Raw genomic sequence first — 54222 nt, 5'->3', positions numbered from 1 at the left:
AGATAGAGGGCGATTCCGCGCAGGGGGTAGGAATCGTCCGATTCATCGCGCACGGTCAGGTGAACCACGTCATCGGCAACGGCCTTGCCACCGAAGGTGGTCAGGCGCTTGCGCTCGCCTGGCAGCGCCAGGTCGCCACCGGCAGGGTCCGGCGTGAACGCACGATCGGTCACACCGATCTGGGTAACGGTGACGGCCTTGGTGCCGGTGTGCGCCGCGTTGACCAGGGCGGCGCGGCCACGGGTGGTGAACTTCAATCGCATGGGATCAATCCTCAGTGGTCATCTGCAGGCGTCGGTAGGCGGTGGCTCGAAGGGCCGCGACCAGCCCGAGCCTTCCTGCGAACTCGGTGCCTTGGGTAAAGGTGAAATGGGAGCGCACCGGCTTTGTCCGGGTGACCTCGGCGATTACGTCCTCGACGTACTTGGCCGATGGATCTGCGCCCGGACGGCCAGAGAGGGTCAGCACCAGCTCGAAGGTGTGAGGCACGCCACGTGGCTCCTGTTGCCACCACTCGCGGATGACAACGGAGCCCCCGAACGATTCGATCACCTCGCGCACGCTGCCGGCGGTGACCGACGCCGACCAGGGCGCCATCGCCGCGCCGCCGGTGAGTATCGAAGCCTTCACCTTTGGCGAGGCCAGCCCGGTGCTGGAATCGCGCGGTTTCCTCGACTACCTCGAATGCTGGCGCAATGGCCGCTACTTCGAGCCGCCGGTGGATCTGTATGGCCTGTCTCGCACGACGCGCTCCAACCCATACCTGCACAGCGGCCTGACGTTCAAGCGCAACATGCTGGTGCGCACGTTCCGACCGCACCGGCTGTTGAGCCGCGAGGCGTTCTCGCAGCTGGCGCTGGACTACACCACCTTCGGCATGGGCTACGTCGAACGCCGGCGTGCCATGTCCGGTACCGCACACAGCCTTGCCGTGCCGCTGGCGCAGTACATGCGCCGTGGCGTGCAGCCCGGTGAGTTCTTCCAGGTACGCACCGGTCGGGTAGAGCATGAGTTTCCAGCCGGTGAGGTGTTCCAGCTACGGGAGGCGGATGCCGACCAGGAGATTTACGGCCTGCCAGAGTGGATGCCAGCGGTGCAGGCTGCGCTGCTGAACGAATCGGCTACGCTGTTCCGACGCAAGTACTACAACAACGGCTCGCACGCGGGCTACATCCTGTACATGACCGACCCGCAGCCCGAGGGCATGGACGTGGATGCGCTGCGCGAGGCACTGCGTCAGTCGCGCGGGCCGGGCAATTTCAAGAACCTGTTCGTGCATTCTCCCAACGGGAAGAAAGACGGCCTGCAGGTGATCCCGGTCAGCGAGGTGGCGGCCAGGGATGAATTCACCGGCATCAAGAGCGTGACCCGCGATGACATGCTGGCTGCGCTGCGGGTTCCGCCGCAGCTGCTCGGTATCGTCCCGCAGAACAGCGGCGGCTTTGGCTCGATCCGGGATGCAGCGACAGTGTGGGCGGCGATGGAACTCGCCCCGCTGCAGACCCGTATGACCGCTATCAACGAGTGGTTGGGGCAGGAGGTGATCCGCTTCGACGCCTTCGAGCTGGGTGTGGCAGCGGCATGAATCAAGCACGACAGAACCTGCGCTGCGGCGCCTGTGCGCGCCTGTTGGCCAAAGCGACAGGTGCCTACGATCTACAAATGAAATGCCCCCGGTGTGGGGACATGAATCACATGAAGGCCCAGAGCCTCTCCACGGATCGCCGCGAGCGACACCACGAAGAAGGCTCTACCCATGAAGAACGAACTGATCCACGGCGATGCCCTGACCATCCTGCCGACCCTGCCGGCCAACAGCTTCGACGCCCTCATCACTGATCCACCGTATGCCAGCGGTGGCGTCCACGCCTCCGCTCGCCAGCGCAGCCCCAACGAGAAGTACATGCAGAGCAGCGGGCCATACCTGCACGCGGACTTCCCCAGCGACGAACGCGACCAGCGTTCGCACCTGGCGTGGATGCAGCTTTGGCTGGCGCAGTGCAACCGCGTCTTGCGCGATGGTGCGCCGGTGTTGCTGTTCACCGACTGGCGGCAGCTGCCGCTGACTACCGATGCGCTGCAGTGCGCCGGCTTCATCTGGCGCGGTGTGGCGGTGTGGGACAAGACTGGCGGCGTGCGGCCGCAGCGCGGCCGATTCTCCAACCAAGCCGAGTACGTCGTATGGGGCAGCAAGGGCGGGATGCCGCTAGGCCGGGCGGCGCCAACGCTGCCGGGTGTCTTCCGCGAGGCGGTGCGCAAGTCGGACAAGCACCACCTCACCGGCAAGCCGACCGACCTCATGCGCCAGCTGGTGCGGATCTGTGAGCAGGGCGGGCGCATCCTCGATCCGTTCGCCGGTTCCGGCACCACGTTGGTGGCTGCGGGTGCGGAGGGCTACGCGTGGACCGGCATAGAGATGACCCGGCACTACTACGACGTGGCCACCAGCAGATTGGGTAGTCACTAATCTCAGGCGCTTACGAAAGAAGGCCGCTTAACAGCGGCCTTCTCTGTTGGAGTGTGCGACTAATGGCGGGGCGGCTTCCATGTGTCGTCGCGGTCGTAATAGGGGCAGCGCTCCAGGCCGAAAGTCTGAAACAGCATGTCGGATAGCCGACGGCACCAGATATCTGGAGAAGAGGCCAGCTCGGACAAACTGCTCACTTCGAGCATTGGAGGTTCCATCTCGGATTCCCAAGGCTCTGGCGTCTGCTCGTCAAAGTCAGGGCCGCGGTAGTGAAGGCGGTGGCTTTCGATCAGCAAGCCCGACAGCGAAATGTATGCAGGCCCTGAGACGCCGAGCTCCACCAGAATACGCGCGCAGCGATGTACCAGATGGCGGATGGTCATGGCTGCTGTCAGCCCCCGAATGAGTAGCTTGCCATCGGACGGTCGCCGGTCTCCGAGCCAACCGAATTCAGTCAAGCCAGAGCGGAAGAACCTAGCGAACTCCTCCGGGCGCTCACCTGGCCGCGCATCTTGGTAGAGCAGGCCGTCGGCAGTGAATGTACGGAAGTCAGCATGCTCGTGGATCACACTTCGGTTGGACGTTGCTAGAGCGTTAAGGTCGATCAGGTTTCCGTCGAACAACGCACTGAAAGGCATGATGTGGACGAGGAGCCAAGCCCTATCCACCATTCGCTTCTTGCGGATCGCGTCATTGATGTGGTTCAGCCGGGAGCGTCGCCATGCTGATGCTTCCTGCAGTGCCCTACCGCGCATTTGGAATGCGGCGCGGAGTTGGTTGTAGTCCATATCGATGTTTATGGTTCCCTGACGGTAAGTGAATCGCCGTTGGTTGTTGAAGGAGGACTGAAAGGGCCCGCCGTACTGCGGTGGGACATCAATCACCAACACGTATCCGGAAGCGACAGCGAGTGCTGTGACCGTGCATCCCACAAGCCTTGGCTGGATGCCGTCCACGATGGACTGATCCAGGCGACGCTGCGCAGCGTCGCTTTCTTCACCAGTGATTGGCACGATGCGAGAGGCGCAGGCATCGTCGTCCTCCTCGACTCCGTACACAATTCGCCCGCCCTCAGTATTGGCTAGGGCGCAGACGTCTTTAAGAAGCTCCCTCCGGCCATCCTCCTTCTTGGAGGGCTGCTCGCGCTTGAAGTCAAGATGCACCGACTCCTGCGCGCGGTCTTGCACCAGCGCCTCCACCCACTCCCTGCTGACCGCTGCCATGCCATTGGTCTCCATTCGTCAGGCCGCATGAGACCGCGACGCCGGGTGCGGGTCAAGGCGTCTGACAGTCGGCGTGCGCACTCGTCTCCCCGCCACGCCCGCCGCAGGGGCACAAGACAGATTCAGATCGAGGCCTGGCGGGGCCGCCAGGCAGAGGGGCGCAAGACAGATTCAGCGCGGCCGAGGCCCGGCTGTGCCGCCAGGCGGAGGGGGCAAGACAGATTCAGCGCGGCTGAGGCCCGGCTGCGCCGCCAGGCAGAGGGGCGCAAGACAGATTCAGCGCGGCCGAGGCCCGGCTGGGCCGCCAGGCAGAGGGGGGCAAGACAGATTCAGCGCGACCGAAGCCCAGCGGGGCCGCAAGGCAGAGGGGTGCAAGACAGATTCAGCGCGGCTGAGGCAAGCGGTTGCTGGTGGCCAGCGGCTCAACTCCCAGCGCTTCCATGGTGGGCATGGGGACGCCGAGGGTCGTGTTGACCTGATACAGCTGCCAATAGGCTTGGCGGCGTTCGTCCTCGTTGGTAGCAGTGCTCAATGCACGGGAGGCCTTGTAGGCCTGCTCGTGGAGCATGAGCTTGTCTTTGACGCGCAGGCCCCGTGCGAACTCCAGATCCTCAGCCAAGGGGGCCACGTAGGGCTGCCGGAGTCTGGCTTCCATCGCGTTGAACGCCGATATGTAGGCCAGCTTGAATGCGAGAGCTTGCTTGCCCGTGAAGCCCATCGCCAACAGGGCGAACCCGTCACGGCTGAGGTTGTAGATCGGGTCGCGCCGGATCGCACCGTTTCCGAGCCTGACCTCCACCTCTGCGGCCTCGAACAGTTCTTCGGGGAACATCAGCCCAAAATTGGGCTGATGTTCCTGATCTTCCCATTGGTCACCCACGTCGGCCTTTTCCGGCCAATGAATGTGCTCTCTCAAGTCGCACAACAGCCCTTCTATGGCCCGCAGCACATGGCTGTGGCGCTTGTCGAAGAACGCGGCCACGTCCGTGCTGGTGGTGAAGGCACTGCCGGTGGGTGACACCCGGACAACCGGGATGGGTAGCTGATCGGTAGCGGTCATGCCCCATTTTGCCCTCTACCTCCAAGCGTGCGCACTCGTCTCCCCGCCACGCCTGCGCACTTCAGAGGGGGCTTTTTCTGCACTGCCTGCAGCAGGGCGAGTCCCGGCCCTGTATGGCGTTCTCCGGGGTTCTCTGACACCGGCTGGTCCTGCGGTTCCCTGCGCGAGAGGGGCGCCTGCGAGGCTGCCTGCGGGCGGTCACTAGCCATCCCTCGACAGTCCCGATTTTTCAGGTGACCACGGGAAGGAGGTAACCAGGTAACACACGGCCCATATCAGGGGCTAAGCCTTTGATTGCAAAAGAATAGAGGTGGTTACCTTTTGAGGTGATACGAGGTAATTTCCCGTTGATTACGAAGTAATGTGATTGATTCATAAGGAATTTTTACTCCGCCGATGTTACCTGCCTAATAGGTAATCGGGTTACTCCAAGGTTACCCTATTGTTACCTTCATGCAGGTCATATAAAGCATTGATTTTAGAGATAAATTTGCATACTTTGAAGGCTTGGTTACCTTTGTTACCTCTTTCCCGTGGTCACCTCAAAATTTGCACCTTATAGCGCGTAAGGGGCCATCAACATCCTCGCCGCCGCACTCGCTCACGCCTGCTGCTCCAGTCCTTGTCGCAGCCTTTGCGACGGCCAGCCGTAAGCTGCCGGCCATGCCGCTGCCCGCCGACTTCTACTGGACGACACGTTCGGCCAGCTTGCCCACCGATCCTTTGACCGTGATCGCCTGCGAGGGGGTGTGGGTCGTCGCGCTGACGCAGCGTGTGGACGACGATAGCTGGGTGGCCACGTTGGATCGGCACCGGGACGGACTTAGCGGGCCAGGCGGGTCATGCCGGCGCTGCAGTAGCTACGAGCAAGGCCGCGCCGGCGCTGAGCTATGGGAGGCCAGGCATGAGGCGCGTCTACGCGAGGAAGTGGCCAAGATCGCAGCGTACCGATCGGCGGTACGCGCGAACAGGTTGGCCAAGCTACACATCCTGCCGCCGTTCGGCTGGGAGTAGCGGGGATGACGGCGTCGGCCTAGGCGACTGGCTGCCGCAGCTGCTCGGTGTTGCTGCGTGGGCTGTTTACAGCCCGGCTCACACGGTATGCCTGCGGGATCTCGGCCAGCACTAGCGCGAGGTCGACCAGTTGAAGCTATGTGACTGGCGGCGTATCTCCCGCGTCCATGTCATGCTGGGTTGCACCGACGAGTGCGTCCAGCAGCGAAACCTTAGGGGTCTTAATTACTGGAAAGATGCCGGTGCCGAGGCGCTTGTCAGCCTCAAGCGCCGTGTTCAGTGTGAAGGCAAGCATCAGCCCCCAAGAGGCGACCACGACATTAAACTCTTCCTCCGTTACTAGAAGATCGTCGCCTGATTTCGGGTGCGTGAGTCGATTGCGGACTGCTACTGCCTGCTTAATGGTGGCCAGCATCTCTTGGCCGAACGTGAAGTCGGCATTCGACACTTGCTTGCGGGACATCAGGTCGGCAACCAATTTCATACTGTGGACCATCGGTATGAAGTTCGGCTTAGTCCTTACGGTGCCGTTCTCTGCAACTGCATAGGTTTCATCGTTGAGTGCGGCGATCTCCAATGCAGAGTAGGTCTCTGGCTGAATTTTTGCGGCTGCGCGCGCCATGCATTTTGCGTACCAGAGGATGCCCTCGGCCCCCGCAAAAATCTGTCGAACCGCCATTCGATAGCTGGCAGAGTCGGCTTTGGAGCGCGCCTCGGTCGCTGCTTTCAACGCGTCCATCGAGGTGATGCGGATCAGTGCCGAGAAATCCGTTTGGTCATTCATTGTGTCCACTCACGCGTCCTAAATCGGAACTCGGTGGAGGGATTCTGGTCGCAGTTGGGTATAGCGCTTCAGCTCATTCCATGATCGATGGAGCGTAACCGCCGCAACCTCAGGGATATCGTAGCCCTGCTCAAACAAGCGAGAGGTGGCTTCGTGCCGCAGATCATGGAAGCACAGATCCAAGATCCCGAGTTTGCTGCAAGCGCGAGTAAAAGCCGTGCCGACAGACTTCGAGTTGAAGGGGAAGATCCTGTCCTCCCCAGGGATCTGCGGTTGACGCTGCACCAGGTCCCAAGACTCGCCAAGTAGGGGGAATGTGCGGTGGTTACCGACCTTCGCGCGGGGGTGCTTCGCGTCCCTCAGCATCGCGGTGCGGTTTGCTGCGTCAAGGTCTGACCACTGCAGCCGCGTAATCTCGCTTTCACGCTTCGCCGTGAGGACGGCGAAAGTGACGATATCGCTCATGGGAATAGTGGCCCGCCATTCTGCAGCTGCGAAGTGGGCGTGCAGGCGCAGCAGCTCCTCGGCCGTCGGGCGGCGGTCACGCTGCTTGGACTTCCCGACCAGCTTCAACAGTCGCAGAACGGGGCGGGCTTCAGCCACCGGGTCGCTTGCCAGCTTCACGCCCTTCATTGGCCCGGCCAGCTTCAGCAGCTCGGACAGGAACCCCAGCTCGACGTTCATGGTTGCAGCCGAACAAGGGGGGATAATGTGCCCCTTGGCGTTCATGTGGTTGCCCTGAACGCGCCGGCGGGCGTGTTCGATCACATCGTTGGCCGTCAGGTGCCTGGCCACGATGGTGCCCAGCCCTTCACGGAGTCGGGTCAGGTTACCTGTCTGGGTCGCGCCTGCAGCTTTCACCGAGGCCAGATCCTCGATCCGCCAGCTGATCAGCTGCTCGATGGTCAGGTTCTCTCCGGGGGTGCCGCCTTTGGCCTCGTAGTCGGCGAGCTCGCGCTCGATGCGGTCGCCCCAGGTCTTCGCGGCAGTCTTGGTGGGGAAGGTCCTGCTCTGCGTCGGATGACCCTTTCGACGCACAATGGCGCGCCAGCGGCCGTTGCGCGGTTGTAGTGTTGCCATCGGTGTACCAGCTCCCGGTGTACCACGTTCCTGTTGGTACGCGGATGGTACAGATGAATGGGAATTGGCGGGAAAAACTAGGAAGAATCGGGTGCCTCTGTGTACCCATCTATGGCGGTAAGTGCATGAAAATATTGAAAACTGAAGAAATTCGCCTGTCCGTTGCCCCGATGATGGACTGGACGGACCGCCACTGCCGCGTGTTCCATCGCGTGCTGGCGCCGGGTGCGCGCCTGTACACGGAGATGGTGCACGCCAACGCGGTCATCCACGGCGACCGCGAGCGCCTGCTCGGCTTCGACCGCAGCGAGCAGCCGCTGGCGTTGCAGCTGGGTGGCAGTGATCCGGCCCTGCTGGCGCAGGCCGCACGCATCGCTGCCGAGTGGGGCTATGACGAGGTCAACCTCAACTGCGGCTGCCCGTCCGACCGCGTGCAGGCCGGGCGTTTTGGCGCCTGCCTGATGCGCGAGCCGGTGCTGGTGGCCGAGTGCGTGGCGGCCATGGTCGACGCGGTTGATATCCCGGTGACGGTGAAGTGCCGCCTGGGCGTGGACGAGGACAACGACTACGACGTGTTTGCCAGCTTCGTCGACCGCCAGGTTGCTGCCGGTGCGGCGATGGTGGTGGTGCATGCGCGCAACGCGTGGCTGAAGGGCCTGTCGCCGAAGGAGAACCGCGAGGTTCCGCCGCTGAAGTATGACTGGGCCTACCGCCTGAAGCAGGAGCGCCCGGCACTGCCGGTGGTGATCAACGGTGGACTGGCCAGCATCGAGGCGGTACAGGCGCAGGCCGCGCACGTCGATGGCGTGATGCTGGGCCGTGCGGCCTACCACGACCCCTACCTGCTGCATCAGCTGGAGGCGCTGCACACCGGCGCCCCGCTGCAGGCGCGTGGTGACCTGCTGCGCGCGATGCGCCCCTACATCGAGGCGCGACTGGGCGAAGGCCTGGCGCTGAAGCACATCACCCGCCACCTGCTCGGCCTGTTCCACGGCCAGCCCGGTGGTCGCGCATTCCGGCAGGTGCTGAGCGAGGGCGCGCACCGCCCGGGCGCCGGCTGGAGCCTGATCGAACAAGCCCTGGCGGTCACCGAACGCGAAGCTGATCGCGCCGTAGCGTGACCGTTGTCACATTCCTGACTTGACAAGGGGCGGCGATTCGTCCCGAATGTTCACTTAGCTGAACGACGCGGGCGCAGGGCCGGAAAAGTTCAGACCGGATTCACCGCTGTAAACCAAGAATTTGCAAAAGATTTGTAAAACGCTGGGTTTCGAACCCGGCGCCGGATTTACGACTTTTGAACGAATCGCCGTGCTCGGCTAGGATCGCATCGATGTCTTCCGCTCCCTTCCATCGCCGCATTGCCCTGGCCACCTGCGTGGTCCTGTCGGCTGTGCCGCTGTCTTCGGCGCTGGCGCAACAGCCGCCGCGTGGCGAGCAGGCGCGGGCGGAGATGATGGAGCGGGGCGAGCGCGGCAACCGTGGCGACGAGCGGTCGCTGTCCGATGCCGTGCGCCGCGTGCAGCGCACCACCGGCGGCCACATCCTCGGCGCCGAGCGCGTGCCGTTCGATGGTCGTGATATCAACCGGGTGAAGTACATGGACGATCGGGGCCGGGTCCGCTACATGGACGACCCTGCCCCGTCGCGTTCACAGCCGCGCACGCCGCGGTCGGATATGTCATCACTACGCGGCGATAACCCCTGAACAGGGATAGTTGTCGCTATCAACCCGTACCCCACAGGCCTCCGGGCCACACCCAGGACACTAGGGAGAGTTCATGCGTATCCTTCTGGTCGAAGACGAAGCCCCGCTGCGTGAGACCCTGGCAGCCCGGCTCAAGCGCGAAGGCTTTGCCGTCGATGCTGCGCAGGACGGCGAGGAAGGCCTCTACATGGGGCGCGAAGTTCCGTTCGATGTCGGCATCATCGACCTCGGCCTGCCCAAGATGTCGGGCATGGAGCTGATCAAGGCCCTGCGTGACGAAGGCAAGAAATTCCCGGTGCTGATCCTGACCGCGCGTTCGAGCTGGCAGGACAAGGTCGAAGGCCTGAAGCAGGGCGCCGACGACTACCTGGTCAAGCCGTTCCACGTCGAAGAGCTGCTGGCCCGCGTCAACGCGCTGCTGCGCCGCGCCGCTGGCTGGAGCAAGCCGACGCTGGAATGCGGTCCGGTTGCCCTGGACCTGGCTGCCCAGACCGTCAGCGTGGCCGGCAGCAATGTCGACCTGACCAGCTACGAGTACAAGGTGCTGGAGTACCTGATGATGCACGCCGGTGAACTGGTCTCCAAGGCCGACCTCACCGAGCACATCTACCAGCAGGACTTCGACCGCGACTCGAACGTGCTGGAGGTCTTCATCGGCCGCCTGCGCAAGAAGCTGGACCCGGATGGCGAACTGAAGCCGATCGAGACCGTGCGCGGCCGCGGCTACCGTTTCGCGATTCCGCGCAACGAGGGCTGAGCCGGCTCAGCCTGGCGATACCATGATGTCCGGCCGTCTGTGGTTCTTCCGACGCTGGCGGCCGCGCTCCCTGCAGGCGCGCCAGATGTTCGCCGCGTCCGTGGGTCTGGTCGCGTTCCTGGCCCTGGCCGGCTACGCGCTCGACGCCGCCTTCGCCGATACGGCGAAGGCCAACCTGCGCGAGCGCCTGAAGAACTACGCCACCGCCTATGCGGCCGGCATCGACTTCACCCGCGACCGCTCGCTGTACATCCGCGAGCAGCCGCCGGATTCGCGCTTCGACGTGCCGGGCAGCGGCCTGTACCTGCAGGTGGTGATGCCGCACGGCAAGGGCAATTCGATGTCCGCCGAAGGCCCGATGCTGCCCACCGTCGGCGGCGGCCTGCTGGCGCCGCGTCAGGAAGTGTTCGAAGGCCCGCTGCCGATGATCCAGATCGACGGCAGCCAGGGCTCGGTGTACCGCTATGGCCTGGGCCTGGTGTGGGATGCCGACGCTGATCCCGCCACCGAATTCCCGTACAGCATCTACGTGATGGAAGACTCGCGCGCGCTGGGTGCACAGCTGCGGGTGTTCCGCAGCCGGGTCTGGTTCTACCTGGGTGGCATCGGCCTGATCCTGCTGCTGCTGCAGACCGTCATCCTGCAATGGAGCCTGCGGCCCCTGCGTCGCGTGATCACCGAGTTGACCAAGGTGCAGCGCGGCGAGACCGCGCGCATGAGCGAGCGCCACCCGCGCGAGCTGGAACCGCTGACCGACAGCATCAACGCCTTCATTGAAAGCGAGCGCGAGAACCTCGAGCGTCAGCGCAATACCCTGGCCGACCTGGCACACAGCCTGAAGACGCCCATTGCGGTGCTGCGCACCCAGATGGACAGCGGCGCGGGCGATGGCGCGCTGCGCGAGGAGCTGGACGTGCAGTTGCAGCGCATGAACAACCTGGTCTCCTACCAGCTGGCACGTGCTGCGTCGTCGGGCCACAAGCTGTTCTCCGCGCCGCTGCCGATTGAATCCAACGCCGAGGAAATCGTGCGTGGCCTGGAAAAGGTCTACGCGTCCAAGGGCGTGCTGTGCGAGTTCGATATCGACCCGGCGGCGCGTTTCCATGGCGAACCGGGCGACCTGCAGGAACTGCTCGGCAACCTGCTGGAAAATGCCTTCAAGTGGGCCAACCGCCGCGTGCTGCTGACCGCGCAGCCGCTGCCGGCACCGAACGCGCGTCGCGCGGGCCTGCTGCTGGCGGTGGACGACGATGGCCCCGGCATCGCCCCGGACGACATCGGCAAGGTGCTGCAGCGTGGTGTGCGTGGCGACGAGCGCGTGCAGGGCCACGGTATCGGCCTGTCGATCGTGCAGGACCTTATCAAGGATTACCGCGGTGAACTGGCTGTGGGCCGCTCCGAGGAACTGGGCGGCGCCCGTTTCGAAGTGCGCCTGCCGCCGGGGCCGTAAGCCGCGCGTTCCCGTCCGCCGGCAAGGCGGAGTGTTGCGGTAGTGCCGGCCGCTGGCCGGCAACCTCATGATCTCCGGTGGCATTGCCAGGGTGCCGGCCAGCGGCCGGCACTACCGTGTTTCGATCGTCGGCGGCTCGCCATAGAACCGCCGCAGCTGCGCGGCCACCTCCGGCAATGCCTGCTGCAGCAGATCCGGGGCCGAGAAGTGATATTCGCTGGCTACCGCGAAGAACTCTTCCGGTGCCTCGGCCGCATACGGATCGATCAGCGTTTCCACACCGGCATCCACCTGCACGCAGAAGGCATCGTAAGCCTGCTGGAACGTGGCCGCCCACTCGCGCTGCCATTCGCGCGGCAGCGGCGGCGTGCCGTCCATCGCGCCATCCAGCGCATCCAGCTTGTGCACCATCTCGTGCACCGCCACGCAGTAGCCCTCGTGCGGCGCCGCCAGGTCGGCCTGCACATCGGCCCAGGACAGGATCAACGGACCGCTGTCCCACGATTCGCCAATCAGTTCGTCATCCCACTCATGCAGTACCCCGGCCGCATCCATATGGCTGCGGTGCACGCGGAACGCGTCGGGGTAGACGATCAGCTGCGACCAGCCTTCCAGTCCCACCTCGCCGAACTCCAGCAGCGGCAGGCAGCACAGCGCGGCCAGCAGCACGCCATCGCCGGCCTGCAGCTGCAGCTCGCCGATCGGGGTGATGGTCTTCTCATGCAGGAAGCGCGTGGCCAGCCGGCGCAGGCGCGCCCGACGCCCGTCATCCAGGCCGTGCAGCCACGCCGCGCGTTGGCAGGCGTCTTCCCAAAGTGCGTCGTCGATCGGCCGCGGCGCAGGCCGCAGCCACTGCAGCAACGACTTGATCAGCGGAACATTCCCGGCAGGTAGCTGTGCCACTTCGGCGCGCGGATGCGCGGCAGCATGTCGTCATCGCTGCCACCGCCGCCGGTGGTGGTGCTGGCCGCCGGGCGTACCGGTGCGGCCTTGGTGCTGGCAGCCGATGCGCTGGCGGTGGGTGCGCGCTGCGAGGCGGCATCGCCATTGGAGGACACGCATGCCCCACGGCTGTCGTCCAGCGCTGCCGTCGCAGACGCCGCGAAGGGCATCGTCAGCAGGATCAGGCAATGGGCATAACGGCGCATTGACGACATCCACGTTAAGGGAAGGTGAGTTCCCGATTCTAGCCCGAACCCGGCGCCCCGATGGAAGCCCCTGCGGCCCACCGGTGGCGGGCGTCGCTGGCGGCTTTCCCGCATAATTCCTTTCTGACTTCGTGGAAGCTGCCGTGGACGATCGCCAATTGCTGGCCAAACTCGCTGCCGGTCGCCTGTCCGGCGACGCCCTGGCCCGTGAGCTGGGTCAGACCCGGGCGGCCATTTGGAAGCGTATTCAAGGACTTAGGGCCGCCGGTGTGGACATCGAGGGCCGCGCTGGCGAGGGCTATGGCCTGGTTCGCCCGGTCGACCTGCTGGACCCGGCCGCGATCCGCGCCGGCCTGCCCGCCGACGTCCAGGCCCTGCTGCACGACCTGCAGGTGGCCTGGACAGTGGACTCGACCAACGCCGAATTGCTGCGTTGCAGCGCGCCCCAGCGCGGGGTGAGCGTCCTGCTGGCCGAACGCCAGACCGGCGGCCGTGGCCGTCGCGGCCGTGCCTGGGCCTCGCCGCTGGCCGCGCATATCTACCTGTCGGTGCTGCGCCTGTTCTCCGGTGGCCTCGGCCGACTGGCCGGGCTGAGCCTGGTGGCCGGCATCGCCGTGGCCGAAGCGCTGCACGACCTGGGCTACACCCAGGCGCAGCTGAAGTGGCCGAATGACCTGATTGTCGATGGCAAGCGCAAGCTGGTCGGCCTGCTCGCCGAGGGCGGTGGCGAATACGCCGGCCCGGCGCGCGCGGTGATTGGCATCGGCATCAACACGCACATGCCACCGTCGTTCGCCGAACAGATCACCCAGCCGTGGGTGGACCTGGACACGCTGGCCGGCAAGCCGGTGGACCGCAACGTGGTGGTTGCGGCCGTGCTGACGCGCCTGCTGCCGGCGCTGGAAGAGTTCGATCGCGAAGGCCTGGCGCCGTTCCTGCCGCGCTACGCCGCGTTCGACATGCTGGCCGGCCGCGAAGTACGCGTGGAACTGGAAGGGCAGTGGCAGCATGGCACCGCGCTCGGCCTGGCCGATGACGGCGCCTTGCGCGTGCGCATCGATGGCCGCGAGCGCCTGCTGCACGCCGGCGAAGTCAGCGTGAGGGCGGCATGAGCGACTGGTTGTTCGACCTCGGCAACTCGCGCTTCAAGTTCGCGCCGTTGCAGGGTGACCGTGCCGGTGACGTGCAGGCCTGGGCGCATGGCGCCGAAGGCATGGCCGGGCAGCCGCCACACAGCCTGCCCAGCGGCACCACCGCGTTCGTGGCCAGCGTGGCCGCACCATCGCTGACCAGCGCCATGCTGGACCAGTTGCAGCGTCGCTTCGAGCACGTGCACGTGGTGCGTACCAGCGCCGAATGCGCCGGTGTGCGCATTGCCTATGCCAAGCCGGAAAAGTTTGGCGTCGACCGCTTCCTGGCCCTGCTGGCAGCGGCCAAGGCGCAGCGCCCGGTGCTGGTGGTCGGCGTGGGCACCGCACTGACGATTGATCTGCTCGACGCCGACGGCCGGCACCACGGTGGCCGCATTTCCGCATCGCCCACCACCATGCGCGAAGCACTGCATGCCCGCGCGGTGCAGCTGCCGGCTACCGGCGGTGACTACAGCGAATTCGCCAACGACACCGCCGATGCACTGGCCTCCGGCTGCGATGGTGCGGCCGTGGCGCTGATCGAACGCAGCGCACAGCAGGCGCACACGCTGCTGGGCGTTGCGCCCTCGCTGCTGGTGCATGGTGGCGGCGCACCGGCGCTGATGCCGTTGCTGCCCGGCGCCGATTACCACCCATCGCTGGTGCTGGATGGCCTCGCCCGCTGGGCGGTGCACCAGCCCGCAGGCTAGTATCCGCGCATGCTGACCCGTGCCCTGATCGTCGTACTGGCCATCCTCAATCTTGGCGTCGCCTGCTGGTGGCTGCTGCGCGATGCACCGCAGAAGCCTGCGCCGCCGCCGCAACCGGCCGGCGTGGCCGAGCTGCGCTGGGTGCCCGGTGGCGTGGATGCCAATGCCGCAGCCGAGGCCACCGCCGCCGCCCCGACCGCACCGCTGATGGAGCGCGAGTCGGTGGAGAAGACGGCTGTGGCTGCGACGCCGGCGCCCGCCGCCCCGGCCCAGCCGGAGATTGCCAAGCCACAGGCGGCTGAGGCTACGCCGGTTGCTACCGCTGCCAAGCCGGTAACACCGCCTGCACCAGCCCCGGCGCCGGAAAAACCCGCAACCCCGCCCGTGGCTGCCGAGCCGCCGCGCTGTGTCGCGCTGGGTCCGTTCGCCGACCGCGCGGCCGCGACCGGCGCGCAGGGCAAGGCAGGTGCTGTGCTCAGCCAGGTGCGCCTGCGCGAACAGCCCGCCGCCAGCGGCAGCACCCGTTTCCGGGTGATGCTGCCGGCCGCCGCGAACCGCGACGAGGCTCAGGCCACAGTGAAGCGCATCGTCGCCGCCGGTCTGAGCGACTACTACATCATCAGCCAGGGCGAGGACATCAACGCCGTGGCACTGGGCCAGTACCGCAACCGCGAAGGCGCCGAGCGGCGCATGGCGGCGGTGCAGGCCGCCGGCTTCCAGCCGCGCCTGGTCGCCAGCGGCGACGCCGGCCAGTGGTGGCTGGAAGGCCAGCTGGCGGCGGGCACGCAGCCGGCCCAGGCCCAGCAGCGCAGCGGGGCGGCACAGAGCCGGTCGCTGGAATGCACGCGGTTGCGCTAGAATCCTCGGACCGCGGCGCTGCCGCCGGTGCACCACCCATGCCGCTTTAGCTCAGTTGGTAGAGCAACTGTCTTGTAAACAGTAGGTCATCCGTTCGATTCGGATAAGCGGCACCATCCCCATGATTCAGCGCCTCTTTGCGCTGCTCCAGGTACCTGCCCGGTGGTTCGAAGGGCGGCAGAGCTGTTTTCTCGACAGCCTTACCTTGAGAACGATGGCCCGTCCTGCGCATGAACCTGCTGCGCCGGCTGCTGTTCAAGATTTGCGGCCAACGCTTCAGCGCGAAGAAGGGACTCTGCTTCAGGCGCGCGAAGCGCGTCCATCGTATTCATGGTTCCACGGCGTTGGGCAGGATCATCCATCGCTCCCTCGACGATGAATACCTTCTCGCCACGTGCAAGGGACTCTGTCGGGTTGTTCAATACAACGTGGTCAACTCTTGAAAGCCCTTGCTCCTTCGCGAGCACCAACAAACTCGCGGACATGCGCTGGCTCGACTCATCCCACTGCTTCCCGCTCTCGGCGTCCAGGCGTTCCACACCCGCTCTTATCTGCCTATAGAGAGAACGGTCAGCATCGCCGAGTTCAGCTACTGAGAAAGTAGCTCGTTGCAGCGAGAGTGAGTCGTCGGTGGCCGAGCTGACGCTGGCCGCAAGCGCCGTGCGCTCGGTGTCAAATTCTGGATCTGGCCTACGCCGCCGTTGCGTGGGTGCTATTTCCCGGTCGTAGAAGTCGCCATAGTAAAGCTCGTATGTCGCATGAGGACCAACGGACGGAGCCTCCGTCTTAAACACCTCAGCGATCTGACCCAGTGCTTGGCTACGGTTGATTCGTCCTGCCTGGAGTTCTGCCGCAATGGTTCCATATTGTTGTGGCCGGCTACCCGTGCCGGAAACGCCAATATCTGGGCCGCCACCCGCAACGATCTCACGCTGGACCTGGACATTGCTGAGAGTTGCGGCGGCTTCTCCTCGCAACTCGCTGTCCACATAGGCTTGTTTAGAAGCCCGGTTTGAGGGTTCGGTGAAGAGATGGTGCCCAACTTCGTGAGAAAGAGAACGTGCGATTCTGGTGCCTTGCCCGATTGCATTCTCGTCTATGACGATCTTCACGCCGGGAACAAGGTAGGTGCCTTCACCGGCTGTGCCCCATTGAACAACGATACCTTCGCGTCTCGCCTGGGCGAGGCCCGCCTGAAGTGTTGGGGATTTTGCCAGAAGCGGGGCCAAGGAAGGATCATCCAACGGCGATGCAGGACGCCGTGCGGCTCCTGGGCGGCCTCCCTCCTGCGGCTGTGGCAGTCCAGCGTCTTCAGTACGCTCCATGCGGCGGCTCCTTCGCAATTACAGGGATCAGCGCTGACGGATCGATATGTAGGTCAGCGTCACGCTATCGGCGGCGAGCCCGAGCACGACCTGTGCATCGTTCACCTGCGCGGTCCAGTAAGGGCGGGAGCCCGGCGCATCGGGTCGAGGTGGATGTTTGGTGGAGTTCTCCCAGATCATTTCCTCGAGCGCAATGCTCGGTGGCGCGATATCAAAAATCAGGTTCGCGAGGGCGGGGTTGTCAACGGCACTTCTCAGCCTGATGTTCCGCACCTCAAGGTCGCCCAGCATTCCGCGTTCTGCGATCCGCTCGTCCATGAGGTCCTGACGCGCCGGTTCTCCCAGGCGGGTGTGGAGAAGTTCACTCAATGCATCGACATCATCAAAGCGCACACTAGACAATCGCTCGATGTCGTTCTTGAATCGCTCCATACCAATTTCACTCCCTGATCTGATGGCCTGTCTTTGATTCAGATGATCTGATGGGTGTGGCGGCACGGCGGTTGAACATGCTGCCAGCACAAGTGCCGGAATAGCGATCGCGAGGCGACGACGCGCTGTGATCCAGAGGCGGCGCTGAAGTCCGCGTTTTGATGAAGAAGCGCATTTTTCGACCCATGCATTCATGAAAGCATCTCGCGCGCCAATGTCACACTCTTGAATCTAGCACAGCATTTTGTGAGTGCGGATCGGGTCCGCGTGAACAATGAGCTACTGAAAACGCACCCGATTCCACCTTCCAATTTGAGAAGAGGGGGCGTCGGCTGCGAGGGAAGGAGCACCAGACGGAAGGCCGAGCACAGCTCCATGCGTGCATTCCCGATAGTTGAAAGACTGTAGCCAGTAGGCTACAGTTCTCCATGAAGATCCAGCGTACCCGTCAGTTCGCGACATGGATTGACGCTCTCAAGGACGTAACCGCACGCGCTCGCATCCTGGCCCGTATCGGTCGGCTCGCTGAAGGCCATCCCGGTGATCACCGCTATCTGGCGGATGGCGTTTCTGAATTGCGTATCGATGCAGGACCGGGTTACCGCGTGTACTACACCCAGCGCGGCAGGCAGTTGGTGATTCTCCTGGTTGGGGGCGACAAGGGTTCACAGCAGCGCGATATCGAGAAGGCCAGGGAGATTGCGCGTGCCCTGTGAGCATCGAACTGGCTGCAGGCGAAACGACTCAATACCGAAGTACCGGAGCTGCCCATCATGGCCATCAAGAGAAAAGTCGAACTCAAATCATTTGATGTGGCCGAGCATCTTCGGACGCCGGAGGAGATGGCGGCTTATCTCGACGCCTGCATCGAAGAAAGCGACGGTGATTCTGCATTTATCGCCAAGGCGCTCGGCGATATCGCTCGCGCTCAGGGCATGAGCAAGGTTGCGCGTGCGGCGGGCTTGTCGCGCGAGAGTCTGTATCGCGCACTGTCGGGCGAGCGCAGCCCGGATTTCGCGACCATCCTGAAGGTGACCCGGGCCCTGGGTGTGCGATTGCACGCCAGCGCTGTGTAAAGCATCAGGGCATTTCGCTCAAGCTCGGCGATCTCGGAAAGTCTGGCGCGGACAGGTTCAATCAAACCGGATGATGCGGATCAACCCTCTTGTCGACGACCCGTCTCCGAAGGCGGCCAATGTGCCACAGGGGAACGCATCCTTCGCACCGTCGTAGTTGATGAATGAGATCGTGCAGTTTGTCCGCGTGCCGGGATGGATTCGGGCGATGGCTCTGTCATTCAAGACGAAGCTGTACCACATGAGTTCAGGACTCATGGAACGCGCCATGGGGCGTGCGGTGGACGCGATCATCTCGGCAACAACGCCTGCACGCGAATCCACTTCGTCCAGCCGCAGCTCAACGAGGGCAGGTTTCAGGTTTGGGTAGGGTGTGCTCATTCCAGCAGCGGGTCTGCCTGAATCGTTAGCTGGGGTTGCGGCGTGTTGAACCTGTGCGTCGGGGATCTCAACTTTCCGCATTATTGAGTCCCACCCATCTGCAACGCCACATACTCCGCCAAACCACGGCAGGCCAGCATCAGCCCTTCGCGCGTGCCATCGCCGATATCGTCTTTCTCTTCCCCGTCCACGCGCACGCGCTCTGCGGCGTGATACAGCTCCAGCAGCGACACCAGGCCCACTGCGGCGCGGTCCCTGCGTGCAGCAGCCACGGCGTCGCCAGGTGTGCCTGCCGGTCCCGGCCACGGCTGTCCATCGGCGGCGTCACCGGCCTGGATGCGCTGCAGGCATCCGGGCAGGTTGATCGGCGCGGGCGCCTCGTTCGCGGCAGCGAAAGCAGCTTCCAACGGCTGCGCCAGTTCGGGCGGCAGGCGCAGGGCAGCCTCGCCCAGGGTGGCGGTCAGGTACGGGTGATGGGCCTTGGGCATTCGGGCATCCTCGTCGGGAACAGAGGTGCCACCCGAAGAGGGTGGCGGGCGATGCGTGGCTTCCAAGACCGGAAATCGATGAGCCGGTGGGCACGGGGCCCCCACGCACCGCCCGCCGTCGATCGGCGAACGGATTGCCAGCCGGCGCCGCTCTGGGAAGACGGCGCCGGCTGGCAAGCGTATACAGCTTCGATTAAACGGGCTTGGAAGTCCCGGCCACCCTTGCAGGTGGCGATTCATCATGCGCACGTGAAATCACCGCCTGCCAGTCGTTTGTTTCGATGGCATCGGGTGATCTGAAAGGAAAAATGAATTATCGCGTTTGGCCCGTTTCGAGCATCGCAATGCCAGAAGCGACATTTCGCGCGGGGCTGCAACCAACGATGAATCCTGGTGCGTCATCGCTGTCGCACGGCCTTTCATGGCCCAGGAAGTAAAGCTGGCTTAACTTCCCCGGCAGGGCTTCCAGAACACCCTACCAGACATGAATCCCCACGCGCGCTACCCGGAAATTGATATTCCTCACGGACAGCCCGCAGCGCTGCACCGCATACTGCCGCCACACGCCCATCCTGGGCCCCTTCGGGATCCGCACATGCGTCGCCATGCCCTGTCGCTCACCGTCGCACTGTTGTCCACCGCCTTCGTTATCCCGGCCATGGCCGCCGTGCCGTTCTTCAACGCCAGCTGCCCGGGCGGCATCGATGTGCACGCCGACGAAGGCGGGCCGGTCTACGTGCAGGGCCGCGAGGCCACGCTGAAGCGCTTCAACGACCGCTACTTCGAAGCACGCGATGCCAACAGTGGCATCGCGCTGTCGATCAGCAGCAACGAGGACGGCACGCCGCAGATCAGCTACACCGGCCGAGGCGGCGCCAATGGCATCTGCCAGGTCAGTGTCAGCGGAACGCCCGCACCGTCTGAGCATCGCGACCACCGTCGCCACGATGACGACAACAACACGGCACTACCGCGCGAAGTCACCTGCGAGTCCACCGGCCAGCAGCAGGTGTCGTGCGACATGGATACCCGTGGCAACGTGGAAATCGTGCGCCAGCTCAGCCACACCCGCTGCGAACAAGGCCAGAACTGGGGCCTGTCGCGGCATTCGGTGTGGGTGAACGGCGGCTGCCGTGCGGTGTTCCGCAATGTGTCCAAGGCAGCCAACAGCGCGCCGGCGGGCGATACCGCGCTGGGTTCCTGCAACATGCGCAAGGGTGCGCAGGGCACGCTGGTGACCCAGATGCCGGTGGGCAGCGATTACCAGGAACTCATCATCGATTATCCCGATGGCCGCTTCCTGTGCATGATGCGCAACAACGGCCAGGTGCAGAGCGTGACGCCGGTTCGCCGCCGCGGCGGTTGAGTTCGTCGCAGGCAGGGACCTCCGTCAGCCGCCTGATGTTCGCAGCAACACCCACGCCAGCATCAGGGCGAACATGCCAATGACGGTCAGGCCGAACCACAGCGCGGTCACCTTCACGTTGCCGATCAACGCCGTCAGCATCCGCTGCGGCTCGCTCTTCAGGATCGGATATTCAGCATGTGCCTTGCGCAGACGCTGCCAACCCAACCCGAGGAATACCAGGGTCGAGAACGGCACCAGCAGCAGCGTCGCCTGCATCAGCCAGCCATTCGGCGACGCATCGATCGAGTTGCTCAAAAAAACCGCAAAAACGGCGATCGGCAGCGCCACGGTGAAAAAGCGTGGCCACGCGGTATTGATGAAGGGCGACATCGCAATCTTCCATGAAGGACGGTCGGGTCCGCGCGGCATCATGCCATCCCAATGTCCTGCTGCACCGCCGCGAGTGGTGTCACACAGCTCTGGCTAGACTGTGCTTCTTTTTCCACGCAGGAGGCACCCATGGCCCATCCCATCTCCGTATCCCTGATTGGCGTTCCCACCGATGTGGGTGCGGGCCATCGCGGTGCCCGGCTGGGGCCGGAAGCGCTGCGCGTGGCCGGCCTGCCGGAGGCGCTGGAGGCGCGCGGTGTGGACGTGCGCGACCTGGGCAACCTGGATGGCCCGCGCAACCCATGGACCGCGCCGGTGGAAGGCTACCGCCACCTGGATGAAGTGGTGGCGTGGAACCACGCGCTGATGGAAGCCAGCTACGCCGAACTGCAGGCCGGCCGCATGCCGATCATGCTCGGTGGCGACCACTGCCTGGGCATCGGTTCAATCACTGCGGTGGCGCGCTGGTGCCGCGAGCAGGGCAAGACCCTGCGCGTGCTGTGGCTGGATGCGCACTCGGACTTCAACACCAGCGATGTCACCCCGTCGGGCAACATCCACGGCATGCCGGTGGCCTGCCTGTGCGGCCTCGGCCCGGATGCATTGACCCGCCTCGGTGGCACCGTGCCGGCGATCACCCCGGCGCAGATGCACCAGATCGGCATCCGCTCGGTGGACCCGGAAGAAAAGCGCCTGATCAAGACCCACAAGGTGGATGTCTATGACATGCGCTACATCGACGAGAACGGCATGAAGCGCACGGTGGAGGCGGCGCTGGCCGGCATCGACGAGAACACCCATCTGCATGTCAGCTTCGATGTCGACTTCCTCGACCCCAGCATCGCACCGGGCGTGGGCACCACCGTGCCGGGCGGGGTGAACTACCGTGAGGCGCAGCTGGTGATGGAAATGATCGCCGACACCGGGCGCATGGGGTCGCTGGACATCGTTGAGCTCAACCCCTTGCTGGACAAGCAGAATGCTACCGCCGAACTGGCCGTGGACCTGGTCGAAAGCCTGTTCGGCAAGTCCACCCTGATGCGTGACTGACGGCTCCGCCTGAACGGATCTGTGATCCGTTCACACCCGCTCCACGCGTCTGCCGCCAGATTGCACTTCACGCGGCGGCGGTGGGCATTGGCCTTCTCCCGCCGAGCGAAACAATCCCATCCGCGAATGAAGCGGTGTAGCGGTGAACCCAAGGAGAAGCCCATGAAGCGCGTAGTTGCCCTGATGCTGTTGTCGATGTTCTCGGTGGCCCTGCTGGCCGGTTGCAACACCATTGCCGGTGCCGGCAAGGACGTGCAGAAGGCGGGCGAGAAGGTCGAGGACACCGCGAAGGGCCGTTGAGCCCTGCACGGAACGGAAAGAGAAAACGGAAAGAGAAAAAGGCCGGGGATTTCCCCGGCCTTTTTTTGTGCGCGCGTTCTGCTGCAGGGCTGTGCAAGCGGAGTGAACCATTCAAGCAGGTGAGCATCTATTTCATTGCCGGTTGACCGGTATTCAACGGCCGCTGCGCGAAGCTGGAGCCACGGTAAGAACGCCGTTGCAACCAAGGACTCCCAGCAATGAACAAAGATATCATTTCCGGCAAGTGGTCGCAGCTGAAGGGCAAGGCCCAGGCCAAGTGGGGCGATCTGACCAACGACGACTTCGATGTGGCCGAAGGCAATGCCGAGTATCTGGCCGGTCGCCTGCAGGAACGTTATGGCTGGGCCAAGGACCGCGCCGAGAAGGAAGTCCGTGAGTTCCAGGACAGCGTGAGCAAGGACTACCCGGACTACAAGTAAGCGCTACGGTTTCCCCCACAACACGACGCCCGCACCGAGAGGTAGCGGGCGTTGTGCTGTCTGGACGGGCGATCAGCGCGCCGGCGGGTCCGGCACGTAGCGGTTGGGGAACGCCTGCGGTTCGCGCGGCAGGCGCGACGGCGAATCCACCAGGATGCCGCGTGCGCGCAGGTTGCGGGCGCTGTCGTAGCGCAGCTGCAGAACCTGCGCCGGGCTGCGGCTGGCGCGTTCGAAGTCGGTATCGCGCACCGAGGACTGCTCGCGTGCGCCGTGGCCGGTACCCAGCGCCGGCGCCTGCGACTTGCTGGCGTAACCCTCGATGCGGCTGGCACTGGCGTTGGCACTGGCATCGGCCGCTGCTTCGGCCGCCGGGGCGGGTGCTGGCAGGCCACGGCGCAGGATCGGCTGCGGGTACCAGCGGCGCGCCTCCTCGAACACCGCCACGCCCACCACGCCGATGTTGTCCGGTCGACCGGTGCGGCTGGCATAGCTGCCGCTGGGGCTGCTGAACACGAACTGCGCCACTTCGTCCTGGTTCTTGCGCCAGCCGGTGATGTCAGCGCGCTGGCCGGGGTTGAGCACGTAGCCGGTCTGCGAGGGATCGGCATCCTCGCCGGAGATGGCGTTGACGCCGTCCACCGACAGCACCACCAGCACCCGGCGCGGGCTGTCGTTGTACAGGCGTACGGCGTAGCGGTGGCCGCGCTCACCGGCCACCCAGCGCTGGCCCTCGGCGGGGTAGCTGCGCAGTTCGGTGCCGCGGTCGCGGTCGACCAGGGCCATGCGCACGGGGCCGCCCTCGTACACCGGCGGTGGCATCGGGGCCGGGCGGAAGCCGGCCAGGGGCAGGATCAGCAGCAGGGGCAGCAAGCGTTTCATCGGGCGTCTCCAGCGGGGTTGCGTGAATGAACGCGCCGCGGGCCCTGACGGGGTTGGTGGCGTGCAAGGTAAACTGGCCCCGTTCATCGAAGGTTACCCCACGCAGTCATGACGACCCGAGTCCTTACCGGCATCACCCCCTCCGGCACGCCCCACCTGGGCAACTACGTTGGCGCCATCCGTCCGGCCATCGCGGCCAGCCGCGCGCCGGGGATCGAGAGCTTCTTCTTCCTGGCCGACCTGCACAGCCTGATCAAATCGCAGGACCCGCAGCGCACCCAGCGCGCGACCCTGGAGATCGCGGCCAGCTGGCTGGCCTGCGGCCTGGACCCGGAACACGTGTGGTTCTACCGCCAGAGCGACATCCGCGAGACCACCGAGCTGATGTGGTTCCTGACCGCCATCGCCAGCAAGGGCATCCTCAACCGCGCGCACGCCTACAAGGCGGCGGTGGACAAGAACCGCGAGGAAGGCGTGGACGAGGACGCAGGCGTCAGCGCCGGCCTGTTCATGTACCCGGTGCTGATGGCCGCCGATATCCTCATCTTCAAGGCCAACCAGGTACCGGTGGGCCGTGACCAGATCCAGCACATCGAGATGGCGCGCGATTTCGCCCAGCGCTTCAACCACGTGTACGGCAAGGAGTACTTCCCGCTGCCGGACGTGGTGATCGACGAACAGGTGGCCACCCTGGCCGGCCTGGACGGCCGCAAGATGAGCAAGAGCTACCACAACACCATTCCGCTGTTCGTGCCGCGCGAGGAGCTGAAGAAGCTGGTGTTCTCGATCCTGACCGACTCGCGCGCACCCGGCGAGCCGAAGGACACCGAAGGCTCTGCGCTGTTCCAGATGTACCAGGCCTTCGCCACCCCGGAACAGACCGCGGAATTCGCCAAGGCGTTCGCCGCTGGCATCGGCTGGGGTGATGCCAAGCAGCAGTTGTTCGAACGCATCGACAGCGAGCTTGCACCGCTGCGCGAGCGCTACAACGCGCTGATGGCCGAGCCGGAGAAGATTGAAGCGCTGCTCAAGCGCCGCGGCCAGCAGCTGCGCGAGCAGCTGGCGGCACCGCTGCTGGACGAGCTGCGCCATGCGGTGGGCCTGCGCGACCTGTCCAGCGCCGGCGACATCGCCAGCGAGGATGCCGGCGTGGCCCGCGTGGCACCGCCGCTGTTCAAGCAGTACCGCGAAAAGGACGGCCGCTTCTACTTCAAGCTGACCGCCGGTGACGGCACGCTGCTGATCCAGAGCGAAGGCTTCGATTCGCCGCGCGATGCGGGGCAGTTGATTGCCGTGATCAAGCAGGCTGAGCAGGGCGACCAGCTGCAGAGCGAGCTGTTCAAGCTGGACGCCGAAGTGGACGCGGTGCTGGCGGCCTTGGCCGTGCTGCGCGCCGACTGATCGGTAGATGCCGACCTTGGTCGGCGCCGTTGAAGGGTGGATGCCGGCCAGCGGCCGGCACTACCACGGCATTTGCATAGGAAATGCCGGCCAGCGGCCGGCCCTACCCGCGAACGAAGGTCATGGCATGATGTCCGCGCGCCTCAGGCGCGATGACATGGAGTCTGCGATGGCCTGGTTGTCGCTGCTGCTGTTCCTGCCCTGGTTCCTGCTGCTGGGCAGCCTGTACTGGCTGTTCCCGCGCCAGCCGCGCACCGCGCGGCGGCGCCTGTTTGATGTCACCACTTTGGTATTGGCCTTCGCCCTGAGCATCGTGTCGATGCTGTGGGGCTACCGCATTGGCGTGGTGCAGCCCGGCGCCGGCCCGATCTGGCCACAGGTGCTGGCGGTGCTGTATGCCTATGGCGCGTTCCTGGCGGTGCTGGTGCTGGCGTTGCTGCTGCGGCCGCGCTGGTTGGACCGGTAGTGCCGGCCGCTGGCCGGCAAAATGCAGTTGCCGGCCAGCGGCCGGCACTACCCGACCAAAGCCGCATCGAACCCGGGCCGCCTGCGCGCCTACCATGGGCGTCTGTTCCCGATCCTGCCAGGTGCGTGCCGATGACCGCCGACCCCAGCATCCACACCATCGATACCGGCTTCCAGCGTCCCGACTTCGACGCGGCCTATCTGATCGTTGAAAACGGCCGCGCCGCGTTCGTTGACTGCGGCACAGGCCTGTCAGTGCCGGCCATGCTGCAGGCGCTGGCGGACGCCGGCCTGGGCGTGGACGCGGTGGACTGGTTGCTGCTCACGCATGTGCACCTGGACCACGCCGGCGGCGCCGGCCTGCTGATGCAGCAGCTGCCGAACGCAAAGGCGGTGCTGCACCCGCGCGGTGCGCCGCACATGATCGACCCGACCCGGCTGATTGCCGGTGCTACCGCCGTTTATGGTGCCGAGGAAATCGCCCGCAGCTATGGTCGCATTGAAGCGATTCCAGAGCAGCGTGTGGTGGTGGCTGAAGACGGCCACCGCATCGATCTGGCCGGCCGCGAGCTGGTATTGCTGCACACGCCGGGTCACGCGCTGCACCACTACTGCGTGTGGGATGCGCGCAGCCGCAGCTGGTTCACCGGCGATACGTTCGGCATCTCCTACCGCGAGCTGGACAGTGCGCAGGGTGCTTTCATCTTCCCGACGTCGTCGCCGGTGCAGTTCGATCCGGAGGCGATGAAGGTCTCGATCCAGCGCATGCTGGGCTACCGCCCGCAGGCGATGTACCTGACCCACTACGGTCGTGTGGAACAGGTGGAGAAACTGGCCGACGACCTGTTCGAGCAGATCGATGCAATGGCGGCCATCGGCCGCCAGTGCGATGGTCGCCCGGACCGCCACCGTTGCCTGTTGGCCGCGCTGCAGGCGCTGTACCTGGAACGTGCACAGCTGCATGGCTGTGCGTTGGACGATGCGGCGGTGACTGCTGTTCTGGCAATGGACATCGAACTCAACGCGCAGGGCCTGGCGTGCTGGCTGGACCGCATCAGCAGGTAGATCCACGCCATGCGTGGATGACGCAGGCCCGAGTCGCGCCGTGATGTCACGACCACGTTACACTCTGGTGACTTCCAAGCTAGCCGTGGTACTGCCGTGAATCCGATGCGCGTGTTGCTGCTGTCGTCCTGCCTGTTCGTCGGCGGCCTGGCCCATGCGGCCAACGACCTGCCGGGTGGCGGCATCGATCCGCAGGCACTGTCGCGCCACGTGCGTGTGCTGGCGTCGGATGAATTCGAGGGTCGCGCGCCGGCCACCGAGGGCGAAGAGCGCACGGTGCAGTACCTGATCGAGCAGTTCCGCAGCTATGGCCTGCAGCCGGGTGGTGTGGATGGCAGCTGGGTGCAGCCGGTGCCACTGGTGCGCGCGCAGCTGGAGGGCCCGGCCAAGGCCAGCCTGTCGCTGAAGCAGGGCAGCCGCGCGCTGGCCAACGGCGTGGACGTGACCCTGCAGAGCCTGCAGCCGCGCAAGCGCGTGCAGATCAGGAATGCCCCGCTGGTGTTCGTCGGTTACGGCATCGACGCACCGGAACGCCAGTGGAACGACTACAAGGACGTGGACCTGCACGGCAAGATCGCCGTCGTGCTGATCAACGACGCCGATTTCGAAGCCGATGCGCCGGGCGCGTTCGACGGCAAGGCGGTGACCTACTACGGCCGCTGGACCTACAAGTTCGAGGAAGCCGCACGCCGTGGCGCCGAAGGCGTGCTGATCGTGCACGAGACCGCGCCGGCCGCGTATGGCTGGGCCACGGTGAAGAGCTCGGGTACCTCGCCGCTGTTCGACATCGAACGCGGTCAGGCCGAGGCGATGGCGCAGCACACGCCACTGCGTGGCTGGATGCAGCGCGAGCTGGCCGAGGCGATCTTCGCTGACGCTGGCCTCGATTTCGATGCCGAGAAGCGCAAGGCGATGCGTGCTGACTTCCGCCCGGTGGCACTGGACAACGCGAAGCTGAGCGTGGATTTCGCGCTCAAGCGCGAGCAGGTGGTGACCCGCAACGTGGTGGCCAAGCTGCCCGGTGGTGAACACGCCGACGAGGCCGTGATCTTCTCCGCGCACTGGGATGCCTTTGGTATCGGCCAGGCCGATGCCAAGGGTGATCGCATCCGCCGTGGTGCGATCGACAACGCCACCGGCGTGGCCACGGTACTGGAACTGGGCCGCGTGTTCGCCGCCGGCCCGCAGCCGCAGCGCACGTTGTACTTCGTGGCCCTCACCGCCGAAGAGAAGGGCCTGCTGGGCGCCAGCTACTACGCCGCGCACCCGCTGGCGCCGTTGGACAAGACCGCTGCGGTGCTGAACATCGAGATGTTCAGCCCGGATGGCGCGACCCGTGACATCGCTTCGTGGGGCAAGGGCCGGGTCTCGCTGGAAGGTGATCTGGAACGCGTGGCCAAGGCCCGCGGCCGCAGCTACAGCCCGGACCCGAACCTGGAAGCCGGCTTCTTCTACCGTGCCGACCACTTCGCCTTTGCCCGCCTGGGCGTACCGGCGATCACCATCGGCCCGGGCCTGGACAAGCTGGACGGCGGTGTTGAAGCCGGCCGCGCGCTGCGCGAGAAGTACTTCGCCGACTGCTACCACCAGGCCTGCGATGCCTGGACCCCGAGCTGGGACCCGAGTGGCCACGCGGCTGACACCCTGCTGGTCTACGACCTGGGTGCCGAGCTGGCCAACAGCCGGCGCTGGCCGACGTGGGAAAAGGAATCGGAGTTCCGCGGCGCGCGGGACAAGAGCGAAGCGGCCCGCCGCTGAGGTAGTGCTGGCCGCTGGCCGGCAACTCCCTGCTCTTTCCGGAGGTTCATGAGGTTGCCGGCCAGCGGCCGGCATGACCGGGTGTTCGTCAGCGCCGGCGCAGCAGCTTCCATGCGCCCCAGCCGCTGGCGGCGAGCGCCGCCAGATAGCACGCCACCATCGTACGCAGGCCAACCGGTGATCCTGCATTGATGCCGCGATGCAGGCGCAGTTGCAGCGAGCTGTGGCCGCTGCCCAGGTCCACCGCCAGCTGCAGCGCCAGCGCGCCGCAGAACACCAGCAGGGCGATCCCGAAGCCGATGCGCGGCCACGCGGCCTGTGCGTTGGGACGGCGCAGCAGCCAGGCCAGTGCCGTGGCTGCGGCCAGAATTGCTGCGATCCACATCAGTGGCATGGCAGGAGACGCAGCGGCCACCGGCAGTGCACCGGTGGCCGCGATCAGGGCAACGCGCTTACTTGCGGGTGCCGTCGAGCCAGTTCGGGCCCTTGTTGGTGAGGAAGAACACATAGACCACCAACGATACCGCGATCGTTGCGGTGACGTAGATGGCGAACCAGTCGACGTGGCCGGTCTTCAGCGCGCCCTGGTACAGCAGCGGGGCGGTGCCACCGAACAGCGAGTTGGCCAGCGCATAGCCCAGGCCCACGCCCAGTGCACGCACGTGGGTGGGGAACAGTTCGGCCTTCACCACCGCGTTGATGGAGGTGTAGCCGGTGAGGATGACGAACGCCATGGCCAGGGTCAGGAAGGCCAGGGTGGCGTCATGCTGGTGCGGCAGCTGGGTGATCAGGTACCAGCTGTACAGCACGCCGCCGACGCCGAAGAACACCAGCAGGGTCTTGCGGCCGATGATGTCCGACAGCCAGCCACCCACCGGTTGCAGCACCATCAGGAACGCCAGCACGCCCAGGTTGATCAGGGTGCCGGTCATCGGATCGTTGCCGGCGAAGGCGCTCTGGATCATCTTCGGGCCGTTCACCGAATAGGTGTAGAAGGCCACGGTGCCACCGGCGGTGATCAGGAAGCACAGCAGCAGCGGCCGCCACTGGTGCACGAACAGTTCGTACATGGAGCCGGACTTCTGTGCCTTGCCTTCGCGCGCGGCTTCAATGGACGACTCCGACAGCGACTCGTCCATGCCCTGGCGCAGCCAGAACACCACCACCGCGGCGATGCCACCGATACCGAAGGCGATGCGCCAGCCCCACTCGGAGATCTCCGGCTTGCCCCAGAAGGTCAGCATCAGCAGCAGGGTCAGCTGGGCCAGCACATGGCCGCCGACCAGGGTGACGTAGTGGAAGGAGGACAGGAAGCCGCGACGGCCGGGAATGGCGGCCTCGGACATGTAGGTGGCGCTGGCACCGTACTCGCCGCCGGTGGCGAAGCCCTGCAGCAGGCGCGCGAACAACAGGATCACGGCGGCCCAGATGCCGATGCTGGCGGCGGTAGGGGTGATGGCGATCAGGAACGAGCACAGCGCCATCAGCGTGACCGAGACCGTCAGTGCCAGGCGGCGGCCGTGGCGGTCGGCGAAGCGGCCGAAGAACCAGGCACCGATCGGGCGCATCAGGAAGGTCGCGGCGAAGATCGCCCACACGTACATGGTGGAGTTCTTGTCGTCCGGCGAGAAGAACTGCGATTCGAAGTACACGGCGAACACCGAGTACACGTAGACGTCATACCACTCCACCAGGTTGCCGGCGGAGCCTTTGAGGGTGTTGGAGATAGACCGCCGCAGGGCGGCGCGGTCGCTTGCGGGTACGGCAGGTTGGGACGTGGTGCTCATCTGGGTGGGAATCCTCGATGCGGCGCGTCCGTGCGCAGGGAAAACGGCGCCCGGCCATGGGGCGGCGCGGCCGGGCAGCCCTCTTGGTACTGCATCGGCCGTCAACACGGGGTAGCAGACCAGAGCAGGGTGCATGGATGGATGACAGCGTGCCACCGTATGGGGTCCCGGACCATACTCAAAACGTCCTAGAATCCGCCTTCCCCCGGCTCCCTGGTGTGTCATGTCGGCTCCCCCTTCTTCGTCTGCGGCTGCCCCCCGGGGTGGCCTTGTCGCGCTGGCATTGCTGCTGGTCTACGTGGTCTGGGGCTCGACCTACCTGGGCATCGCCAAGGCCCTGCACGGCGGCGCGCTGCCGCTGACGATGGTCTCCGGCAGCCGGTTCATCATTGCCGGTGGCCTGATGTTCCTGGCCTTGCGCCTGTTCTGGAAGATGCCGAACCCGACCCTGCGGCAGTGGCGCAACCTGGTGGTGATGGGCGTGACCATGCTGGTGCTGGGCAACGGCATGGTGGTGCTGGCCGAGCGTGAGGTCTCCTCGGGCCTGGCGGCCACGGCGGTGGCCTCGGTGCCGCTGTGGATGGCGCTGTTCTCGGCGCTGCGCGGCCAGCACGCCAGCAAGGGTGAATGGCTGGGCATCGCCATCGGTTTCCTGGGTGTGGTCTGGCTCAATGCCGGCAGCAGCCTGACCGCCTCGCCGACGGGGCTGGTGCTGCTGCTGATCGCGCCGATCGGCTGGGCGTTCGGTTCGGTGTGGTCACGTGGCCTGGACCTGCCGGGCCCCTTCATGACCGCGGCCGGGCAGATGATCTGCGGCGGCGTGCTGCTGGTGCTGATCGGCCTGGCGGTCGGCGAGCGCCCGACCACGCTGCCCGACACCGGCGGCCTGCTGGCGATGGCCTACCTGTGCGTGTTCGGTTCGATCGTGGCGTTCACCGCCTATGTGTGGCTGCTGCAGAACGTGCGCCCGGCGCTGGCGGGCAGCTATGCGTATGTCAATCCGGTGATTGCCGTGCTGCTGGGCGCCGCATTGAATGGTGAACGCTTTGGATGGCGGGACTTCCTCGCCATGGCGGTGATTCTTCTGGGTGTGGTGGTACTGACAATGGCAAGGACACGAAAGAAATGAGCATGGACGAGAAAGAACAACGCCGGGGCCTGCTGGTCACCGCCTCCACCTTCGTGATCTGGGGGTTGGTGCCGGTGTACTGGCACCTGCTCAACGAGGTGCCCTCGTTCCAGATCATCGCCCACCGCATCATCTGGAGCACCGTGATGGTGCTGGGCTGGCTGCTGCTCAGTTCGCGCCTGGGCTGGTGGCAGAAGATCGCTGCGCAGCCGCGCGCGCTGCCGATCCTGCTGGTATCGAGCCTGACCATCGCCTTCAACTGGGGCCTGTACATCTGGGCGATCAATGCCGGCCACGTCATCGAAACCAGCCTGGGCTACTTCATCAACCCGCTGGTGAATGTGCTGCTGGGCGTGCTGGTGCTGAAGGAGCGGCTGCGCCGCCTGCAGTGGGTGGCGGTGGCGATGGCGGCGGTGGGTGTGGCCTGGTTGACCATCGACGCCGGCACGCCGCCGTGGATCGCGCTGGGCCTGGCCTGCTCGTTCGGCCTGTATGGCCTGCTGCGCAAGCTGGTCTCGGTCGATCCGGTGGCCGGCCTGGGCGTGGAAAGCATGTACCTGTTCCTGCCGGCGCTAGCGTTTGCGATCTGGGCCGAGAACGGCCATGGCGGCGCGTTCTTCCACGGCTGGGGCTGGCGCAATGACCTGCTGCTGATCTTCGGCGGCGCGATCACCGCAGTGCCGCTGATCGGCTTCGCCTACGGCGTGAAGCGCATTCCGCTGTCGCTGGTCGGCATCCTGCAGTACATCGCGCCGAGCCTGCAGCTGCTGCTGGGCGTGTTCTTCTTCCACGAAGCGTTCGACACCGCCAAGGCGATCGGCTTTGCCGCGATCTGGGCCGGCCTGGTGCTGTTCGTCGGCGACAACATCCGCACGATGCGCGCCGCAAGGCGCTGACCGGGACGGGGTCGCATGAAACGGGGTCAGAGCCCTTCGCGGGGCGAAGGGATCCGACCCCGCTTCCCGTAAAAAAGAACGGCGCCCCGAGGGGCGCCGCTCTGCTTCCATCCACAGCCAGGAGAGAGTTGGCTGTGGCGGGAACGCGGTTGCAGGCTTAGAAGCGCTGCTGGTACTTCATGTACATGAAACGACCGATATCGAAGCCACCGTAGTAGGTGAAGCTGCTGTTCGGCTGGCTGTACATGATCGGACCCTGGTGGTCGAAGACGTTGTTCACGCCCAGCGACACGGTGCCGTCCCACGGCAGGCTGTAACGCACCTGCAGGTCGTGGAAGGTGTTGGAGCCCACCTTGTTGGTCGGCGATGCGCTGGTGTACGACGAACTGAAGCCCGGCAGGTTGCACTCGTCCATGTACGAGCACTTCTCCTTCATGCTGGAGTAGTAGCGCGCGGTCCAGCCGATGCCGAGGTCGCCGTACTGCCAATCCAGGTTGAAGGTCGAGCGGACGCGGAAGTCGCCGCCCCAGCTGGTGCGCTGCTCCACCGGCGTGGTCGCGGCGTTGTCGTTGCGCTGCTTCAGGTAGTCGGTGTAGGTGGTGTTCCAGTTGACGGCGAACTGGCCGAACGTGGTTTCCGGCAGGCGGTAACGCACGTTGATGTCATAGCCGGCGGTTTCGCGGAAACCGGCATTGACCAGCGAGCGGTCCAGGCTGTTGACCTGGCCGTTGCTGCCACGCGTGAAGCGGCCACAGGCGGCGTCCGAATCCTGCACATAGCACTGCTCGAGAATGCTGTTGGCGGTCTCGGAGACGATGGCGTTGTTGATGCGGATCTTCCACCAGTCGAGGCTGACGTCCAGGCCGGCCACGAAGTCCGGGCTGTACACCAGGCCCACGGTCCAGGTCTTGGCGGTTTCCGGCTTCAGCGCTGCATTGGAACCCGAGTTGAAGTCGACGGTCGACTGCTGGCCCGGCTTGGTGGCAACGGTGCCATCGCTGTTGAGCTGGCGGAAGTTGGCCGGCACCTTCAGCGCCTGGCAACGGGCAGCAACGGCCGGGCTGGTGGCCGCGGTACCGAACGAGGTATCGCACGGATCGGTGAACGAATCGCGGGTGCTGACGGTACCGCCGTACAGGTTATCCACGGTCGGCGCACGGAAGCCGGTACCATAGGTTGCGCGGACCAGCAGGCTGTCGATCGGCTTCCACTTCAGGCCGAACTTGCTGTTGGTGGTCGAACCGAAGTTGTTGTAGTCCGAGTAGCGGCCGGCCACGTCCAACGACAGCTCGCGGGCGAACGGCAGGTCGGCCAGCAGCGGCACCTGCAGCTCCAGGTAGACCTCGTTGAGCGAGTAGTCGCCACGCGTCGGCTGGCCGCTGGTGCCGGCGATCTCGCCCTTCTGCACCTTCATGTCCGGCGTGTAGCTGGCTTCTTCGCTGCGATGCTCGAAGCCCATCGCACCCATGATGTCGCCGGCCGGCAGGGTGAACAGCGAACCGGAGATGTTGGCGCTGGCGACCTTGGTGGTGCTCTTCATCTTGTCGACGATGCGGGCGAACAGGTAGTCCTGCACGTCCTGGTTGCTCAGCGAGCCCGGGCCGGTGTAACCCATCGGTGCAGCCGGGTTCCACGGCACGCAGCCGGCGATCACCGCACCCGGCGAACCGCAGCGGGCCACGCTGCCATCCATGAAGGACGGGCCGACGGCCTGGTTGACGTGCGGCTGGTACATGCTGCCGGTACCGACGCGCTCGCCTTCATTGCGGTTGTACATGTAGCTGACGTTCCAGTCCCAGTACCGCGAACCGGTTTCGAAGCTGCCTTCCAGGCCGACGCTGGCGCGCTTGGTTTCCAGATTGTTCTCGGTGCCGCGCGGCAGCTCCTCGGAGCGGTGTGCGAACAGCACGTCCTGGCCCCACAGGTTGAACGTGCTGTCCTTGGACAGCGCAGCACGGCTGCCGTTGCGTGCCTGCGCGGCACTGACCGAGTACGGGTAACCGGCCAGGTGCTTGGTCGATTCGCGCTTGCTGTACAGCGCGTCGGCGACGATGCGCAGGTTGTCGGTGATCGAGAAGCCACCGTTGGCGAACACCGAGGTGCGCTCCAGGCCGGTCAGCAGGCTCATGTTGGTCTTGCTGTTGGCACCATCGGCCGGATCCGGCGCATGGAAGTTGCCGGCCTTGCTCGGGTCTCCGCCCGGGCCCACCGTCAGGTTCTTGCCACCGACGGTGACGTAGCCCCACGGGGTGTTGCCGTTGAGGCCATCGTTCGGGTGGCGCGGGCCGTTGGTGTATCGGCTGAACTCGCGGTCCTTGCCCAGCACCTCGTCTTCCTTGGTGCGTTCGGCACCCACGGTGAACCAGCCGCGGTCGAAGGTCTTGCCGAAGGTTGCGCTGTAGGAGCGCTTCTGGCCGTCACCCTGGCCGTACTGGCCGACATAGACGCTGGCTTCGCCACCATCGAAGTTCTTGCGGGTGATGATGTTGACCACGCCGGCGATGGCGTCCGAGCCGTACAGCGCGGACGCGCCATCGGTCAGCACTTCCACGCGCTCGACGATGGCCGACGGAATCGAGGCCAGGTCGGAGTAGCCGCCGGCGCTGACGCCCATGCGGCGGCCGTCGATCAGCACCAGGCTGCGTTCCGGGCCGAGGTTGCGAAGGCTGACGTACATGCCGCCGAAGTCGCGCGAGGAGGTCAGCGAAGATGCGCGGCTCATGCTCGGCGAACCAGCAGCGGGAATGTCCTGCAGGATGTCGGCGACGTTGACGTAGCCCTTCTTCTCGATCTCGGCGCGGTTGAGCGCGATCACCGGCTGTGCGGTCTCGACACTGGCCTGGCGGATGCGCGAGCCGGTGATTTCGATGCGGTCGAGGTTGGTCGGGGTATCGCCGGCGCTCTGTGCGAAGGCGGGGGTGGTGCAGCTGGCGGCCAGCGCGATGACGATCGCGTTGCGCAGCGGATTGGTTTTCAGGGACATCCGTGAAATCTCGTGTTTCAGGAAAAACAAGCGCCCGTTCTATGGGCGCGTGGGGTGCTGCAAACCAACGTGGGGGGCGCGATTCTAGAATGTTTCCATTCGTAACTGTTTGTCTCTGCGCCACGGATGTGCGCGAAAATGAATCGCAACCAACAATCCACAGATGCGCTGTGCGCAGCGTCACGCACGCTGCGTTTGCGATGGGCAGAGGCATCGATAGCGGCGGATTTCCCGCAATCTGTAGCAGTGCGCGTGCGCAGGCATCCATCCACGCATGGCGTGGATCTACTGGACGACCTGGCTCATCACCAAGCGTGGATGCGCTGCATCAGTAGATCCACGCCATGCGTGGATGACGCGCAAAAGAAAAGGGACGGAGCCTTCGCTCCGTCCCCCTGCGTGATGCGCAGTCCACTACTGTGTGATGCTCAGGTTTCGCGCAACGCCGTGGTGATCGGCAAACGCGCCGCGCGCAGCGCCGGGAACAGGCCGCCGACCAGGCCGATACCCAGCGCCCATTTCAGTCCGGTCCACAGCAGTTCCGGCGACACATGGAACTTGAACACCACCGCGCTGAAGTTGCTGCCGATGGTGGACACGCTGTAGCCATTGAACAGCAGCCACGCCACCGCACACCCCAGCAGGCCACCCAGCAGCGCCAGCAGCATCGTTTCCAGCATCACTGCCGTCACCACCGGCAGGCCACGGAAGCCGATCGCGCGCATGGTGGCGATCTCGCGCGCACGCGTGGCCACTGCGGCATACATGGTGTTGAGCGCGCCGAACACCGCACCCACCGCCATGATCGTGCCGATCACCTTGCCGAGGATGTCGATCAGCTTGGTCAGCCCGCCGCCCTGCTTGCTGTAGTAGGCGCGGGTGGTTTCCACGTCCAGTTTCAGGCGCGGGTCGGCGGCGACGGCGGTCTTGAACTGCTCGAAGCCGGCCTTGCCATCAGTGCGCACGCTGATCGACTGCCACGCGCTGCGCTGGTAGGTCGTGGCCAGTGTATCGGCGTCGGTCCACAGTTCCGAATCATGTGCATCACCGGTGGCGAACACGCCGACTACGGTCCAGGTCTGGTTGCCCAGGGTCAGCGTCTTGCCCACATCCAGATCGCGGAACTGGCCCTTGGCGCCCTGGCCGACCACGATCTCGCGCAGGCCGGTGGCGAACCTGCGGCCTTCGACAATCTTGACCTTGTCATGCACCGCCCACGCCTGCGGGCCGACGCCGCGGAACTGCGCGTTGACGTCGGTGCCATCGGACTTCGACACCAGGTTGACTACCTGCGACAGCTCCGGTGACAGCAGCGGCCGGCCTTCGGCATCGCGAGTGATGCCGGGCAGGGTGGACAGCGTCGGCACCTGCTCGCGGGTGATCACCGAGTTGGTCTCGGCCTGCGAGCCGCCGCGCAACACGATGGCGGTGGTGTCATCGCCGGTGTTGTTGAGCGTGGCCTGGAAGCCTTCGCCCATCGCCAGCATCGCCACCAGCACGCCGACCACACCGGCGATGCCGACCACGATCACCGAGGACGCGCCCCAGCGCTGCGGCAGGCTGGCCACGCCGATACGGGTGGCGGCCAGCGCCAGCCGTCCGCCACGGGTCAGCAGCAGCCACAGCGCTACCAGCGCGGCCACGGCCAGCACGCCAAACCACGGCAGGCTGATCCACAGCACCAGGCCGATCACCAGCAGCAGCACCGTCACGCCGTTGCCCAGCCACTTCTTGAGTTTGCTCTTGAACATGTGGGTGTCCTCCTCAGCGGCCGGCCAGTGCGTCGACGATCTTCAGGCGCTTGGCACGCAGCGCCGGCAACAGGCCGACGATGATGCCGATCACCACGATCAGGCCCAGCCCCATCAGCCAGGTCGGCGTTGGCACGTGCGGCGGCAGCATGCCCATGCTTTTCGGGCCGATCGCCGGCAGGATCAGCGCGGCCAGGCCCATGCCGATCAGGCCACCCAGGCCGATCAGCAGCACCGACTCCACCATCACCAGGGTCAGCACGGTGCTGTCCTTGAAGCCCAGCGTCTTCAGCGTGGCCAGTTCGGGCACGCGCTCGCGCACCGCCTGCGCCATGGTGTTGCCGGTCAACAGCAGCAGGGTGAAGAACACCGCACCCATGATCGAGGTGACGATCATGCCGATGTCCGCGAACTGCTTGACGAAGGCCTGCTGGAACGCCGATTCGGTCTGGGTCTTGGTCTCGTGGTCGGAGTTGGCCGAGATCGCATCGATCGCCTGCGCCACCCGCGAGGACTGGTCCGGATTGTCCAGCGTCACCGTGTACCAGCTCACCTGGTTCTTGATGTAGTCGTTGGATTCATCGAAGTACTTCCAGTTCATCATCAACTGGCGTTCTTCGTTGGAAGCCTGTGCCGGATCCCTGGAACGGTAGATGCCCTTCAGTTCCAGCGGCCAGTCGTTGCTGCCGCCCCGCGGGAAGATGGTTGCCTGCAGCGGGATGGTGTCGCCGATCTTCCAGCCGAACTGCTTGGCCAGGGTTTCGCCGACGATGGCGCCGGTGCGGGTCTGTTTCCAGTCTTCCAGCTGTGCCGGGTCGATCTGCAGTTCGCGGTAGACATCGAAGTAGTTGGGTGACACCGAGAAGTTCGGGAAGAAATTCTTCGGGTCCTGGTAGATGCCACCGAACCACATGCCATAGGCCACATCACGCACGCCGGCGACCTGGCGTATCTGCGTTTCCAGGCGGATCGGCAGCGACTGGGTGATCGACAGCCGCGAAGCAACCACCAGGCGGTTGGCGCCTTCCACGCTGCCACCGGAGGTGAACGCCACGCGCACCGAGTCGAGCATGCCGAACAGCAGGAATGCGGCCACCACCGAGAGCAGGGTCAGCAGGGTGCGCGTGCGGCTGCGGAACAGCTGCGCCCACACCAATGAGAAGTATTTCATCGCCGTGGCCTCCGTCAGTGGGCCAGCGGCGCGTCGGCCAGCTCGCCCTTGTCCAGGTGCACCGTGTGCGTGGCGTACTCGGCGGCCTTCGGGTCATGGGTGACCATGATGATGGTCTTGCCGTGCTCGCGGTTGAGCTGCTGCAGCAGGCCGAGGATTTCCTCGGCAGACTGGCGGTCGAGGTCGCCGGTCGGTTCGTCGCAGATCAGGAAAGTAGGGTCGGAGACGATCGCCCGCGCGATCGCCACGCGCTGCTGCTGGCCGCCGGACAGTTCATTGGGGCGGTGGCTGCGGCGGTCGGCCAGGCCGACCAGGGTCAGCGCGATCTCGGCGTTGCGCTTGCGCTGCGCCGCATTGAGATGGGTCAGCAGCAGTGGCAGTTCCACGTTCTTCTGCGCGGTCAGCATCGGCATCAGGTTGTAGAACTGGAACACGAAGCCGACGTGGTGGCTGCGCCAGGTCGACAGCTGGCCGCCACTCATCTGGTCGATGCGCTCGCCTTCGATGCTGATCTCGCCACCACTGGGGTTGTCCAGGCCGCCGATAAGGTTGAGCAGAGTGGTCTTGCCCGAGCCGGACGGGCCCATCAGCGCGACGAAATCGCCGCTGGCGATGTCCAGGTCGATGCCGTGCAGCACCTGCACTTTCTCGGGGCCACGCTGGTAGGTCTTGGTGATGTTGCGCAGTGAAACCAGGGTCGACATGGGTGGTTCTCCACGGAAGGCAGGAAACAGGGAAGCGCACCTGCGGTGGCCGCAGGCGTGCGTCGAGCGGTGTTGCCGGCGGCGCCCGTGGGCGCCAGGCCGTTACTGCGCTTGTTTCAGTTGCACCTTGGCGCCATCGCGCAGGGTGTCCGGCGGGTTCACCACCACCGATTCACCTGCGCTCACGCCCTTGAGGATCTGGCGGTCCTTGCCCATTGCCTGGCCGGCCTCGACCGTGCGCTGCTGCACCCGGCTCTCGTCACCCAGCACGAAGGCCACCGAGGCACCCTCGCGCTGGACCACGGCGCCGCCCGGCACGCGCACACCCTGCGGCTTGGCGGCCGCCTGCGGCTGCGCCTGTTCCAGGAAGCTGACGCGCACGCCCATCTCCGGCACGATGCGCGGGTCTTTCACCTTCAGCGCCACGCGTACCTTCACCGTGGCCTTGCCGCGGTCGGCGGTGGGGATGATGGCGATGACCTCACCGGGAATCTTCCATTCCGGGTAGGCGTTGAGCGTGGCTTCCACCGGCATCTTCGGCTGCACGCGGCCGATGAAGGCCTCGCCGACCTCGACTTCGATCTCCAGCGAATCCATGTCGACGATGGTGCCGATGCCGGTACGGGTGAAGCCGCCGCCCGCCGACAGCGGCGAAACGATTTCGCCGGGCTGCGCCGCCTTGGCGGTGACCACACCGGAGAACGGCGCGCGCACGATGTTGTTGTCCACGCCCAGGTCGGCGATGGCCAGCTGGGCGTGGGCAACCTTGACGTTGCGCTGGGCGGTCTCCAGCTGCGCACGCAGGCTGTCACGCTGGGCCACGGCCTGGTCGTACTGCGAGCGCGACACCAGCTGCTGGCCGACCAGCGCCTGCAGGCGGCTGGCCTCGGCGGCGGCCTGCTTCTGTTGTGCCTCCAGTCCGGCCACCTGGCTGCGTGCGGCCTGCAGCTGCGAGGCATACAGGCTGCGCTGGGCATCGGCATCGATCGGGTCCAGAGTGGCCATGATCTGGCCCTGCTCCACGCGCATGCCTTCCTCGATCATCACCTCGCGCACCTTGCCGGTGATCTTGGCAGACACCGTGGCCATGCGCCGGGCGACCACGTAGCCACTGGCATCGAGCACGGAACTGCTGGCATTGCCCTGCTGGATGGCCACCGCGGGCGCGGTTTCCACTTCCACGGCCGGCGCGCGGCCGAACAGGAAAGCCACGGCAGCGGCGATCAGCAGCACGACCACGATGATCGCGATCCACAGCCAACGACGGCCACCGCCATTGCTACCACCACCGGAGGCGGGCGGCGGCGACTTGCGGTCGATACGGAGTTCCTTCAACAGCTCGGCAGAAGCGTTCATTCGTTCCATCACAGGCGTTCGGGCGGGTGTGGCCGGAAGAGCGGACGGCGGCGGTTCCGGCGGTGGAGCGTGCGGCACAGCATGAAGGCAGGCACAGCGATGACGGCAGTGACAGCTGTCATCCGATGACACTGACGGCGGCAACTGCGAAATGTGACCACGGCGGCACAGGATGGCAACGTCCCCGCTACCGGTACCGCCCATGGATCCGATCGCCCCGTCGCTGGCCCGCCTGCAGCAGGTGCAGGTGCGCTATCGCGACCATACCGCCCTGCATGGCATCGACCTGCAGGTCCGCGCTGGCCAGGTGCTGGCATTGCTGGGCCGCAACGGTGCCGGCAAGAGTACCGCGATCAGCGTGCTGTTGGGCCTGCGCCGCGCCGATGCCGGCCAGGTCGAGCTGCTCGGTGGCGACCCGCAGCAGCGCAGCAGCCGCCTCGGCCTGGGCGTGATGCTGCAGAGCACCAGCCTGCCGCCGATGCTGCAGGTGGACGAACTGGTGGCGCAGGCCAGCGCTTGCTATCCGGACCCGATGCCGCTGCAGGAGATACTGCAGCGTGCCGGTCTGCAGGCGCTGGCACGCCGTCGCTACGGTCAGCTGTCCGGTGGCCAGCAGCGCGCCGTGCAGTTCGCCATCGCGTTGTGCGGCCGCCCGCGCGTGCTGTTCCTGGACGAGCCCACCACCGGCCTGGACATCCAGGCGCGGCAGGCGATGTGGCAGGCGATCCGGCAGCTGGTGGCCGAAGGCTGCGGCGTGCTGCTGACCACCCACTATCTGGAAGAGGCCGAAGCGCTGGCGCAGCAGGTGGTGGTGCTGGAGCAGGGCCGGGTGCTGGCCGATGCACCGCTGAGCGAGCTGCGCCTGGCCGATCGGCCGCGCCGCATCCGCTGCCGCAGCGTGCTGACTGTTGAAGATGTACAGCAGTGGCCGGGTGTGCAGCAGGTGCAGCGCGACGGCGAGCACCTGCAGCTGCTGGCGAGCCCGGCCGAGCCGGTGGTGGCGCGTATGCTGGCCGCCGATGCACTGCTGCGCGAGCTGGAAGTACAGGGCGCGGCACTGGCCGACGCCTTCCTCGACATGACCCGGGAGGCCGCATGAACACCCTTGTCCGCAGCGCCAGGTTGCCGCTGCCTGCCTGGCGCCGGGCCCTGCGCCCCTACCGCGCTGAACTGGTGGCCGAACTGCGGCGCGCCTGGCGCACGCCGGCCTTCGCGGTGCCCTCGCTGCTGTTCCCGGTGCTGTTCTACCTGCTGTTCGGTGTGCTGCTGGGGCGTGGTCATGCACCGCTGTACCTGCTGGCCACCTACTGCGTGTTCGGTGCGATGGCCCCGGCGCTGTTCGGCTTCGGCGTGCAGCTGGCGCTGGACCGCGAAGGCGGCCTGCTGACTCTCAAGCGCGCGCTGCCGATGCCGCCGGCGGCACCGTTGCTGGCACGGCTGGCGATGGCGGTGATGTTCGCGCTGCTGGTGGCCTCGTTGTTGATCGGCGTGGCATCTGTGCTGGGTGGTGTGCAGCTGCACGCCCTGCAGGTGCTGCAGCTGCTGGCGGTGGCGGGCCTGGCGGCGCTGCCGCTGGGGGCGATCGGCCTGCTGATCGGCAGTCATGTCAGTGCCAGCGCAGCGCCGGCGATGGTCAACCTGGTCTACCTGCCGCTGGCCCTGCTGTCGGGCCTGTGGCTGCCGCTGTCGGCGCTGCCGAAGCTTTTCTCGACGATGGCCCCACTGTGGCCGACCTGGCATCTGGCGCAGCTGGCGCTGCCGGTGGTCGGGCTGCCGTCGGTGGGCAGCATGGCTGGCCATCTGCTGGTGCTGCTGGCGGTCACGGTGGTGGCGCTGCTGCTGGCGCGCCGCCGCCTGCGCCGGATCGGCTGAACTGGCATGATCGGCAGCGATCATTCCCGCCTGGATTCTTCCGTGTCGTCGAGCTGGCTTGCGTCCCTGCTGCGCCCCGCACCGGATTCGGCGGTGGCCGACCTGCTGAGGCGTGGCAAGTCGCCCTGGAGCGGTGCGATCCACCTGCTGTGGTCGGTCTGGATCTTCCTCACCCCGGTGCTCGGCAATGGCTTCACGGTGCGCTGGCTGCTGCTGACCGTGGCCAGCTATCCGCTGTTCCTGCTGCTCTATGCGAAGGTGATGCTGGCGCCACGGCACCACGCATGGCGCTACGCGCTGGGCATGATCCTGATGGCTCTGGTGCTGCTGCCGTGGTATCCGTCGGGACTGAGCTACTTCGTGTTCGGTTGCGTGATGATCCGCATGAGCAGCCGTGGCGGCTGGTGGGTGTACCTGTTGCAGCTCACCGGCCTGAACCTGTTGTTCGGCGGCGCTGCGCTCTACTTCGGTTATCCGTGGCAAGCCATGGTGTGGATGCCGGCCGTGTCGTTCATCGTCGGCCTGGTGGTGAACGTAGAAGCCTTGAGCCACCAACGGGACGTTGCCCTGCAGCTGTCCCAGGACGAGGTGCGGCGGCTGGCCACCACCGCCGAGCGCGAGCGTATCGGCCGCGATCTGCATGACCTGCTGGGCCACACGCTGTCGCTGATCACGCTGAAGCTGGAACTGGCGCGCAAGCTGTACGACCGTGATGACGCGCGCGCGCGGCAGGAGATCGGCGAGGCCGAGGCGATCGCCCGCGAGGCGCTGGCCCAGGTGCGCAGTGCGGTGACCGGCATCCGCGCCAGCGACCTGGCCGGCGAGCTGGCATCGGCGCGCCTGCTGCTGGAATGCCAGCAGGTACACCTGCAGTACACGCCGCCGCCGCCGATGCCGGTCGACGTGGAACGTGGGCTGGCGCTGGTGCTGCGCGAGGCCGCGACCAACATCGTGCGCCACGCACAGGCGACCCGCGTGCAGGTGGATTTCATGCTTGAGGAACGACAGTTGGTGATGCAGATACGCGATGACGGCCGCGGTGGCGTACAGGCCGAGGGCAATGGATTGTGTGGCATGCGCGAACGGGCGATGGCGCTGGGCGGCCAGTTGTCACTGCAGTCGCCGCGCGGAGAAGGCACGGTAGTGACCGTGCGCGTGCCACTGGTGGCCGCAACCACGCCGCTGTCGCCAGCATCATTGGCGCAGGATGGTGCCGCATGATCCGCATCCTGCTGGCTGAAGACCAGGCGATGGTGCGCGGTGCACTGTCGGCGCTGCTGGGCCTTGAGCCGGACATCGAGGTGCTGGGCAGCGCTGCCGATGGCGAGGCGGCGTGGCGCATGCTGCAGCAGCTGCAGCCGGACATCCTGGTCACTGACATCGAAATGCCCGGCCTGTCCGGGCTGGAACTGGCCCAGCGCATCGCCCGCCACGAGCTGCCGATCAAGGTCGTGATCGTGACCACCTTCGCCCGTGCCGGTTTCCTGCGCCGCGCGCTGGAAGCGGGCGTGCTGGGCTACCTGCTGAAGGACGCACCGGCCGAGAACCTGGCCGATGCCCTGCGCAAGGTGATGCAGGGCATCCGCGCGATCGACCCGCAGCTGGCACTGGATGCGTGGTCGCAGGCCGACCCGCTGACCGACCGCGAGCGCCGCGTGCTACGTCTGGCGGGCGAGGGCCGTACCGCCAGCGAGATCGCCGAACAGCTGGGGTTGTCGCACGGTACGGTGCGCAATTACCTGTCCGAGTGCATCGGCAAGCTGGGCGTGGCCAACCGGATCGAGGCATACCGGATGGCGCGGCAGAAGGGATGGTTGTAGGGGCGTGCGCGGACACACTGGTAGCGCCGGGCGGTGCCCGGCGGATCATTTCCGCGCCTGCGGAGAGGTGTCACTTTCTTTGCTCGTGCAAAGAAAGTAACCAAAGAAACACGCCGCCAGAACGCGAGCCGTCGCTGCGCGCCGGTTCCCTGCGCTTCTCGGTGAATCAGGGGACGGCGCCGAACTCGCTGCGCTCAGACATCGGCGCCTCTGCGCCCCTGATTCCCCTGCGATGCTCGGCTCGCTCAAGGCGGACCCAACGTCAAAGGCAAAAGCTGCACCCAGTAGATCCACGCCGCGCGTGGATGCTCTTGTTGTTGATCTTGACCTTCCAGTTCGCCGGGAACACCCGGCGAACCCTTTCAATCCTTCCCGCGCGCCATCGCCTGGAACACGCCATCGCGCCGCACCCACAGGTGGAACAACGCCGCCCCCACGTGCATCAGCACCGTGGCGAACAACACATACGCAAGCAGGCTGTGCGCATTACGCAGCGCGGCATACAACGCCGGGGTGTGCGGCACGATCGGCGGCAGATGCAGGCCACCCCACAGCACGATCGGGTAACCGCCGGCCGACAGCATCGCCCAGCCGATCAGCGGCATCGCCAGCATCAGTGCGTACAGCATCCAGTGCGAGGCCTTGGCTGCCATCACCTGCCATACCGGAAGATCCGCCGGCAGCGGCGGCGGGCGATGGCGCAGCCGGTTGTACAGGCGCAGCAGCACAAGCACGCCGATGGCGATGCCCAGTGGGCGGTGCAGGTCGATCAGCATCGGCCGCAGATGCAGCGAGGCGACCATGGTCACGCCGACGAACAACATGGCGATGATCATCAGCGCCATGGACCAGTGCAGCACCCGCGCCAGCAGGTTGAAGTGGCCGTTGCCGGTGCTCATCGTGCGGCCTCCTTCGGTTGCTCGACGTTGCCGGTGGCGCGCTCGCGTTCGCGGCGGTTGAAGGACTGCGAGTACACCGCCGAGCGGGCCGCCAGGATCGGATCGTCACTGCCGCGCACGCCGCTGGGCAGGATCAGCGGATCGAAGTTGATCTGGCCGCACGCGCCTTGTTCCTGCGACTGCATGCGGTCCAGGCTGAGTACGCCGGCCACCACCTGATCACGCGACTCGGGCCACGGCACCGACGGATCATCGATGGCATCACCGGGCTCGGCGGTGGTCACGATCAGGTTCCAACGCACCGGGCCGCTGGCCAGGCGCTGCTGCAGTTCCTGGCTGAGGAAATCGACACTGGCCTGCTTGCGCGTTTCCGCATCCATTTCCACCACCGGCGCCTGCGGCTGCCAATGCCAGCGCACCGCGCGCTTCTGGCCCTGCGCATTGGTGAACCAGAAGCTGTTGACGCTGTTGAAGGTGGTGTCGGCCCAGCTGCTGGTCCATGGTGCCGTCTTGGCCCACTGCTGGAACGCCTGTGCACTGGGGTATTTCGCCAGCACTGCAGCCATTTTCTCCGGGTCGGGCTTGCCGGTGGCCGGGTTGGGAATGGAAGCACGGGTCTGTTCGAAGAAGGCTTCGGCGTTGGGCACGGCGAAGAACGGGAAGCTGTTCATCGCCATCCGCCATTCCTGGCCGTCATCGCTGACCATCTGCACCGCCAGGCTGCGTACGCGTGCGGTGTTGTCGGCGCCGTAGGGATCACCGCCGCCGATCGACAAGCGGCCCATCACCGGCACACGGGCCTGCGAGAACACCCGCGCGCTGGACAGGGTGGGGGCCTGCGCGCTGGGTTCGAACCAGCCGCTTACGCAGATGCCCTTGCTGTGCGCGCGTCGGAAGCCCGGATGGGCCGGGCCGGTGGCCTCGATGGTGTCGGTGAAGCGCTGCGCGGTGAGGCGGTCGCCGATCCAGCCGGCCAGCCAGGCGAAGGCCAGCGCGACGGCACCCAGAATGAGTGCGATCAGTGCGATCCAGGGCAGGGGGGAATGCTTGCGCGGTGCGCCCGGTGTCTGGCCGGCGCGGGTGTAGCGGAAGAGCGACATGGTCGGGTTCCTGCCTTCACGGAGCGTGTGGGTGGTCGACCCACACATCCTCGCAGAACCCGGCCGGGGCCGAAATTCAATTTTTCGTCAGATCTTCCGGCCCCATCGGGGCGGGCAGCGCCGGGCAGGGCCCGGCGCCTCCCTCAGGCGTAACGCGACTTCAGCATCGCCCACGCCGAACGCAGCGCCAGCGCTTCACCACCGGCCGGACGGCCCGGGCGTTCGCCATCGTTCCAGGCGTACACGTCCAGATGCGCCCAGCGCTGGCCGTCTTCCAGGAAGCGCTCCAGGTACAGCGCGGCGGTCACCGAGCCGGCCATGCGTGAACCGGCATTGGCCAGATCGGCGATGCCGCTGCTCAGGTAACGCAGGTAGGGGCGCCACAGCGGCATGCGCCAGACCGGGTCGCGGGTCGCATCACCGGCCTGCAGCCACTGCTGCGCCACGTTGTCGTCATTGCTGAAGAGCGCCGGCAGATCCGGGCCCAGCGCGATGCGCGCGGCGCCGGTGAGGGTGGCGAAGTCCAGCACCAGATCCGGCTTCTGTTCGCTGGCGAAGGTCAACGCGTCGCACAGGATCACGCGGCCTTCGGCGTCGGTGTTGTCGATCTCCACGCTCAGGCCCTTGCGGGTGGCGATCACTTCGCCCGGGCGGAAGGCATCGGGACCGATCGCGTTTTCCACTGCCGGCACCAGCAGGGTCAGGCGTACCGGCAGCCCGCGTGCCATCACCAGGCCGGCCAGGGCCAGTGCATGCGCGGCGCCGCCCATGTCCTTCTTCATGTTGCGCATGCCGTCGGCCGGCTTGATGTCCAGGCCACCGGTATCGAAGCAGACGCCCTTGCCGACCAGTACCAGCGCCGGATCGGTGTCCTTGCCCCAGCGCAGCACGACCAGGCGCGGTGCGCGGTGCGAGGCACGACCGACAGCGTGGATGGCCGGGAAGTTCTGCTTCAGCAGTTCGTCGCCGGTAATCGCCTCGACCTGCGCGCCATGCGCATCGGCCAGTGCGCGCGCGGCGTCTTCCAGCTGCTGCGGACCCATGTCTTCGGTCGGGGTGTTGACCCAGTCACGCACGCGCAGGCTGGCGGCGATCAGGTCGGCCACTTCGCCGGTCGGCTCAGCCACCAGGCGCGCCGGCGCACGGTGGCGCTTGCGATAGCGGTCGAAGCGGTAGCTGCCCAGGCCCCAGCCCAGCTGCAGCAGCGCCAGTTCGGCGGCCGGCAGTTCGCTGGCCAGCTGCCACACGCTGCCTTCCGGCAGGGCATGCGGGGCATGCGAATAGCTGTAGGCATCGGCGCGATCACCGACACCGATCACCGCACCGGCCAGGCCATCGGCGCCGGGCAGCAGCGCCGTGGTGAAGGCACCGGCGGTGAACCCCTGCGACGCCAGCCATGCCTGGGTGGCGGCCGGTTGGCCGTCCTTCCAGGCCGCGAACTGCTCGCGGTCCAGCACGTACAGCGGCAGTGCGGCGGCGGTGTCGGCAGTGAAACCAGTGATCTCGCTCATGCGTCAGGTACTCCGGGGTGCGGCAGCGTCGAGGTTGGCATCCAACCAGTCGGCCAGGCCGGTGAGGGTGTCGAACTGCAGGTCCGGCTGCAGCTGCGGATGGGTCCAGGTGGCTGCTTCGCGGTTGATCCAGCAGCCGCGTAGGCCGGCGGCAATCGCCCCGGCCACGTCCATTTCGGCGTGGTCGCCGACGTGCAGTACCTGTGCCGGCGCCACACCCAGTCGGGCGCAGGCGGCGTGGAAGATGCTCGCCTCCGGCTTGGCCGCGCCGTGTTCGCGCGCGCCCAGCTGGAAGGCGAAATGATGGGCCAGGCCGATCCGCTCCAGATCGGCATTGCCGTTGCTCAGCGCTGCGACCGGCACCCGCGCGGCAATCCGCGCCAGCGCATCGATCGCATCGGGGTAGCACTCGACCTGGTTGCGCGCGGCGAAGAACACTTCATACGCCGGCTCCAGCAGATCCAGGCTGGCACCACTGGTGTGCAGCGCTTCGTGCAGGGTCAGCCGGCGCAGTGCGCTCAGGTCATGATGGAGGTGCGGATGGGCGTGGTACAGGCGCTCGCGCAGTTCGCGCATCGCCGCCACCGGATACATCTCGGCCGTGGCGGGGCTGTGTTCACGCATCCACTCGTGCAGGACCAGGTCGATGCGGGCGCCGATCGGAGCGAACGGCCACAGCGTGTCGTCAAGGTCGAGGGTGATGGCTTGGACGGGGAAATTCACCCCGCCATTCTACCCCTGCCCGCGCGGGCTTTCATTCCAGCAGGCGTGCCCAGCCCTGCATGCCGTCCAGCCGTGCCAGCACCAGCTTGATGCAGACCAGCAGTGGCACCGCCAGCAGCAACCCGATCATGCCCCAGGCCCAGCCGAACACCATCAGCGCCAGGATCAGCACCAGTGGCGACAGTTTCATGCGCCGGCCCAGCACGATCGGGGTCACCATCTGCCCTTCCAGGGTGTGCAGGCCCAGGTAGGCGGCGGCCGGCAGCAGGGCCTGCAGCGGGTCGCGGAACTCGACGAAGCCCATCAGCAGCATCAGCGCCACGCCGATCAGCGGGCCCACGTAGGGGGCGAAATTCAGCAGCGCGGCCACCGTGCCCCACAGCAACGCCTCCTGCAGGCCGATGCCGAGCAGCATCAGCACGCCGGCGAACACCAGCCCGACCAGGGTGTTGATCACGCTGATGGTCAGCACGTAGCGCGAAACCTCGCGCTCGATCGAACGCAGGATGTCACTGGTGAAGCGCTGCTGCTGGCGATTCGGGAACAGCGCGATCGCCGCGCGCTGCAGGCTCTGCCCGTAGATCATGAAGAACAGGGTCAGCAGCACCACCGCCAGCACCGAGGCGGCCAGCCGCGGCGCACGGGTCAGCATGCGGTACGGGTCGTCGAGCTGGGCGCGGATCACCTGCACCTTGCGGTTGCTGTCGCCACCGGCAACGCGGGCGAAGTTTTCCGCGGCCTGGTTGGCCTGCTGCACCGGCTTGGTCAGGTCCTGCACCTGGCGGGCGATCTTGCGCAGCTGCTGCGGTGCTTCCTGTGCCCATTCCATTGCCGGGCCGATCAACTGCACCGCCAGCGAACCGGTCACGCCCAGGCCGGCACCGAGGATCAGCAGTGCGCCCAGCGCACGCGGAATCCACAGCTTCTGCAGCAGGCGCAGGATCGGGTTGCCGACCAGCGCGAAGAACATCGCCAGCAGCACCGGCAGGATGATGTCCTGCGCTGCCCACAGCGTGTAGCCCACCGCCAGGGTCGCCAGCACCACCAGCGACATCGGCCCGCGCGGGCGCGATGCGGGCGGCAGCGGTACGTCCGGTTGTTCGGGGCCGGCCGGTGACGGGGACAGGAGGGACTCGCTCATCGACGCACCAACCGGGAAGGGGAGCGCATTATCCGCCGGCCGCGATCGGCGCGGCGGATTCCATGGATCAACGTTCGGACAGCTCGGTGGCCGCTTCGGCCGGACGCGGCCCGCGCAGGTCCAGCTCCGGTTCTGGCTCAGGCACGGAGCGTGGTGCCGGTGCCGGCCGTGCGTCGGCAGCGGAGGCCGCCGCCTGTGCCTGTTCGCTGGCATCGTCGGCTTCTTCGGCCGCGTCGTCGGCGCTGGCTGCGGCCTGCGCCGCCATCGCCGTGGCGAACGCCGCCTGCGCACTGGCGAACAGGTTCGAGACCGAACCCACCATCTGCAGCCAGCGGGCACCATTGACCTTGCCCGGCACTTCCAGCTTGCCGGCGATGAAGCCACCGGCCAGGCCGACCACTACGATGCGCAGCGGCGACCAGCCTTTTCGCCAGACGTCGCTGAGCGTGGACCAGTGGTCCTGGGTTTCGCCCAGGCGAACCGTCACCACCTGTTCGCAGCGTTTCACCCGCCGTTGCAGCGCGCCGAACTTCATGGCTTGCCCTCGGGTAGCTGCACCTCGGCATCGGGATCGTCTTCGCTGGGCTCGTCGAACAGGCCCAGGCGTGACAGCTGGCGCCGGGTAGCGTGCATGCCGGTGTGGTGGAAGAAGTAGGACACCCGCCAGATCGCATAACCGGTGACGGCCAGGCTCAGCAGCGAGGTGATCAGCAGGGCCTGCAGCCAGCTCAGGCCCCAGCTCTGCAGCAGGGCGATGAGGGTGGCGGCCATCAGCAACCAGGCCGAGGCACCGAACACGATCGCCACGCCGGCCCAGGCCAGCGCACGACCGAACGCACTGCGTGCCATCGCGAAGTCGGCCGAGGCCAACCGGCGCAGCGAGCGCAGCGTGTGCTTGGCCGAATCGGCAGCGGCACGACCGGCCGCACCGACCTGTCGGATGCTCTCATCCAGCGGCGGGGTGGCCGCTGGATCAGGGGCTTGCGCGTTGTCTTCGCTCACGCCGCGGCTTACTTGTCGCTGCTGCCGCGGGCCAGCTTGGCGATGATCCAGCCGGCAGCGAAGGCAACACCGAACGAGGCCAACGGACGTTCACGGATCAGCTCAGCGGCGCTGTCGATCAGATCCTTGCCCTTGTCCATCAGCGCATCGACCTGTTCCTTGGCGGCGGCACCACCGAATTCGGCGGCGGCCAGGCCGGACAGTGCGCTGTCGGACAGTTCAGCCTTGACGTTGGCCTTGCCGATACGCAGTTCGTCGCCGGCTGCGCCGGTTGCACCCTTGATCGCACCGCCGGCGGCCGACGCGGCCTGCTTCAGGTGGGAACCGGCTTCACCCAGGTGTTCCTTCAGGTTCTCGGTATTGGTGGGGCTCATCGAATCACTCCTGTTGCGATGGGGGAACGGGTGTCGGCGGTGCCGACCTGGACTGACAGCAATAGCATTGCCGGGGTATAGGGGGTGTTACGGCAGGGCGATCAGCGCATCACGAGCTGGCCCTGCTGCTGGCCATTGTTGCGCAGCACGCGTATCACCAGGGTCGGCGGGCGCTGCTGGAAGTTGGCGCGCCAGCTGGCCAGGTCGGCGAATTCGCCCACCGTGGCATCGGTGATGATGTCGCCCTGCTGCAGGCCGTTGGTGGCCGCGCGGCTGCCGCGCTTGACCTCGCTGACCAGCACGCCGCCGACACCGGACTGGCGCAGCGACTCGGGCAGGTCGACAAAGGTGGCCCCGGTCAGACGCGGGTCCAGGCTCTCGCCGGCGACCGCGCGCGCCTGTTCCTTCAACGTTGCCTTGATCTGCAGCGGCTTGCCCTCGCGGCGCACGTCCAGCGTCAATGCGCTGCCGACCGCGGCCAGGCCTTCCACGTTGTGCAGGGCTTCGGCGCTGTCCACGCGTTGGCCATTGGCCGAGACCACCACGTCGCCCGGCTTCAGGCCGGCAGCGGCGGCGGCCGAACCGGCCAGTACACGGGTGACCAGCGCGCCGCGGGTTTCGCCCAGGCCCAGGCCCTGCGCGATCTGCGCGGTCAGGTTCTGGCTTTCCACGCCCAGTGTGCCGCGCACCACCACGCCGTGCTTGACCAGCTGGTCGACCACGCTGCGTGCCAGGTTGGACGGAATCGCCAGGCCCAGGCCGATGTTGCCGGCCATGCTGCCCTGCGGGTTGAAGCTGGCGGTATTGATGCCGACCAGCTGGCCCTGCAGATCGACCAGTGCGCCACCCGAGTTGCCCGGGTTGATCGATGCATCGGTCTGGATGAAGTTCTGGTAGCCCAGCCCGCGGATGCCGCTGCGGCCTACCGCCGAGACGATGCCCGAGGTGACCGTCTGGCTGAAGCCGAACGGATTGCCGATTGCCACCACGAAGTCACCGACCCGAAGCTGGTCGCTGTTGCCGAGCTTGATGTCGGTCAGGTTCTGCGCCGGAATGCGGATCAACGCGATATCGGTATCGCGGTCCGAACCGAGGAACTCGGCCTTGACCGTGCGCCCGTCGGCCAGTGTCACCTGTACGTCATCGGCGTTGTCGATGACATGGTGGTTGGTCAGCACCAGGCCCTCCTTGGCGTCGATGATCACGCCCGAGCCCAGCGATTCGTTGATGCGTTCCTGCGGGATGTCCGGGAACAGGCGGCGGAAGAACGGGTCGTTGAAGAAGGGATTGCGTACGCGCACCACCTGCTTGGTGTTGACGCTGACCACTGCCGGCATCGCCTTTTCCAGCATCGGTGCCAGCGACGGCACCGCCTGTCCGGCCACCGAGGCTGGCAATGCCGCCGTGGTCGGCAGTACCGCTGGCAGCGGCGCGGCGTCGGCACGGTTGTCCAGGTGGGCATTGATGCCGGTGGCAACGAAGCCACCGAAGGCGGCGGCGATTGCGAGCGTGAGCAGGGTGGGAAGCGGTCGCATGGGAGTCGGTTCGCTGGCGTGGGTGGGGGCGGTTCGGCCCTACGGTAAAACAAGCTGAATGAGTGTGTCGCGATCTGGATAAATGCGCCATGAAAACCCGGCGCACGGAACGCGGGTCGGCATCGCCATCTGTGGGGCGGTGGCGACAGCATCGGGCGTGCTTCTCAACGTGCCGAGGTCTGCTGAAGCGCGTGTGGATACAGGCCGATACTTGCGCAGTTCTGCGCATCCTGGTGCCGCGATGCGCCATATCGCACGCCTTCCGCCGCATTCGGGCAGGTGCGCGCAGGCAGCATCTGCCGCTACCCGGATCGTGCGGCGCAGCACTGAAAAAAAGGGGTTTCCTGTCAACCCACTGTGCTCATGAGGGTGCTCGGCTACACCATTGCCGTCGCAGCAGATGCGATTGCTGGCGCACGCCCCGTTCCACGATCGTCAATGTCGGTATAGCATCGCCCCGTTTTGATACTTAAGGCCCGCAGGAGGGCAACATGAGCAACGGTAATGGTGTGTCGGTCGTGACCGACGCCGTCGAGAACGTCAAAGAAACCGCCACCAACGTTGGCGAGACCATCGCCCACGCTGCCGAAGACGCAGTGAAGTCGGTCAAGAAGACCGTCAAGCGCGCCACCAAGGCTGCCGGTACCCGCGTTGCCAAGGCCAAGAAGGCCGTGGCCAAGGTCGAGAAGACCGTTGCCAAGAAGGCCGAAAAGGCTGCCAAGTCGGTCGGCAAGACTGTTGCCAACGCCAAGAAGAAGCTGGAAGCCGCCAAGAAGAACGCCAAGGCCGAAGCCGCTGCCCTGAAGAAGGAAGTGGCCAAGAAGAAGGCGGCTGCAGGCAAGGCTGTGGCCAAGAAGGCCGCCGCTGCCAAGAAGACCACCAAGGCCGCCACCAAGGCTGCCGGCAAGAAGGTCGCTACCGTCAAGAAGGCTGCCACCAAGAAGGCTGCCGTCGCCAAGAAGACCGTTGCCAAGAAGACCGCGGCCGCCAAGAAGGTTGTCGGCAAGAAGGTTGTCGGCAAGAAGGTCGCCACCGCCAAGAAGGCTGTGGCCAAGAAGACCGTCGCCGCCAAGAAGGTCGCTGGCAAGAAGGCCGTGGCTGCGAAGAAGGTTGTCGGCAAGAAGGTTGCCGCCACCAAGAAGGTCGCCACCAAGAAGACCGCCGCCGCCAAGAAGGTTGTCGGCAAGAAGGCTGCTGTGGCCAAGAAGGCCGTCGGCAAGAAGACCGCGGCTGCCAAGAAGGTTGTCGGCAAGAAGACCGCCGTTGCCAAGAAGGCAGTTGGCAAGAAGGTTGCCGCCACCCGCAAGACGGTTGCCAAGAAGGCTGCCCCGCTGAAGAAGGTCGCCGCCAAGAAGGCTCCGGCCAAGAAGGCCGTGCGCAAGGTCGCCAAGCGCAAGTAATCGCGCCCTGACCGAAGGCCCTGCCACCCACCGGGTGGTGGGGCCTTTCGCGTTTCTGGGGCGCGGACTGGGGCAAGATGCAGGTTCTTCCCGCCGGAGCCCCGGGCATGCGCGGTATCGACTTCAGTTCCTGGCAGGGCGTGCTGTCCACCTTGGCCGGCCTGGTCCTGATCACCCTGCTGGGCGTGGGCATCCGCCTGCTGGTGATGCAGACCCTGCAACAGCGCCGCGAGCGCGAGAACCGGCAGATCAACGAACGGCTGCGCACGCTGATGGCGGCCTACAAGACCCTGGGCGGTTCGTTCACCGGCGAACTGGGCGTGGATCCCAGCCACCGCCGTGACCTGCGCCAGCGCGAAGATGCCGAAGGCATCGCCGAACCCCGCTCGGATCGCGCGCGCCGCATCCGCGATGCCGTTGAAGCGGCGCTGTCGGACATCCTGCTGCTGGGCACCGACGAACAGGTGCGGCTGGCCGCGCGTGCCGCCAACGATCTTGCACAGGGGCGACCGGTGCACACCCACGAACTGGTGGTCTCGCTGCGCGACTTCGTGCGCGAAGCGCTGGACCTGGCGCCGATTCCGGCCGACCTGCAGATACCGCCGCAGGGGCCGACCCGGCCGGGTGGTGCCAGTGGCGGTGGCAAGGGTCGCAACGACGGCGATGCTAAAGGCGGTCGTGCGGGGGGCGTCCCCTTATACACATCTGACGCTGCCGACGGTCTTTCGCTTTATGCGATGTGCGGCTGCCGGTCCCCTTAGACAAAATACAACGCTTTCGAAATAAACATCATACCAGATCGCTGAATCGCTAAATCGTACTGCACATTTACGGTGTTGGATAAGTGCATATCACAACAATCATCAGCACAGCATAATACA

Annotated in this window: 58 protein-coding genes and 1 tRNA gene; 30 read left to right on the top strand and 29 right to left on the bottom strand. The window is 65.9% G+C overall.

The features are described 5' to 3' along the window. Positions 1–267 precede the first annotated feature (267 nt). Positions 268–597, bottom strand: a complete 330-nt coding sequence (locus EKL94_RS05145; protein WP_440087016.1) for a phage tail protein I — start codon at positions 595–597, stop codon at positions 268–270. On the opposite strand from EKL94_RS05145, the gene EKL94_RS05140 reads away from it, so the two are divergent. From EKL94_RS05140 to EKL94_RS05130, 3 genes are read left to right on the top strand one after another with little or no spacing between them, the layout of a single operon-like run. Continuing rightward, on the top strand, positions 572–1585 hold the full coding sequence (locus EKL94_RS05140) for a phage portal protein (protein WP_126928252.1): 1014 nt from the start codon (positions 572–574) through the stop codon (positions 1583–1585). The two genes, EKL94_RS05145 and EKL94_RS05140, sit on opposite strands and share 26 nt — an antisense overlap. Beyond that, a complete protein-coding gene (locus tag EKL94_RS05135) occupies positions 1582–1839 on the top strand; it encodes a Com family DNA-binding transcriptional regulator (RefSeq protein WP_126928251.1) in 258 nt (85 codons plus the stop codon). Before EKL94_RS05140 ends, EKL94_RS05135 begins: the two co-directional genes overlap by 4 nt. Continuing rightward, positions 1757–2467: a DNA-methyltransferase gene (locus tag EKL94_RS05130; protein WP_126928250.1), complete on the top strand. Its 711-nt coding sequence runs from the start codon at positions 1757–1759 to the stop codon at positions 2465–2467. The genes EKL94_RS05135 and EKL94_RS05130 overlap by 83 nt, the downstream gene beginning before the upstream one ends. 59 nt (positions 2468–2526) lie before the next feature. Here EKL94_RS05130 and EKL94_RS05125 read toward each other — a convergent pair whose 3' ends face one another. Then, positions 2527–3690 carry an AlbA family DNA-binding domain-containing protein gene (locus EKL94_RS05125; protein WP_185829992.1) on the bottom strand — a complete coding sequence of 388 codons (1164 nt, stop codon included), beginning with the start codon at positions 3688–3690 and terminating at the stop codon, positions 2527–2529. A 382-nt stretch (positions 3691–4072) separates the two neighbouring features. Then, positions 4073–4750: a Rha family transcriptional regulator gene (locus tag EKL94_RS05120; protein ID WP_126928248.1), complete on the bottom strand. Its 678-nt coding sequence runs from the start codon at positions 4748–4750 to the stop codon at positions 4073–4075. Between the two features lie 663 nt (positions 4751–5413). Between EKL94_RS05120 and EKL94_RS05115 the strand changes: the two genes are divergently transcribed. Then, a complete protein-coding gene (locus EKL94_RS05115; protein ID WP_260473379.1) occupies positions 5414–5764 on the top strand; it encodes a hypothetical protein in 351 nt (116 codons plus the stop codon). 136 nt (positions 5765–5900) lie between these two features. On the opposite strand, the gene EKL94_RS05110 is transcribed toward EKL94_RS05115, so the two are convergent. Both EKL94_RS05110 and EKL94_RS05105 read right to left on the bottom strand, forming a co-directional pair. Beyond that, positions 5901–6548 (bottom strand): hypothetical protein, encoded by a 648-nt coding sequence (locus EKL94_RS05110; RefSeq protein ID WP_126928247.1) that lies wholly within the window; start codon positions 6546–6548, stop codon positions 5901–5903. 18 nt (positions 6549–6566) lie between these two features. Continuing rightward, positions 6567–7628: a site-specific integrase gene (locus EKL94_RS05105; RefSeq protein ID WP_126928246.1), complete on the bottom strand. Its 1062-nt coding sequence runs from the start codon at positions 7626–7628 to the stop codon at positions 6567–6569. Between the two features lie 125 nt (positions 7629–7753). On the opposite strand from EKL94_RS05105, the gene dusA reads away from it, so the two are divergent. The 4 genes from dusA to EKL94_RS05085 all read left to right on the top strand — a co-directional run bounded on the left by dusA (position 7754) and on the right by EKL94_RS05085 (position 11543). Beyond that, positions 7754–8749 carry a tRNA dihydrouridine(20/20a) synthase DusA gene (gene dusA, locus EKL94_RS05100; RefSeq protein ID WP_126928245.1) on the top strand — a complete coding sequence of 332 codons (996 nt, stop codon included), beginning with the start codon at positions 7754–7756 and terminating at the stop codon, positions 8747–8749. 212 nt (positions 8750–8961) lie between these two features. Continuing rightward, the gene (locus EKL94_RS05095; RefSeq protein WP_010487000.1) at positions 8962–9336 is read left to right on the top strand and encodes a hypothetical protein; all 375 of its coding nucleotides are present in this window, start codon (positions 8962–8964) and stop codon (positions 9334–9336) included. 73 nt (positions 9337–9409) lie between these two features. Beyond that, positions 9410–10093 (top strand): response regulator transcription factor, encoded by a 684-nt coding sequence (locus tag EKL94_RS05090; protein WP_004136763.1) that lies wholly within the window; start codon positions 9410–9412, stop codon positions 10091–10093. Positions 10094–10118: 25 nt separating this feature from the next. Then, positions 10119–11543 (top strand): ATP-binding protein, encoded by a 1425-nt coding sequence (locus EKL94_RS05085; protein WP_126928244.1) that lies wholly within the window; start codon positions 10119–10121, stop codon positions 11541–11543. A 111-nt stretch (positions 11544–11654) separates the two neighbouring features. On the opposite strand, the gene EKL94_RS05075 is transcribed toward EKL94_RS05085, so the two are convergent. Together EKL94_RS05075 and EKL94_RS05070 are read right to left on the bottom strand one after the other, a co-directional pair. Beyond that, positions 11655–12446: a M90 family metallopeptidase gene (locus EKL94_RS05075; protein ID WP_185829991.1), complete on the bottom strand. Its 792-nt coding sequence runs from the start codon at positions 12444–12446 to the stop codon at positions 11655–11657. Next, positions 12413–12691: a hypothetical protein gene (locus EKL94_RS05070; RefSeq protein ID WP_010486993.1), complete on the bottom strand. Its 279-nt coding sequence runs from the start codon at positions 12689–12691 to the stop codon at positions 12413–12415. Before EKL94_RS05070 ends, EKL94_RS05075 begins: the two co-directional genes overlap by 34 nt. A 143-nt stretch (positions 12692–12834) precedes the next feature. Here EKL94_RS05070 and birA point away from each other — a divergent pair, with 143 nt between their 5' ends. The 4 genes from birA (at position 12835) to EKL94_RS05050 (ending at position 15505) form a co-directional block, all read left to right on the top strand. Beyond that, positions 12835–13803: a bifunctional biotin--[acetyl-CoA-carboxylase] ligase/biotin operon repressor BirA gene (gene birA, locus EKL94_RS05065; protein WP_126928242.1), complete on the top strand. Its 969-nt coding sequence runs from the start codon at positions 12835–12837 to the stop codon at positions 13801–13803. Beyond that, entirely contained in the window at positions 13800–14531 is a 732-nt protein-coding gene (locus tag EKL94_RS05060) for a type III pantothenate kinase (RefSeq protein ID WP_126928241.1), read from the top strand. Before birA ends, EKL94_RS05060 begins: the two co-directional genes overlap by 4 nt. Positions 14532–14540: 9 nt before the next feature. After that, positions 14541–15389 (top strand): SPOR domain-containing protein, encoded by an 849-nt coding sequence (locus tag EKL94_RS05055; protein ID WP_126928240.1) that lies wholly within the window; start codon positions 14541–14543, stop codon positions 15387–15389. Positions 15390–15429: 40 nt separating this feature from the next. Next, positions 15430–15505: transfer RNA gene (locus EKL94_RS05050), tRNA-Thr, on the top strand. 84 nt (positions 15506–15589) lie between these two features. Here EKL94_RS05050 and EKL94_RS05045 read toward each other — a convergent pair. Together EKL94_RS05045 and EKL94_RS05040 are read right to left on the bottom strand one after the other, a co-directional pair. Further along, positions 15590–16618 carry an XVIPCD domain-containing protein gene (locus EKL94_RS05045; RefSeq protein ID WP_260473378.1) on the bottom strand — a complete coding sequence of 343 codons (1029 nt, stop codon included), beginning with the start codon at positions 16616–16618 and terminating at the stop codon, positions 15590–15592. A gap of 123 nt (positions 16619–16741) precedes the next feature. Further along, positions 16742–17341 (bottom strand): hypothetical protein, encoded by a 600-nt coding sequence (locus EKL94_RS05040; protein ID WP_126928238.1) that lies wholly within the window; start codon positions 17339–17341, stop codon positions 16742–16744. Positions 17342–17574: 233 nt separating this feature from the next. On the opposite strand from EKL94_RS05040, the gene EKL94_RS05035 reads away from it, so the two are divergent. Both EKL94_RS05035 and EKL94_RS05030 read left to right on the top strand, forming a co-directional pair. Beyond that, positions 17575–17862 (top strand): type II toxin-antitoxin system RelE/ParE family toxin, encoded by a 288-nt coding sequence (locus tag EKL94_RS05035; protein WP_010486984.1) that lies wholly within the window; start codon positions 17575–17577, stop codon positions 17860–17862. A 57-nt stretch (positions 17863–17919) separates the two neighbouring features. Beyond that, positions 17920–18222 (top strand): addiction module antidote protein, encoded by a 303-nt coding sequence (locus EKL94_RS05030; RefSeq protein WP_049431463.1) that lies wholly within the window; start codon positions 17920–17922, stop codon positions 18220–18222. 57 nt (positions 18223–18279) lie between these two features. On the opposite strand, the gene EKL94_RS05025 is transcribed toward EKL94_RS05030, so the two are convergent. Continuing rightward, positions 18280–18603: a hypothetical protein gene (locus EKL94_RS05025; protein ID WP_126928237.1), complete on the bottom strand. Its 324-nt coding sequence runs from the start codon at positions 18601–18603 to the stop codon at positions 18280–18282. Positions 18604–18683: 80 nt separating this feature from the next. Next, positions 18684–19091, bottom strand: a complete 408-nt coding sequence (locus EKL94_RS05020) for a hypothetical protein (RefSeq protein WP_126928236.1) — start codon at positions 19089–19091, stop codon at positions 18684–18686. Between the two features lie 595 nt (positions 19092–19686). Here EKL94_RS05020 and EKL94_RS05015 point away from each other — a divergent pair. Further along, complete coding sequence (locus EKL94_RS05015; protein WP_126928235.1) at positions 19687–20457, top strand: DUF3011 domain-containing protein; 771 nt, start codon at positions 19687–19689, stop codon at positions 20455–20457. A gap of 24 nt (positions 20458–20481) precedes the next feature. Here EKL94_RS05015 and EKL94_RS05010 read toward each other — a convergent pair whose 3' ends face one another. Beyond that, entirely contained in the window at positions 20482–20829 is a 348-nt protein-coding gene (locus EKL94_RS05010; protein WP_126928234.1) for a hypothetical protein, read from the bottom strand. Between the two features lie 129 nt (positions 20830–20958). Between EKL94_RS05010 and rocF the strand changes: the two genes are divergently transcribed. From rocF to EKL94_RS04995, 3 genes are all read left to right on the top strand, one after another. Next, positions 20959–21879, top strand: a complete 921-nt coding sequence (gene rocF / locus EKL94_RS05005) for an arginase (RefSeq protein WP_004137058.1) — start codon at positions 20959–20961, stop codon at positions 21877–21879. 162 nt (positions 21880–22041) lie between these two features. After that, a complete protein-coding gene (locus EKL94_RS05000) occupies positions 22042–22179 on the top strand; it encodes an entericidin A/B family lipoprotein (protein ID WP_008266021.1) in 138 nt (45 codons plus the stop codon). A gap of 218 nt (positions 22180–22397) precedes the next feature. Continuing rightward, positions 22398–22619, top strand: coding sequence for a CsbD family protein (locus tag EKL94_RS04995; protein ID WP_004137109.1), 222 nt, complete (start codon positions 22398–22400; stop codon positions 22617–22619). Between the two features lie 72 nt (positions 22620–22691). On the opposite strand, the gene EKL94_RS04990 is transcribed toward EKL94_RS04995, so the two are convergent. After that, positions 22692–23498, bottom strand: coding sequence for a hypothetical protein (locus EKL94_RS04990; RefSeq protein ID WP_126928233.1), 807 nt, complete (start codon positions 23496–23498; stop codon positions 22692–22694). Between the two features lie 108 nt (positions 23499–23606). On the opposite strand from EKL94_RS04990, the gene EKL94_RS04985 reads away from it, so the two are divergent. The 4 genes from EKL94_RS04985 (at position 23607) to EKL94_RS04970 (ending at position 28187) form a co-directional block, all read left to right on the top strand. Further along, a complete protein-coding gene (locus EKL94_RS04985; protein ID WP_126928232.1) occupies positions 23607–24899 on the top strand; it encodes a tryptophan--tRNA ligase in 1293 nt (430 codons plus the stop codon). A gap of 169 nt (positions 24900–25068) precedes the next feature. Beyond that, complete coding sequence (locus EKL94_RS04980; RefSeq protein ID WP_126928290.1) at positions 25069–25365, top strand: hypothetical protein; 297 nt, start codon at positions 25069–25071, stop codon at positions 25363–25365. Between the two features lie 131 nt (positions 25366–25496). Continuing rightward, the gene (locus tag EKL94_RS04975) at positions 25497–26429 is read left to right on the top strand and encodes an MBL fold metallo-hydrolase (RefSeq protein WP_126928231.1); all 933 of its coding nucleotides are present in this window, start codon (positions 25497–25499) and stop codon (positions 26427–26429) included. 105 nt (positions 26430–26534) lie between these two features. Beyond that, positions 26535–28187: a M28 family metallopeptidase gene (locus tag EKL94_RS04970; protein WP_126928289.1), complete on the top strand. Its 1653-nt coding sequence runs from the start codon at positions 26535–26537 to the stop codon at positions 28185–28187. Between the two features lie 88 nt (positions 28188–28275). On the opposite strand, the gene EKL94_RS04965 is transcribed toward EKL94_RS04970, so the two are convergent. Together EKL94_RS04965 and EKL94_RS04960 are read right to left on the bottom strand one after the other, a co-directional pair. Further along, positions 28276–28572 (bottom strand): hypothetical protein, encoded by a 297-nt coding sequence (locus tag EKL94_RS04965; protein WP_126928288.1) that lies wholly within the window; start codon positions 28570–28572, stop codon positions 28276–28278. A 67-nt stretch (positions 28573–28639) separates the two neighbouring features. Then, a complete protein-coding gene (locus EKL94_RS04960; protein WP_126928230.1) occupies positions 28640–29974 on the bottom strand; it encodes an MFS transporter in 1335 nt (444 codons plus the stop codon). A 223-nt stretch (positions 29975–30197) separates the two neighbouring features. Between EKL94_RS04960 and yedA the strand changes: the two genes are divergently transcribed. Further along, a complete protein-coding gene (gene yedA, locus EKL94_RS04955) occupies positions 30198–31103 on the top strand; it encodes a drug/metabolite exporter YedA (RefSeq protein ID WP_126928229.1) in 906 nt (301 codons plus the stop codon). After that, complete coding sequence (gene rarD, locus EKL94_RS04950; protein WP_126928228.1) at positions 31100–31999, top strand: EamA family transporter RarD; 900 nt, start codon at positions 31100–31102, stop codon at positions 31997–31999. The genes yedA and rarD overlap by 4 nt, the downstream gene beginning before the upstream one ends. 157 nt (positions 32000–32156) lie before the next feature. Here rarD and EKL94_RS04945 read toward each other — a convergent pair whose 3' ends face one another. The 5 genes from EKL94_RS04945 to EKL94_RS04925 all read right to left on the bottom strand — a co-directional run bounded on the left by EKL94_RS04945 (position 32157) and on the right by EKL94_RS04925 (position 39964). Continuing rightward, positions 32157–34982, bottom strand: a complete 2826-nt coding sequence (locus tag EKL94_RS04945) for a TonB-dependent receptor (protein ID WP_126928227.1) — start codon at positions 34980–34982, stop codon at positions 32157–32159. 428 nt (positions 34983–35410) lie between these two features. Further along, a complete protein-coding gene (locus tag EKL94_RS04940; protein ID WP_126928226.1) occupies positions 35411–36733 on the bottom strand; it encodes an ABC transporter permease in 1323 nt (440 codons plus the stop codon). Between the two features lie 13 nt (positions 36734–36746). Continuing rightward, positions 36747–37904, bottom strand: coding sequence for an ABC transporter permease (locus EKL94_RS04935; RefSeq protein ID WP_126928225.1), 1158 nt, complete (start codon positions 37902–37904; stop codon positions 36747–36749). Positions 37905–37918: 14 nt separating this feature from the next. Further along, positions 37919–38608, bottom strand: coding sequence for an ABC transporter ATP-binding protein (locus tag EKL94_RS04930; protein ID WP_049399872.1), 690 nt, complete (start codon positions 38606–38608; stop codon positions 37919–37921). A gap of 102 nt (positions 38609–38710) precedes the next feature. Next, positions 38711–39964 carry an efflux RND transporter periplasmic adaptor subunit gene (locus EKL94_RS04925; protein ID WP_126928224.1) on the bottom strand — a complete coding sequence of 418 codons (1254 nt, stop codon included), beginning with the start codon at positions 39962–39964 and terminating at the stop codon, positions 38711–38713. Positions 39965–40166: 202 nt separating this feature from the next. Here EKL94_RS04925 and EKL94_RS04920 point away from each other — a divergent pair, with 202 nt between their 5' ends. The 4 genes from EKL94_RS04920 to EKL94_RS04905 are packed head-to-tail and all read left to right on the top strand — an operon-like array spanning position 40167 to position 43656. Then, positions 40167–41063 (top strand): ABC transporter ATP-binding protein, encoded by an 897-nt coding sequence (locus tag EKL94_RS04920; protein ID WP_126928223.1) that lies wholly within the window; start codon positions 40167–40169, stop codon positions 41061–41063. Beyond that, on the top strand, positions 41060–41836 hold the full coding sequence (locus EKL94_RS04915; RefSeq protein WP_126928222.1) for an ABC transporter permease: 777 nt from the start codon (positions 41060–41062) through the stop codon (positions 41834–41836). Before EKL94_RS04920 ends, EKL94_RS04915 begins: the two co-directional genes overlap by 4 nt. Positions 41837–41842: 6 nt before the next feature. Continuing rightward, positions 41843–43057 carry a sensor histidine kinase gene (locus EKL94_RS04910; RefSeq protein WP_126928221.1) on the top strand — a complete coding sequence of 405 codons (1215 nt, stop codon included), beginning with the start codon at positions 41843–41845 and terminating at the stop codon, positions 43055–43057. Then, positions 43054–43656, top strand: coding sequence for a response regulator transcription factor (locus EKL94_RS04905; RefSeq protein ID WP_126928220.1), 603 nt, complete (start codon positions 43054–43056; stop codon positions 43654–43656). Before EKL94_RS04910 ends, EKL94_RS04905 begins: the two co-directional genes overlap by 4 nt. Positions 43657–44018: 362 nt before the next feature. Here EKL94_RS04905 and EKL94_RS04900 read toward each other — a convergent pair whose 3' ends face one another. From EKL94_RS04900 to EKL94_RS04860, 9 genes are all read right to left on the bottom strand, one after another. Beyond that, positions 44019–44555 (bottom strand): cytochrome b, encoded by a 537-nt coding sequence (locus EKL94_RS04900; RefSeq protein ID WP_126928219.1) that lies wholly within the window; start codon positions 44553–44555, stop codon positions 44019–44021. Next, positions 44552–45655, bottom strand: coding sequence for a catalase family peroxidase (locus tag EKL94_RS04895; protein ID WP_126928218.1), 1104 nt, complete (start codon positions 45653–45655; stop codon positions 44552–44554). The genes EKL94_RS04900 and EKL94_RS04895 overlap by 4 nt, the downstream gene beginning before the upstream one ends. 143 nt (positions 45656–45798) lie before the next feature. Further along, positions 45799–47166, bottom strand: coding sequence for a leucyl aminopeptidase family protein (locus EKL94_RS04890; protein WP_126928217.1), 1368 nt, complete (start codon positions 47164–47166; stop codon positions 45799–45801). 3 nt (positions 47167–47169) lie between these two features. Further along, a complete protein-coding gene (locus EKL94_RS04885; protein WP_126928216.1) occupies positions 47170–47889 on the bottom strand; it encodes an HAD family hydrolase in 720 nt (239 codons plus the stop codon). A 31-nt stretch (positions 47890–47920) separates the two neighbouring features. Then, entirely contained in the window at positions 47921–49030 is a 1110-nt protein-coding gene (locus EKL94_RS04880; protein WP_126928215.1) for an AI-2E family transporter, read from the bottom strand. A gap of 67 nt (positions 49031–49097) precedes the next feature. Beyond that, positions 49098–49565, bottom strand: a complete 468-nt coding sequence (locus tag EKL94_RS04875; protein WP_126928214.1) for a protein sip-5 — start codon at positions 49563–49565, stop codon at positions 49098–49100. Continuing rightward, positions 49562–50032 carry a phage holin family protein gene (locus EKL94_RS04870; RefSeq protein ID WP_010486934.1) on the bottom strand — a complete coding sequence of 157 codons (471 nt, stop codon included), beginning with the start codon at positions 50030–50032 and terminating at the stop codon, positions 49562–49564. The genes EKL94_RS04875 and EKL94_RS04870 overlap by 4 nt, the downstream gene beginning before the upstream one ends. Positions 50033–50040: 8 nt before the next feature. Beyond that, entirely contained in the window at positions 50041–50406 is a 366-nt protein-coding gene (locus tag EKL94_RS04865; RefSeq protein ID WP_032128158.1) for a hypothetical protein, read from the bottom strand. A 101-nt stretch (positions 50407–50507) separates the two neighbouring features. Next, complete coding sequence (locus tag EKL94_RS04860; protein ID WP_126928213.1) at positions 50508–51941, bottom strand: Do family serine endopeptidase; 1434 nt, start codon at positions 51939–51941, stop codon at positions 50508–50510. 491 nt (positions 51942–52432) lie between these two features. Here EKL94_RS04860 and EKL94_RS04855 point away from each other — a divergent pair, with 491 nt between their 5' ends. Both EKL94_RS04855 and EKL94_RS04850 read left to right on the top strand, forming a co-directional pair. Next, on the top strand, positions 52433–53341 hold the full coding sequence (locus EKL94_RS04855) for a histone (RefSeq protein WP_126928212.1): 909 nt from the start codon (positions 52433–52435) through the stop codon (positions 53339–53341). Positions 53342–53448: 107 nt separating this feature from the next. Further along, positions 53449–54102, top strand: a complete 654-nt coding sequence (locus EKL94_RS04850) for a hypothetical protein (protein ID WP_260473377.1) — start codon at positions 53449–53451, stop codon at positions 54100–54102. Positions 54103–54222: the final 120 nt, after the last annotated feature.

The organism is Stenotrophomonas maltophilia, assembly GCF_003970865.1.
GTDB lineage: Bacteria > Pseudomonadota > Gammaproteobacteria > Xanthomonadales > Xanthomonadaceae > Stenotrophomonas > Stenotrophomonas maltophilia_AR.
This window is presented reverse-complemented; position numbering and strand designations above follow the sequence as displayed.

Bases quoted from the DNA above. Each gene is read 5' to 3' on its own strand.
- EKL94_RS05030 (WP_049431463.1), top strand. From the start codon at position 17,920: ATGGCCATCAAGAGAAAAGTCGAACTCAAATCATTTGATGTGGCCGAG.
- EKL94_RS04970 (WP_126928289.1), top strand. From the start codon at position 26,535: ATGCGCGTGTTGCTGCTGTCGTCCTGCCTGTTCGTCGGCGGCCTGGCC.
- EKL94_RS04855 (WP_126928212.1), top strand. From the start codon at position 52,433: ATGAGCAACGGTAATGGTGTGTCGGTCGTGACCGACGCCGTCGAGAAC.
- EKL94_RS05105 (WP_126928246.1), bottom strand. From the start codon at position 7,628: ATGGCAACACTACAACCGCGCAACGGCCGCTGGCGCGCCATTGTGCGT.
- EKL94_RS04975 (WP_126928231.1), top strand. From the start codon at position 25,497: ATGACCGCCGACCCCAGCATCCACACCATCGATACCGGCTTCCAGCGT.
- EKL94_RS05110 (WP_126928247.1), bottom strand. From the start codon at position 6,548: ATGAATGACCAAACGGATTTCTCGGCACTGATCCGCATCACCTCGATG.
- rarD (WP_126928228.1), top strand. From the start codon at position 31,100: ATGAGCATGGACGAGAAAGAACAACGCCGGGGCCTGCTGGTCACCGCC.
- EKL94_RS05125 (WP_185829992.1), bottom strand. From the start codon at position 3,690: ATGGCAGCGGTCAGCAGGGAGTGGGTGGAGGCGCTGGTGCAAGACCGC.
- EKL94_RS05060 (WP_126928241.1), top strand. From the start codon at position 13,800: ATGAGCGACTGGTTGTTCGACCTCGGCAACTCGCGCTTCAAGTTCGCG.
- EKL94_RS04990 (WP_126928233.1), bottom strand. From the start codon at position 23,498: ATGAAACGCTTGCTGCCCCTGCTGCTGATCCTGCCCCTGGCCGGCTTC.
- EKL94_RS05090 (WP_004136763.1), top strand. From the start codon at position 9,410: ATGCGTATCCTTCTGGTCGAAGACGAAGCCCCGCTGCGTGAGACCCTG.
- EKL94_RS05000 (WP_008266021.1), top strand. From the start codon at position 22,042: ATGAAGCGCGTAGTTGCCCTGATGCTGTTGTCGATGTTCTCGGTGGCC.
- EKL94_RS05025 (WP_126928237.1), bottom strand. From the start codon at position 18,603: ATGAGCACACCCTACCCAAACCTGAAACCTGCCCTCGTTGAGCTGCGG.
- EKL94_RS04860 (WP_126928213.1), bottom strand. From the start codon at position 51,941: ATGCGACCGCTTCCCACCCTGCTCACGCTCGCAATCGCCGCCGCCTTC.
- EKL94_RS05035 (WP_010486984.1), top strand. From the start codon at position 17,575: ATGAAGATCCAGCGTACCCGTCAGTTCGCGACATGGATTGACGCTCTC.
- EKL94_RS04895 (WP_126928218.1), bottom strand. From the start codon at position 45,655: ATGTCGCTCTTCCGCTACACCCGCGCCGGCCAGACACCGGGCGCACCG.
- EKL94_RS04900 (WP_126928219.1), bottom strand. From the start codon at position 44,555: ATGAGCACCGGCAACGGCCACTTCAACCTGCTGGCGCGGGTGCTGCAC.
- EKL94_RS04910 (WP_126928221.1), top strand. From the start codon at position 41,843: ATGATCGGCAGCGATCATTCCCGCCTGGATTCTTCCGTGTCGTCGAGC.
- EKL94_RS04865 (WP_032128158.1), bottom strand. From the start codon at position 50,406: ATGAGCCCCACCAATACCGAGAACCTGAAGGAACACCTGGGTGAAGCC.
- EKL94_RS04935 (WP_126928225.1), bottom strand. From the start codon at position 37,904: ATGAAATACTTCTCATTGGTGTGGGCGCAGCTGTTCCGCAGCCGCACG.
- EKL94_RS04980 (WP_126928290.1), top strand. From the start codon at position 25,069: ATGGCCTGGTTGTCGCTGCTGCTGTTCCTGCCCTGGTTCCTGCTGCTG.
- EKL94_RS04880 (WP_126928215.1), bottom strand. From the start codon at position 49,030: ATGAGCGAGTCCCTCCTGTCCCCGTCACCGGCCGGCCCCGAACAACCG.
- EKL94_RS05070 (WP_010486993.1), bottom strand. From the start codon at position 12,691: ATGCGCCGTTATGCCCATTGCCTGATCCTGCTGACGATGCCCTTCGCG.
- EKL94_RS04850 (WP_260473377.1), top strand. From the start codon at position 53,449: ATGCGCGGTATCGACTTCAGTTCCTGGCAGGGCGTGCTGTCCACCTTG.
- EKL94_RS04945 (WP_126928227.1), bottom strand. From the start codon at position 34,982: ATGTCCCTGAAAACCAATCCGCTGCGCAACGCGATCGTCATCGCGCTG.
- rocF (WP_004137058.1), top strand. From the start codon at position 20,959: ATGGCCCATCCCATCTCCGTATCCCTGATTGGCGTTCCCACCGATGTG.
- EKL94_RS05135 (WP_126928251.1), top strand. From the start codon at position 1,582: ATGAATCAAGCACGACAGAACCTGCGCTGCGGCGCCTGTGCGCGCCTG.
- EKL94_RS05120 (WP_126928248.1), bottom strand. From the start codon at position 4,750: ATGACCGCTACCGATCAGCTACCCATCCCGGTTGTCCGGGTGTCACCC.
- EKL94_RS05015 (WP_126928235.1), top strand. From the start codon at position 19,687: ATGCGTCGCCATGCCCTGTCGCTCACCGTCGCACTGTTGTCCACCGCC.
- EKL94_RS04905 (WP_126928220.1), top strand. From the start codon at position 43,054: ATGATCCGCATCCTGCTGGCTGAAGACCAGGCGATGGTGCGCGGTGCA.
- EKL94_RS04960 (WP_126928230.1), bottom strand. From the start codon at position 29,974: ATGAGCACCACGTCCCAACCTGCCGTACCCGCAAGCGACCGCGCCGCC.
- EKL94_RS05130 (WP_126928250.1), top strand. From the start codon at position 1,757: ATGAAGAACGAACTGATCCACGGCGATGCCCTGACCATCCTGCCGACC.
- EKL94_RS05145 (WP_440087016.1), bottom strand. From the start codon at position 597: ATGGCGCCCTGGTCGGCGTCGGTCACCGCCGGCAGCGTGCGCGAGGTG.
- EKL94_RS05010 (WP_126928234.1), bottom strand. From the start codon at position 20,829: ATGTCGCCCTTCATCAATACCGCGTGGCCACGCTTTTTCACCGTGGCG.
- EKL94_RS04965 (WP_126928288.1), bottom strand. From the start codon at position 28,572: ATGTGGATCGCAGCAATTCTGGCCGCAGCCACGGCACTGGCCTGGCTG.
- EKL94_RS04925 (WP_126928224.1), bottom strand. From the start codon at position 39,964: ATGAACGCTTCTGCCGAGCTGTTGAAGGAACTCCGTATCGACCGCAAG.
- dusA (WP_126928245.1), top strand. From the start codon at position 7,754: ATGAAAATATTGAAAACTGAAGAAATTCGCCTGTCCGTTGCCCCGATG.
- EKL94_RS04915 (WP_126928222.1), top strand. From the start codon at position 41,060: ATGAACACCCTTGTCCGCAGCGCCAGGTTGCCGCTGCCTGCCTGGCGC.
- EKL94_RS05055 (WP_126928240.1), top strand. From the start codon at position 14,541: ATGCTGACCCGTGCCCTGATCGTCGTACTGGCCATCCTCAATCTTGGC.
- EKL94_RS04890 (WP_126928217.1), bottom strand. From the start codon at position 47,166: ATGAGCGAGATCACTGGTTTCACTGCCGACACCGCCGCCGCACTGCCG.
- EKL94_RS04930 (WP_049399872.1), bottom strand. From the start codon at position 38,608: ATGTCGACCCTGGTTTCACTGCGCAACATCACCAAGACCTACCAGCGT.
- yedA (WP_126928229.1), top strand. From the start codon at position 30,198: ATGTCGGCTCCCCCTTCTTCGTCTGCGGCTGCCCCCCGGGGTGGCCTT.
- EKL94_RS05085 (WP_126928244.1), top strand. From the start codon at position 10,119: ATGTCCGGCCGTCTGTGGTTCTTCCGACGCTGGCGGCCGCGCTCCCTG.
- EKL94_RS05040 (WP_126928238.1), bottom strand. From the start codon at position 17,341: ATGAATGCATGGGTCGAAAAATGCGCTTCTTCATCAAAACGCGGACTT.
- EKL94_RS04875 (WP_126928214.1), bottom strand. From the start codon at position 49,565: ATGAAGTTCGGCGCGCTGCAACGGCGGGTGAAACGCTGCGAACAGGTG.
- EKL94_RS04995 (WP_004137109.1), top strand. From the start codon at position 22,398: ATGAACAAAGATATCATTTCCGGCAAGTGGTCGCAGCTGAAGGGCAAG.
- EKL94_RS04920 (WP_126928223.1), top strand. From the start codon at position 40,167: ATGGATCCGATCGCCCCGTCGCTGGCCCGCCTGCAGCAGGTGCAGGTG.
- EKL94_RS04985 (WP_126928232.1), top strand. From the start codon at position 23,607: ATGACGACCCGAGTCCTTACCGGCATCACCCCCTCCGGCACGCCCCAC.
- EKL94_RS05115 (WP_260473379.1), top strand. From the start codon at position 5,414: ATGCCGCTGCCCGCCGACTTCTACTGGACGACACGTTCGGCCAGCTTG.
- EKL94_RS05095 (WP_010487000.1), top strand. From the start codon at position 8,962: ATGTCTTCCGCTCCCTTCCATCGCCGCATTGCCCTGGCCACCTGCGTG.
- EKL94_RS05020 (WP_126928236.1), bottom strand. From the start codon at position 19,091: ATGCCCAAGGCCCATCACCCGTACCTGACCGCCACCCTGGGCGAGGCT.
- EKL94_RS04940 (WP_126928226.1), bottom strand. From the start codon at position 36,733: ATGTTCAAGAGCAAACTCAAGAAGTGGCTGGGCAACGGCGTGACGGTG.